This is a genomic window from Marinobacter manganoxydans MnI7-9, from assembly GCF_000235625.1.
Classification (GTDB): domain Bacteria; phylum Pseudomonadota; class Gammaproteobacteria; order Pseudomonadales; family Oleiphilaceae; genus Marinobacter; species Marinobacter manganoxydans.
This window is the reverse complement of record NZ_AGTR01000044.1, coordinates 1-57,492: the sequence shown is the minus strand read 5'-3', so window position 1 is coordinate 57,492 and position 57,492 is coordinate 1. Positions and strand designations below refer to the sequence as shown.

General features: G+C 58.6%; 51 protein-coding genes (1 of these 51 only partly in view). 22 read left to right on the top strand and 29 right to left on the bottom strand.

Translation table 11 applies throughout. From position 1 onward, the window contains the following. The 3 genes from trpE to rpe all read right to left on the bottom strand — a co-directional run. Positions 1-1,316, bottom strand: the 5' portion of a protein-coding gene (gene trpE / locus KYE_RS11355; RefSeq protein ID WP_039882005.1) for an anthranilate synthase component I. The gene continues 172 nt to the left of window position 1, outside the view; only the first 1,316 of its 1,488 coding nucleotides appear in the window; the start codon lies at positions 1,314-1,316; its stop codon lies off the left edge, out of view. A 232-nt stretch (positions 1,317-1,548) separates the two neighbouring features. After that, positions 1,549-2,238: a phosphoglycolate phosphatase gene (locus KYE_RS11350; RefSeq protein ID WP_008173387.1), complete on the bottom strand. Its 690-nt coding sequence runs from the start codon at positions 2,236-2,238 to the stop codon at positions 1,549-1,551. Continuing rightward, the gene (gene rpe, locus KYE_RS11345; protein WP_008173385.1) at positions 2,235-2,921 is read right to left on the bottom strand and encodes a ribulose-phosphate 3-epimerase; all 687 of its coding nucleotides are present in this window, start codon (positions 2,919-2,921) and stop codon (positions 2,235-2,237) included. Before rpe ends, KYE_RS11350 begins: the two co-directional genes overlap by 4 nt. Before the next feature lie 117 nt (positions 2,922-3,038). Between rpe and KYE_RS11340 the strand changes: the two genes are divergently transcribed. Beyond that, the gene (locus KYE_RS11340) at positions 3,039-3,992 is read left to right on the top strand and encodes a DUF3530 family protein (RefSeq protein ID WP_008173383.1); all 954 of its coding nucleotides are present in this window, start codon (positions 3,039-3,041) and stop codon (positions 3,990-3,992) included. Here KYE_RS11340 and KYE_RS11335 read toward each other — a convergent pair. From KYE_RS11335 to KYE_RS11325, 3 genes are read right to left on the bottom strand one after another with little or no spacing between them, the layout of a single operon-like run. Then, a complete protein-coding gene (locus KYE_RS11335; RefSeq protein WP_039881998.1) occupies positions 3,989-4,747 on the bottom strand; it encodes a DnaJ domain-containing protein in 759 nt (252 codons plus the stop codon). The two genes, KYE_RS11340 and KYE_RS11335, sit on opposite strands and share 4 nt — an antisense overlap. Further along, a complete protein-coding gene (murU, locus tag KYE_RS11330; RefSeq protein WP_039881997.1) occupies positions 4,734-5,432 on the bottom strand; it encodes an N-acetylmuramate alpha-1-phosphate uridylyltransferase MurU in 699 nt (232 codons plus the stop codon). Before murU ends, KYE_RS11335 begins: the two co-directional genes overlap by 14 nt. Further along, entirely contained in the window at positions 5,429-6,487 is a 1,059-nt protein-coding gene (locus KYE_RS11325; RefSeq protein WP_008173378.1) for an aminoglycoside phosphotransferase family protein, read from the bottom strand. Before KYE_RS11325 ends, murU begins: the two co-directional genes overlap by 4 nt. A 246-nt stretch (positions 6,488-6,733) precedes the next feature. On the opposite strand from KYE_RS11325, the gene KYE_RS11320 reads away from it, so the two are divergent. The 9 genes from KYE_RS11320 (at position 6,734) to slmA (ending at position 15,273) form a co-directional block, all read left to right on the top strand. Further along, the gene (locus KYE_RS11320; protein ID WP_100169491.1) at positions 6,734-9,055 is read left to right on the top strand and encodes an LPS-assembly protein LptD; all 2,322 of its coding nucleotides are present in this window, start codon (positions 6,734-6,736) and stop codon (positions 9,053-9,055) included. 64 nt (positions 9,056-9,119) lie between these two features. Beyond that, positions 9,120-10,460, top strand: coding sequence for a peptidylprolyl isomerase (locus KYE_RS11315; protein WP_008173372.1), 1,341 nt, complete (start codon positions 9,120-9,122; stop codon positions 10,458-10,460). Further along, positions 10,460-11,470: a 4-hydroxythreonine-4-phosphate dehydrogenase PdxA gene (gene pdxA / locus KYE_RS11310; protein WP_008173369.1), complete on the top strand. Its 1,011-nt coding sequence runs from the start codon at positions 10,460-10,462 to the stop codon at positions 11,468-11,470. Before KYE_RS11315 ends, pdxA begins: the two co-directional genes overlap by 1 nt. Beyond that, a complete protein-coding gene (rsmA, locus tag KYE_RS11305; protein ID WP_008173367.1) occupies positions 11,467-12,297 on the top strand; it encodes a 16S rRNA (adenine(1518)-N(6)/adenine(1519)-N(6))-dimethyltransferase RsmA in 831 nt (276 codons plus the stop codon). The genes pdxA and rsmA overlap by 4 nt, the downstream gene beginning before the upstream one ends. Beyond that, positions 12,290-13,090 carry a symmetrical bis(5'-nucleosyl)-tetraphosphatase gene (locus tag KYE_RS11300; protein ID WP_008173365.1) on the top strand — a complete coding sequence of 267 codons (801 nt, stop codon included), beginning with the start codon at positions 12,290-12,292 and terminating at the stop codon, positions 13,088-13,090. Before rsmA ends, KYE_RS11300 begins: the two co-directional genes overlap by 8 nt. Positions 13,091-13,133: 43 nt before the next feature. Further along, a complete protein-coding gene (locus KYE_RS11295; RefSeq protein WP_008173363.1) occupies positions 13,134-13,493 on the top strand; it encodes a DUF423 domain-containing protein in 360 nt (119 codons plus the stop codon). Positions 13,494-13,518: 25 nt separating this feature from the next. Then, the gene (gene thiS, locus KYE_RS11290; protein WP_008173362.1) at positions 13,519-13,719 is read left to right on the top strand and encodes a sulfur carrier protein ThiS; all 201 of its coding nucleotides are present in this window, start codon (positions 13,519-13,521) and stop codon (positions 13,717-13,719) included. A gap of 66 nt (positions 13,720-13,785) precedes the next feature. Continuing rightward, complete coding sequence (locus KYE_RS11285) at positions 13,786-14,595, top strand: thiazole synthase (RefSeq protein ID WP_008173361.1); 810 nt, start codon at positions 13,786-13,788, stop codon at positions 14,593-14,595. 90 nt (positions 14,596-14,685) lie between these two features. Then, positions 14,686-15,273, top strand: coding sequence for a nucleoid occlusion factor SlmA (slmA, locus tag KYE_RS11280; protein ID WP_008173360.1), 588 nt, complete (start codon positions 14,686-14,688; stop codon positions 15,271-15,273). Between the two features lie 188 nt (positions 15,274-15,461). Here slmA and KYE_RS11275 read toward each other — a convergent pair whose 3' ends face one another. The 3 genes from KYE_RS11275 to KYE_RS11265 all read right to left on the bottom strand — a co-directional run bounded on the left by KYE_RS11275 (position 15,462) and on the right by KYE_RS11265 (position 19,050). Continuing rightward, positions 15,462-16,286, bottom strand: a complete 825-nt coding sequence (locus tag KYE_RS11275) for an inositol monophosphatase family protein (RefSeq protein WP_008173359.1) — start codon at positions 16,284-16,286, stop codon at positions 15,462-15,464. Between the two features lie 56 nt (positions 16,287-16,342). Continuing rightward, complete coding sequence (locus KYE_RS11270; protein ID WP_008173357.1) at positions 16,343-17,638, bottom strand: pyridoxal phosphate-dependent aminotransferase; 1,296 nt, start codon at positions 17,636-17,638, stop codon at positions 16,343-16,345. 113 nt (positions 17,639-17,751) lie between these two features. Continuing rightward, complete coding sequence (locus KYE_RS11265) at positions 17,752-19,050, bottom strand: substrate-binding domain-containing protein (RefSeq protein ID WP_227497822.1); 1,299 nt, start codon at positions 19,048-19,050, stop codon at positions 17,752-17,754. Between the two features lie 229 nt (positions 19,051-19,279). On the opposite strand from KYE_RS11265, the gene KYE_RS21155 reads away from it, so the two are divergent. Beyond that, positions 19,280-19,939, top strand: coding sequence for a response regulator (locus tag KYE_RS21155; RefSeq protein WP_008173353.1), 660 nt, complete (start codon positions 19,280-19,282; stop codon positions 19,937-19,939). Here the strand turns inward: KYE_RS21155 and KYE_RS11255 are convergent. From KYE_RS11255 to KYE_RS11235, 5 genes are all read right to left on the bottom strand, one after another. After that, complete coding sequence (locus KYE_RS11255; protein ID WP_008173352.1) at positions 19,872-21,266, bottom strand: sensor histidine kinase; 1,395 nt, start codon at positions 21,264-21,266, stop codon at positions 19,872-19,874. The genes KYE_RS21155 and KYE_RS11255 overlap by 68 nt on opposite strands. Positions 21,267-21,345: 79 nt before the next feature. Then, positions 21,346-22,449: a lipase secretion chaperone gene (locus KYE_RS11250; RefSeq protein ID WP_008173349.1), complete on the bottom strand. Its 1,104-nt coding sequence runs from the start codon at positions 22,447-22,449 to the stop codon at positions 21,346-21,348. 7 nt (positions 22,450-22,456) lie between these two features. Then, positions 22,457-23,383: an esterase/lipase family protein gene (locus KYE_RS11245; protein WP_008173346.1), complete on the bottom strand. Its 927-nt coding sequence runs from the start codon at positions 23,381-23,383 to the stop codon at positions 22,457-22,459. Positions 23,384-23,512: 129 nt separating this feature from the next. After that, positions 23,513-23,827, bottom strand: a complete 315-nt coding sequence (locus tag KYE_RS11240; RefSeq protein WP_008173344.1) for a DUF3301 domain-containing protein — start codon at positions 23,825-23,827, stop codon at positions 23,513-23,515. Between the two features lie 50 nt (positions 23,828-23,877). Then, positions 23,878-25,509, bottom strand: coding sequence for a PAS domain-containing methyl-accepting chemotaxis protein (locus tag KYE_RS11235; RefSeq protein WP_008173343.1), 1,632 nt, complete (start codon positions 25,507-25,509; stop codon positions 23,878-23,880). Between the two features lie 238 nt (positions 25,510-25,747). Between KYE_RS11235 and KYE_RS11230 the strand changes: the two genes are divergently transcribed. Together KYE_RS11230 and KYE_RS21965 are read left to right on the top strand one after the other, a co-directional pair. Next, positions 25,748-27,436 carry a putative bifunctional diguanylate cyclase/phosphodiesterase gene (locus KYE_RS11230; RefSeq protein ID WP_008173342.1) on the top strand — a complete coding sequence of 563 codons (1,689 nt, stop codon included), beginning with the start codon at positions 25,748-25,750 and terminating at the stop codon, positions 27,434-27,436. A gap of 462 nt (positions 27,437-27,898) precedes the next feature. After that, positions 27,899-28,492, top strand: coding sequence for an AraC family transcriptional regulator (locus KYE_RS21965; protein ID WP_227497821.1), 594 nt, complete (start codon positions 27,899-27,901; stop codon positions 28,490-28,492). A gap of 64 nt (positions 28,493-28,556) precedes the next feature. Here KYE_RS21965 and KYE_RS11220 read toward each other — a convergent pair whose 3' ends face one another. Together KYE_RS11220 and KYE_RS11215 are read right to left on the bottom strand one after the other, a co-directional pair. After that, entirely contained in the window at positions 28,557-31,646 is a 3,090-nt protein-coding gene (locus tag KYE_RS11220) for an efflux RND transporter permease subunit (RefSeq protein WP_008173340.1), read from the bottom strand. Continuing rightward, positions 31,646-32,746, bottom strand: a complete 1,101-nt coding sequence (locus KYE_RS11215; protein WP_008173339.1) for an efflux RND transporter periplasmic adaptor subunit — start codon at positions 32,744-32,746, stop codon at positions 31,646-31,648. The genes KYE_RS11220 and KYE_RS11215 overlap by 1 nt, the downstream gene beginning before the upstream one ends. Before the next feature lie 226 nt (positions 32,747-32,972). Between KYE_RS11215 and KYE_RS11210 the strand changes: the two genes are divergently transcribed. Further along, on the top strand, positions 32,973-33,479 hold the full coding sequence (locus KYE_RS11210; RefSeq protein ID WP_008173338.1) for a hypothetical protein: 507 nt from the start codon (positions 32,973-32,975) through the stop codon (positions 33,477-33,479). A gap of 2 nt (positions 33,480-33,481) precedes the next feature. Here KYE_RS11210 and KYE_RS11205 read toward each other — a convergent pair whose 3' ends face one another. After that, on the bottom strand, positions 33,482-34,270 hold the full coding sequence (locus KYE_RS11205) for a secretin N-terminal domain-containing protein (RefSeq protein ID WP_008173336.1): 789 nt from the start codon (positions 34,268-34,270) through the stop codon (positions 33,482-33,484). 360 nt (positions 34,271-34,630) lie between these two features. On the opposite strand from KYE_RS11205, the gene KYE_RS11200 reads away from it, so the two are divergent. Continuing rightward, complete coding sequence (locus tag KYE_RS11200; protein ID WP_008173334.1) at positions 34,631-35,683, top strand: 3-deoxy-7-phosphoheptulonate synthase; 1,053 nt, start codon at positions 34,631-34,633, stop codon at positions 35,681-35,683. Here the strand turns inward: KYE_RS11200 and KYE_RS11195 are convergent. After that, a complete protein-coding gene (locus tag KYE_RS11195; protein WP_008173332.1) occupies positions 35,628-36,299 on the bottom strand; it encodes a LysE family translocator in 672 nt (223 codons plus the stop codon). The two genes, KYE_RS11200 and KYE_RS11195, sit on opposite strands and share 56 nt — an antisense overlap. Before the next feature lie 173 nt (positions 36,300-36,472). Here KYE_RS11195 and KYE_RS11190 point away from each other — a divergent pair, with 173 nt between their 5' ends. Continuing rightward, positions 36,473-37,915 (top strand): dihydrolipoyl dehydrogenase, encoded by a 1,443-nt coding sequence (locus KYE_RS11190; RefSeq protein ID WP_008173330.1) that lies wholly within the window; start codon positions 36,473-36,475, stop codon positions 37,913-37,915. Positions 37,916-37,933: 18 nt separating this feature from the next. On the opposite strand, the gene KYE_RS21150 is transcribed toward KYE_RS11190, so the two are convergent. Further along, positions 37,934-38,209, bottom strand: coding sequence for a DUF2061 domain-containing protein (locus tag KYE_RS21150; protein ID WP_202945859.1), 276 nt, complete (start codon positions 38,207-38,209; stop codon positions 37,934-37,936). Between the two features lie 229 nt (positions 38,210-38,438). Between KYE_RS21150 and KYE_RS11180 the strand changes: the two genes are divergently transcribed. Further along, positions 38,439-38,912, top strand: coding sequence for a Dps family protein (locus KYE_RS11180; RefSeq protein WP_008173327.1), 474 nt, complete (start codon positions 38,439-38,441; stop codon positions 38,910-38,912). Between the two features lie 157 nt (positions 38,913-39,069). Then, positions 39,070-40,794 carry a choice-of-anchor I family protein gene (locus KYE_RS11175; protein WP_008173325.1) on the top strand — a complete coding sequence of 575 codons (1,725 nt, stop codon included), beginning with the start codon at positions 39,070-39,072 and terminating at the stop codon, positions 40,792-40,794. Positions 40,795-40,857: 63 nt separating this feature from the next. On the opposite strand, the gene KYE_RS11170 is transcribed toward KYE_RS11175, so the two are convergent. The 6 genes from KYE_RS11170 to KYE_RS11145 all read right to left on the bottom strand — a co-directional run bounded on the left by KYE_RS11170 (position 40,858) and on the right by KYE_RS11145 (position 47,141). Further along, positions 40,858-41,982, bottom strand: coding sequence for an NAD(P)/FAD-dependent oxidoreductase (locus KYE_RS11170; protein WP_008173322.1), 1,125 nt, complete (start codon positions 41,980-41,982; stop codon positions 40,858-40,860). Beyond that, a complete protein-coding gene (locus tag KYE_RS11165; protein WP_008173320.1) occupies positions 41,982-43,295 on the bottom strand; it encodes an SAM-dependent methyltransferase in 1,314 nt (437 codons plus the stop codon). Before KYE_RS11165 ends, KYE_RS11170 begins: the two co-directional genes overlap by 1 nt. 225 nt (positions 43,296-43,520) lie before the next feature. Beyond that, positions 43,521-44,816, bottom strand: coding sequence for a TRAP transporter large permease (locus tag KYE_RS11160; RefSeq protein ID WP_008173318.1), 1,296 nt, complete (start codon positions 44,814-44,816; stop codon positions 43,521-43,523). Beyond that, positions 44,813-45,358, bottom strand: a complete 546-nt coding sequence (locus KYE_RS11155; RefSeq protein ID WP_008173316.1) for a TRAP transporter small permease subunit — start codon at positions 45,356-45,358, stop codon at positions 44,813-44,815. Before KYE_RS11155 ends, KYE_RS11160 begins: the two co-directional genes overlap by 4 nt. Before the next feature lie 102 nt (positions 45,359-45,460). After that, complete coding sequence (locus tag KYE_RS11150; RefSeq protein ID WP_008173314.1) at positions 45,461-46,537, bottom strand: TRAP transporter substrate-binding protein; 1,077 nt, start codon at positions 46,535-46,537, stop codon at positions 45,461-45,463. A gap of 145 nt (positions 46,538-46,682) precedes the next feature. After that, positions 46,683-47,141, bottom strand: coding sequence for a hypothetical protein (locus KYE_RS11145; protein WP_008173312.1), 459 nt, complete (start codon positions 47,139-47,141; stop codon positions 46,683-46,685). Between the two features lie 118 nt (positions 47,142-47,259). On the opposite strand from KYE_RS11145, the gene KYE_RS11140 reads away from it, so the two are divergent. Further along, a complete protein-coding gene (locus KYE_RS11140) occupies positions 47,260-48,327 on the top strand; it encodes a beta-N-acetylglucosaminidase domain-containing protein (protein ID WP_008173310.1) in 1,068 nt (355 codons plus the stop codon). A gap of 9 nt (positions 48,328-48,336) precedes the next feature. On the opposite strand, the gene KYE_RS11135 is transcribed toward KYE_RS11140, so the two are convergent. Next, on the bottom strand, positions 48,337-49,047 hold the full coding sequence (locus tag KYE_RS11135; protein ID WP_008173307.1) for an SIMPL domain-containing protein: 711 nt from the start codon (positions 49,045-49,047) through the stop codon (positions 48,337-48,339). Positions 49,048-49,163: 116 nt separating this feature from the next. Between KYE_RS11135 and KYE_RS11130 the strand changes: the two genes are divergently transcribed. Continuing rightward, entirely contained in the window at positions 49,164-49,697 is a 534-nt protein-coding gene (locus KYE_RS11130) for a macro domain-containing protein (protein WP_008173304.1), read from the top strand. 9 nt (positions 49,698-49,706) lie between these two features. On the opposite strand, the gene KYE_RS11125 is transcribed toward KYE_RS11130, so the two are convergent. Continuing rightward, positions 49,707-50,651, bottom strand: a complete 945-nt coding sequence (locus KYE_RS11125) for a ChaN family lipoprotein (protein WP_008173303.1) — start codon at positions 50,649-50,651, stop codon at positions 49,707-49,709. Between the two features lie 88 nt (positions 50,652-50,739). Next, entirely contained in the window at positions 50,740-50,919 is a 180-nt protein-coding gene (locus KYE_RS11120; RefSeq protein WP_008173301.1) for a hypothetical protein, read from the bottom strand. 112 nt (positions 50,920-51,031) lie between these two features. Here KYE_RS11120 and dauA point away from each other — a divergent pair, with 112 nt between their 5' ends. After that, complete coding sequence (gene dauA, locus KYE_RS11115) at positions 51,032-52,783, top strand: C4-dicarboxylic acid transporter DauA (RefSeq protein WP_008173299.1); 1,752 nt, start codon at positions 51,032-51,034, stop codon at positions 52,781-52,783. A 71-nt stretch (positions 52,784-52,854) separates the two neighbouring features. Beyond that, positions 52,855-54,804 carry a hypothetical protein gene (locus KYE_RS11110; protein WP_008173297.1) on the top strand — a complete coding sequence of 650 codons (1,950 nt, stop codon included), beginning with the start codon at positions 52,855-52,857 and terminating at the stop codon, positions 54,802-54,804. Between the two features lie 63 nt (positions 54,805-54,867). Here KYE_RS11110 and KYE_RS11105 read toward each other — a convergent pair. Then, the coding region (locus KYE_RS11105) for an Ig-like domain-containing protein (protein WP_008173295.1) at positions 54,868-57,492 on the bottom strand (2,625 nt) is incomplete at its 5' end.

Sequence of the window (57,492 nt, the reverse complement as noted above, 5' to 3'; positions counted from 1 at the left end):
TCCATGTTGCCGTTGAACGACAGATAGCCAACGGCGCCTCCGTAGACCCCACGCTTGACCGGCTCCAGTTCGTCGATAATCTCCATGGCCCGGATCTTGGGCGCACCGCTAAGGGTGCCGGCGGGCAGGGTGGCGCGCAGCACGTCCAGGCAGCTGGTGTTGTCTTTCAGCCGGCCGGTCACGTTGGAGACGATATGCATCACGTGGGAGTAGCGCTCCACGATCATCTTGTCGGTCAGCCGGACCGTGCCGGTTTCCGACACCCGGCCGGCATCGTTACGGCCCAGGTCGATCAGCATCAGATGCTCGGCAATTTCTTTCGGATCAGCCAGCAGTTCTGCTTCCAGCGCCTTGTCCTCGGCATCGGTGGCGCCGCGCTTGCGGGTGCCGGCGATCGGCCGAACCGTCACTTCCTCGTCTTCCACCCGGGCCAGGATTTCCGGGGAGGAGCCCACGATGTGGAAGTCACCCAAATCCAGGAAATACATGTAAGGGGAAGGATTCAGTACCCTGAGCGAGCGATACAGGTTCAGCGGTGGCGCCTCGAAGGGAATCGACATGCGCTGTGATATCACCGTCTGCATGACATCGCCGTCGAGCACGTAGCCCTTGATCTTGTCTACCGCGGCTTCGAATTTGTCCTGGGTAAAGCCGGAAATAAAGTCGCTCTCGTCCACGGCTTTTCCGCGCAGGTGTTCTGGGGTGCGGGGCGCGTCAGCGGTCTGCCTGTGCAGATGGTTTTCCAGCTGATCAATGCGGCTCTGCGCCTTTTCGAAGGCGCCCTCAATGGCCGGATCGGCATGGACAATCAGATGCAGCTTGCCCCGCAGGTTGTCGAATACCACGATCTCGTTGGACACCATCAGCAGGATGTCCGGCGTGCCGATTTTGTCCGGCGGACAGCTCTTGCGCAGCCGTTTTTCGATGTAGCGCACGGTGTCGTAGCCGAAGTAGCCCACCAGGCCGCCATTAAAGCGGGGCAGCTCATCCAGATCCGGTGCATGGAAGCGTTTCTGATAGGCTTCGACAAAGGTGAGCGGATCGTCCACTTCCTCGGTCTCAACAACCTCGCCGCCGCGGCTGATCTCCACCCGGTGGTCGAAGACCTTCAGTACTTCGTGACTGGGCAGGCCGATGATCGAATACCGGCCCCATTTCTCTCCGCCCTGAACGGATTCGAACAGGTAGGAATAGGGTCCGCTGGCGAGTTTGAGGTAGGTGCTCAGGGGCGTGTCGAGGTCGGCCAGTACCTCACGATACACAGGGATACGGTTAAAGCCGGCGTCGGCGAGCTCGGTGAATTGCTCGGGTGTCATGGTACGGTTTCCTGAAATCTGATCTGCATTGTGGATGAAAGCCTGTGCTTCCATCAGGTGCTGCGGGCTCGACCAGCAGACGCCAGTCAGCCTCCGGGCTTGCTCAGCCGGTGCGCCATCGCCACCATCGTGTTGCGCGGGTTGTCAGGATGCCTCGCGCTGCAGTCAGATTCAGTCCCTGCACGGCAGGAATCTCCCGTAAAGAAGTGCTCAATGTAAGTTCCTTGTGAGATTACAAAAGCTCGGCCAGCGAATCAACAACCGCGTCGGCGCCCAGAGTATCCACCGCAGGCCCGTAGTTATACCCGTACCGCACCGCCACACAGGGAATGCCCGCGGCCAGCGCCGCGTTAATATCCGCTGCGGAGTCGCCTACCATGACTGTGGTTCCGCGGGTGCCCCCCAGGGTTTCCATGGCATGAAGCAGGGGAGCGGGGTCCGGTTTCTTGACCGGCAGGGTGTCACCACCCACGGTCAGGTCGAACCAGTGATCCAGTCCCATTTGCTCAAGCAGCGGTGCCACAAACTGTTCCGGCTTGTTGGTGACGATGCCCAGCCGGCAGCCCTGGTTCTTCAGGTGCGTGAGACAGGCCTCGACTCCGGCGTAGACTACCGAATGCTGTCCGTTGAGCGTGCCGTAGGCGTGATAGAAAATCGCCAGGGCATCCTTGAACAGGGCCTCGTCTTTTGGTCGCGCCGGTTCCCAGTCCACCTGGCCGGCCAGGGCCCGGCGCACCAGAACGCTGGCGCCATTGCCTACCCAGTTCCGTACCCGGTCAATGCCTGCTGGTGAGCGCCCAAGATGCGCCAGCATCTGGTCCACGGCGGCCGCCAGATCCGGTGCACTGTCCACCAGGGTGCCGTCGAGATCAAACAGGGCAATCCCCGGCCAGCGTGGATTGAACAGCCCTGCCAGGCTCATTGGCTGATCACCCTGCGGGCCTGCTCCAGTTCTTCGCGCATGGCATCAATGGTGGTTTTATAGTCGTCGGTGTTAAAGATGGCAGATCCCGCCACGAAGGTGTCGGCACCGGCCTCGGCGATTTCCCGGATGTTCTCGGTCTTCACGCCACCGTCGATTTCCAGGCGGATATTGTAGTTACTGGCATCGATGCGCTTGCGGGCCTCCCGGAGTTTGTCGAGCGTGCCGGGAATGAACTTCTGGCCACCGAAGCCGGGGTTTACCGACATCATCAGCACCATGTCCAGTTTGTCCATCACATGATCCATATAATGCAGCGGCGTGGCCGGGTTGAACACCAGGCCCGCCTGGCAGCCACCGTCGCGGATCAGCTGCAGTGAGCGATCAATGTGGTTGGTCGCTTCCGGGTGGAAGGTAATGTAACTGGCCCCGGCGTCGATAAACATACGGATGAGGTCGTCCACCGGCGACACCATCAGGTGCACATCGATGGGGGCGGTCACGCCGTGCTTGCGCAGCGCCTCGCAGACCATGGGGCCAATGGTGAGGTTGGGTACGTAGTGATTGTCCATCACATCGAAGTGCACCACGTCGGCGCCGGCGGCCAGCACGTTATCGACTTCCTCGCCAAGACGGGCAAAATCGGCGGACAGGATGGATGGGGCAATCAGGTAAGGGTTCATGACGGCTCTCTCACAACAATGGATAATGGCTTGGTCAGCGGTCCCTGCCGCACATTCAGGATGGCTGCTAGTCTAACAGCTCAGTGGCGTTTTTTCGCAGTCAAAGGATCAGTATCTGTGCAGAGATTCGAGATTTACCGGCCCGGCGTGTTCTGGTTTTTTGTCCTGGCGCTGATGTGTGTCGCACCGTCCATCACCCTCGGGCAGGAAGAGAGCGGGACGGCCGGTGAGGCCGAAGGCGTCGAGGCGTCAGAGTCTGCGAGTCGGGCCCTGATCTGGACAGGCACCGGCGAACGCTCCCTGATCCAGCGTTTTCCCGAATCAGCGGTATGGCTGGAGCTTGAGGAGGGTGATAGGGCGCTGGGCCTGTTCTACCCGGAAGCCAGGTTGCCGGCTCGCGGTGCGGTGCTGGTTCTGTCGGAAGAAGGTGAAACTGCCGCTTCCGGGGTAACCGGCTCACTGGCAGCGGGGCTGGCTTCCAGGGGCTGGGCCGTGCTCACCCTTGGCCTGGAGTCGCCCTCACCGGTTCTGAGTGAAATCCTGATGCGGCCGGTGGTAGAAGAACCATCGGCGGAAACGGAGGCGGGTGAGCAGGAAGCACCGGAATCGGTCATGATCGATATCATGGCTTCAGAGAGTGCCGATGATCTTGAGGCGCGCTACCGAAGCCGGATCAGCCAGACGCTCCAGGCAGGGCTGGCCCAGTTGGCTGAGCGGGGCTATGAAACACCGGCTGTTCTGGGAGTCGGGCGAGCCAGCATACACGTGACCAACCAGGTACTGGAGGGGGCTGATGCCGCTGCGCTTATCTGGGTGGCTTCCCAGTTTTACCCCGTTGACCGTCCAGATCTGCCCGAACGTCTGGAGTCGCTGAGCACGAAATTGCTGGAGCTTTATCCGTCCGGAGCCGCTGATGATCAAACGAAATGGAGTATGGGAATGAGGTTGCGCCGGGCCGGGATGAGTGGCTTTGAGCGACAACCGATTCCCTGGCTCACGCCAGCGCCCGGAACCCTGGGCGATGGGATTGCCAGCCGCGTTGCTGCATGGCTGGAGTCCCGCCAGGACTAGCGGACGGTGTTGTGGCGCTTGATCAGTTCCCAGGCCTGCTGATAGTGAAGCAGACGATCCTTGGCCAGTGCATGCTCGCGGGGGCTGACCTGCTGTTGGGCCAGCTTGTCCGGATGGCACTCGGATACCTTCTTGCGGTAGGCCCGCTTGATCACCTCCAGTGAATCCCGCCGGGTGACCCCCAACAGCTCGCAGGCCTGCTGATAACTGGTGGGTCTTGAGAGATTCTCGCTATGCCGGGTCCATACCTTGCTGGCATAGCTGTCGAAGATGTCCTCGCTGATGCTAACCGGTAGGCCAATCTGGTCAATGGCATCCTCGCAGCGATAGCGCCTGGGTTTGGCGGGCCGGCCGTTCAGTTGACTGGCGTGGCACAGACAGATGGCGGTTTTCAGGGCCGGGGAAGGCCATAGCCGGCGGGACAGGCGCATGGCCAACCCGCGGATGAAAGGCAGTTGCCCGGCTGACTTGCCGTCCTGGAACCAGCCAATGGCGCGCCGTCGCTGACGCTTCGACAGCCTCATGGCCTTGATCAGGGATTCTGCATAGCCAATGTCGGCTTCGGTCACTCGCCCCTCTGCTTTGGCGATATAACCGAGGAAGAAGAACAGGGGGCGCCTGCACCAGCGGGGCAGATGGGCGCGCTCGATAAGCGCGGGTGCCTGATGGCCGCAGGCTGAGAGTTCCCGCATCAGGCTGGAAAACTCGGCGTCCATCCGTGCCGGCAGCACCGGTTGTCGTTTACTCCCTGCCATGGCTTTCAGATTCCCTGTTGCCCAGTTGCCTGTCCAGCGCCTGGAGGCGTTCCGGGGTGCCGACGTCCACCCATTGTCCCCGGTGATAAAGGCCTTTCACGCGGCCTTCGCCCATGGCGTTGCGCAGCACAGGCCCGAGCTTTCCGGACCGGTCGGTCAGGCCTTCGAACAGTCGCTGGTGTAACAGGCTAATGCCGGTGAAGGTCAGCTTGTCCGGGCCATCGCTATGGAGTACTCCCTGGTCAGTGAGGTGAAAGTCACCTTCCGGATGGTGTGGCGGATTGCTGGTGACCACCAGCAGGGCGTCTGCGTCAGGCGGCGGTGTCAGTCGAGACAGGTCGAAATCGCTCCAGATATCGCCGTTGATCGCCAGAAACCAGTCAGATTTGTCACCGGCAAGCAGAGGCAGAGCGCGCACGATGCCACCGGCGGTTTCCAGCGGCTCGCCTTCACGGGAATATTGAATGGATAGCCCGAACCCTTCGCCGTTTCCCAGGGTTTCCTCAATCTGGTCGCCCAGCCAGGCATGATTGATCACCACCTCACGGATTCCCGCCCGCCGCAGGTGCTCCAGATGATAGGTGATCAGAGGTTTGCCAGCGGCCCTTAACAGGGGCTTTGGTGTGGCCAGCGTCAGTGGCCGCATGCGTTCACCTTTGCCGGCTGCGAGAATCATAGCCTTCACTGGGGCAAGCGCTCCTGACCCGGGGCCGAGCCGATGCTCGTCTCGATCCGGGGCATAACCGTATCGCTCAGCCATTCGTGGAAGTGTCGCAGGGCTGGCTGTCGACCGCTGGCAACGATCAGGTACTGAACGGTTCGGGGAATGTCCTTGAGATAGCCGTGCTTGCCATCGCGGATCGATAGCCGGGCAAAAATGCCGGCAGCTTTCAGGTGCCGCTGCATGCCCATCAGTTCAAACCACTGGCGGAAGGTCTCCGGGTCCGCACGATGCAGGCCAGCCTCGAGGCTGCTCTGGCGGTAGTCTTCCAGCCACTCGCAGATGCGCTTCTCTGGCCATTGGATGTAGCAGTCTTTCAGCAGCGAGACCACATCGTAAGTGACGGGCCCAGTAACCGCATCCTGGAAATCGATGACACCCGGGCGAGGTTGGTCTTGGCGAACCAGCAGGTTTCGGGAATGGTAGTCCCGATGGACCGTCACTTCGGGTTGAGCCAGGGCGCTTTCCCGCAGCATGGAAAAGGTCGTGTCCAGCAGGGCCCGCTCGCTGTTTTCCAGGTTCATGCCCAGATGCCTCTCCAGAAGCCAGTCCGGGAACAGCGCCATTTCCCGCTCAAGCAGGGTGGCATCGTAAGGCGGTAGCGGGTAATCACTGGGGGAAGTCTGGCTCGCGATCAGGGTCAGCTCTTGCAGGGCGTTCCTGTAGAGCTGGTCTGCGGACTCGGTGTTCAGTCGGCCAAGCATCAGCTGGTCGCCAAAATCCTCCAGTAGCAGGAAGCCCTGCTTCAGATCAGCCTGCACAATGTCCGGCACCGCAATACCTTGGCGGTGCCAGTGCCGGGCGATGGCCACGAAGGGCTCGCAGTCTTCATGTTCCGGGGGCGCATCCATCACGATAAACGGTGCACCGTCCCCGGTAGCGGTCGTCGGATTTGCGTGCTGCCAGACCCGGAAATAACGGCGAAAACTGGCATCGCCGGAAACCGGTTCGGCTTCGCACTGTTCGAAGCCGGGAAATTGTCTGACCCAGTTGGTCAGCAACTGCAGGCGGGTATCCATGGCTCGGGTTGCAATCCTTTTAAATTAAGTTGTCGCTGACTGCGAAAGTTAGCAGACCAGTATAAAGAGGGTAAAACGGTTTTGCAGCGGAGTTTCCGTTAACAACCCCGGAGTGCACGTGTAAACTAGGCCGCTGTTAACCTTGCCCGTCCTCATATTCACCCGGAACAGGATTCAGCCACTGTGCCATGTCCAGAACGCCCACTGCAATCGCCGGAAATCCGGTGGCAGAGCCGGTATGGCCGTTTGTTGCTGGCCGCGTTTCTAGGATTGGGGGGTGCCACCGGTTATGCCCAGACACCGCCGTCAGCGGCGGAAATTGACTGGCGCCCCAGGGCAGAACTGCCTTCCGAGGTGCGGTCATCTTTGCCCCTGTTCTGTGATGGTGGCTATTTGCCTTCCGGCAGTCACGACGGCGTTGGCAGTGCCTTTGCCGGTGGTAGCGATGCCGAACAGCCATTGGAGGCCAGCGGCCTGAATGCCCGGTATGAAATTGACCGCGAGCTGTTTCTCCAGGGCGATGTCCGGATCCGCCAGGGGGGCTTCCAGGTAACCGGTTCAGAAGCCCGCTACAGCCAGCAACAGGGCGCGGTATCGGTTCAGGGGCCACTGGTCAGTCGAGGTGATGGCTTCCTTCTGACCGGTGAGAACGCGAACTACGATGTGGATACCGGGCGGCTGGACATCAACACGGCGACGTTTCTGCTGCACGGGCCCGAAATGCGCGGTCGTGCAGGCCGTCTGGCGCGGATCAGTGAAGAGCAGGTGGTCATTGAAGATGGCTTTCTGACCACCTGTGGCCCGAAGCAGAACGACTGGGCCATTGTTGCCTCGGATATCCAGCTGGACCGGGCCGAGGGTTTTGGTACCGCAAAGCATGTTCGGCTGGAGATTCTGGATGTGCCGGTGTTCTACTGGCCCTGGGCCAGCTTTCCCATTGATGACCGACGCAAGTCCGGTTTCCTGTATCCCCAGTTCGGTTCTTCCACTGCCGGTAGCGGAGGCTTTCTCGCGCTACCTTATTATCTGAATCTTGCCCCCCATTATGACGCCACGCTCACGCCTCAGTACATGAATGGCCGGGGCCTGTTCAACGAGGCCGAGGGCCGCTATCTCAGTTCGCTGGGCGAGACGACGCTGCAGTTGGGCTACATCGGCAGCGATTCGGAGTTCGCGGCCGAGAATCCCGGCGAATCGGGCGAGCGCTGGGCTCTGGATGCCACCACGAGGGCGGTGTTCGGCGGTGGCTGGTCCGGCTACGGTGATTTTTCCGTAGTGAGTGACGAGGACTATTTCAGCGACCTGAACCGTAACCTGGAGATTAACCAGGCAACCCACCTGCAAAGAAAGGGTGGGGTCACTTACCGGAGCGACCAGCAGTATTTTGATGCCTACCTTAACGATTACCAGACCATCAGTGAAAGTATTGCCAATGAGGATAAGCCCTATGCCCAGCTGCCTGAAATAATCTACGCGGGACAGGCAGGCGCGGGTATTCTGGAAGCGAATCTGGAGAGTCAGTACACCGTTTTTTACCGTGATAACGAAGGACTGACTGGTCTGGACCAGGCCAACGGTCAGCGGTTCCGGGCCCGGCCGGAACTGGCTCTGCCACTGCGGGCGTTGTGGGGCTTCAGTCGCCCCTCGGTGAGTGTGGATTACACCCGCTACGATCTCGATGATTACGATCTCGGTGATGGCGCGTTTGATCGCACGGTGCCGGTTGCCGAGTGGGATAACGGGCTTTATTTCGACCGTCAGGGCAGTCTGTTTGATGTGCCCTACAACCAGACCCTTGAGCCCCGGCTGTACTATGTATGGGCCAATGCGGACGCGGATCAGAATGACATTCCTGACTTTGACACCGACCTCCAGACGTTCCGGTTTGACCAGCTGTTTCAGCCGGATCGCTTTACCGGCGGTGATCGGGTAGGTGACGCCAACCAGTTGACCGTGGCCCTGACCAGCCGTTTCAATGACCTGCTCACCGGTGCCGAGCGGGCCAGGTTCAGTATCGGCCAGGTGCAGTACTTTGACGACCGTGAGGTAACTCTGTTTGGTGAGGGTGGCGGAACCCGGAGCCGCTCTCCGCTGGCGGGTGAGGTGGTGCTCAACCCGCTTGATACTCTGGAGATCCGGTCGTCTGGCCTGTGGGATCCCGACACCGGTGATACCGAGGAAGGTCGAAGTCAGCTGACTTTCCATTCCAGTGATTACCGCTACCTGGCCAGTCTGGGGCACACCTATAGCCGGGATGAACTGGAACAGTCAGACATTGCGACGGTTTTCCCGGTGACGGACCGTGTTAGTCTGATCGGCCGCTGGGTCTACGACTCAAGCCTTGACCGTACGGTGGGGTCCCTGGCCGGCCTTGAATACAACAACTGCTGCTGGAGCATTCAGGTGGTTCACCAGAATTACCTGACTTACGACCGGGAGCTTCAGGGGCGCATACTGTTTCAGATTCAGCTGAAAGGACTGGGTGGCAGTGGTGGTGCCTCATCGAGTATTTCCGAGGCCATTTACGGTTTTGATGAAAGGGAGAGTCGTCGTTTTGGAACTCCCTGACTGGATCCCGGACTAAGGCCCCCAAAACGCCAGAAAAGCTCAAATTCTATTTGTAGAGGTGATTATGAAGGCGACCCTTCGCCATGGTGTACAAGCGTTACTGGTTCTTCTAGCCGTCCTGGCCCCGTTGTCTGTTCAGGCCGAGCGTAAGTTGCTGGACCAGGTAGTGGCCATCGTCGATGAGGATGTCATCCTTCAGACCGAGTTGGAGGCCCGAATCAACACCATCACCAGTCGCCTTAGTGCACAGGGCACGGCGCTGCCGCCAAGGCAGGTCCTCGAAGAGCGTGTGCTTGACCAGCTGATCACCGAATCGATCCAGATGCAGATGGCAGATCGGGCCGGTATGCGCATCAGCGATAACGAGTTGAACGAAACCATGGCCAACATTGCCGAACGCAATGGCATGAGCCTGCCGCAGTTTGAAATCCAGCTCGAAGCCGAAGGCGTGACTTACAACCAGGCCCGCGAACAGATCCGCAAGGAAATGCTGACCAGCCGGGTTCAGCAGCGCCAGGTCGGCAACCGGGTTCGGGTGACTGATCGGGAAGTTGAAAACTATCTGGAAAGTCTGGAGGCCCGTGGAGGGAATAACGCTCAGTACCGGCTGGCGTACATCTTTGTGAGCGTAGACGACCCCTCTGATGAGGCGGAGGTGGATGCCGCAAGGGAGAAAGCCGAGCGGCTGCGCAGTGAGATCGCCAATGGCCGTGATTTCCGCGAAGTGGCTGTTGCCGAGTCTGATGCCAGTAATGCCCTGGAAGGTGGCGATATGGGCTGGCGTGCCGAGGGTCAGCTGCCGTCTCTGGTTGCTCCGGTCGTGCCGGAGCTGCCGGTGGGTGAGCCCTCAGACGTCCTGGAAAACAACAGCGGCTTCCACCTGGTAATGGTGATGGACAAGCGCGGCGGCGAGCAGCAGCAGATGATCCAGCAGCACCGTGTTCGTCACATTCTGGTTCGGCCTTCCGAAGCCACGACGGACAGCCAGGCTGAAACCGTGATCCGGGATCTGTACCAGCAGCTTCAGAATGGAGCCAGCTTCAGTGCGCTGGCCAGAGAATACTCCGATGATCCGGTGTCTGGCTCCGATGGCGGTAATCTGGGCTGGGTAAGCCCGGGCCAGATGGTGCCGGCGTTTGAGCAGGCCATGCTCGATGCTGATATTGGCGAGTTGCGCGGGCCGTTCCGTTCCCAGTTTGGCTGGCACATTCTGCAGGTTCAGGAGCGCCGCCAGAAAGACATCAGCGGTGATGTGCGCGACGCCGAGGCCCGCCAGGCGATCTATCGCCGCAAGTTTGAGACCGAACTTCAGAACTGGCTTCAGGAGATCCGCGATGAGGCCTTTGTCGAGTTCAAGGGCGAGTACGCCAAGGACGAACCGGCGGAAGAAGAGCCAGTCTCCTGATGAGTAATCCCGTGGTGCTGGCACTGACGGCCGGCGAACCTGCCGGCATTGGTCCGGAGTTGTGCCTGCAACTGGCTCTTGAGGCCCGGAGTGCAGGTGTGGTGGTGGTTGCCAGCCGGCCATTGCTGGAGGCCCGGGCGAAGCAAATGAACCTGGCGGTTGAACTGCGTGCCTGGCAGCCCGGAGAGTCGCCGGAAATGGAGGCAGGCCTGCTGTCGGTTCTGCATGTGGACGGTTGTGCCAATCATGAACCGGGCACACTGGATACCGGCAGCGGTGCTTATGTGCTCAGAGCGCTGGAAGTCGCCGCTAACGGCTGCCTCAGCGGCGATTTTGACGGCATGGTGACGGCGCCTGTCCATAAGGGCGTTATCAACGATGCCGGCATCGCGTTCAGCGGCCATACCGAGTTCCTGCAGGAGCTCTGCGGTGTGGATCGTGTGGTCATGATGCTGGCGACCGAAGAGTTGCGGGTTGCGCTTGTTACCACCCACTTACCGCTCAAGGACGTATCCGCCGCCATTACCCCGGAGCGCCTGACTCAGGTAACGCGAATTCTCGATGCTGATCTGAAAAAGTTCTTCGGTGTTGCCAGGCCCAGGATACTGGTGGCCGGCCTGAATCCTCATGCCGGCGAAGGTGGCCACCTTGGTCGGGAGGAAATCGACACCATCGAGCCAACCCTGGAGGCTCTGCGTGCCGAAGGCATTTCTCTGACCGGACCTTTACCTGCGGATACCCTGTTTACCCCGCACTGGCTCGACCAGGCCGATGCGGTTCTGGCCATGTATCATGATCAGGGGCTGCCGGTGCTGAAGTTTCAGGGCTTTGGGCGTGCGGTGAACATTACCCTGGGGCTGCCGATTGTGCGCACGTCCGTGGATCATGGCACGGCTCTGGATCTGGCGGGAACCGGTCGAGCCGATGCCGGCAGTCTGCATACGGCCCTGAAGATAGGCGAGCAAATGGCTCGTTGTCGAAAATCTGCAATTGAAGAGACCCGTTCGTGAGCAACAAAGCCGGCCACCAGGCCAGAAAACGGTTTGGCCAGAATTTCCTCCATGATCCGGGAGTCATAGAGCAGATCATCCGCGCCATTAACCCGAAACCCGATGACGCCATCGTGGAAATTGGCCCTGGACTGGGCGCACTGACCGAGGAAATACTGGCGGTGAACCCGAAGCTCCAGGTTGTGGAACTGGATCGGGATCTGATTCCGGTGCTGCGCACCAAGTTCTTCAACTATCCCGAATTCCGGATTCACGAGGCGGACGCACTCAAGTTTGATTTCAGCCAGCTCATGGTGGATCGCCCCCTGCGGATCATCGGTAATTTGCCGTACAACATTTCCACACCGCTGATTTTCCACCTGCTGTCCCAGGCCGGTGTTGTGCAGGATATGCACTTCATGCTGCAGAAAGAGGTGGTTCAACGAATGGCAGCGGTGCCGGGTGACAACAATTACGGGCGTCTTGGGATTATGACCCAGTATTTCTGCCGGGTTCAGCCGCTGTTTGAAGTTGGGCCCGGCGCTTTTCGACCGGCGCCCAAGGTGGATTCGGCGATTGTCCGATTGGTGCCTCACAAGACCCTGCCACACCCGGCGAAGGATTTGACGACACTTCAGGCCGTGGTCCGCACAGCCTTTAACGCCCGGCGGAAAACTCTCCGCAAGGCACTGGGCGGCATGGTGTCGGCCGAACAGCTCCGGAGCCTTGGCATCAATGACGGTCTGCGACCGGAGAACCTCGCACTGGCCGATTTCGTGGCGATTGCCGACCTGCTTTTTACCGAGAAGGGTGCAGCCAATCCGGCAAACGAGGTAAGTGATGACTGACTACGCGATCGGCGATATTCAGGGCTGTTACGAGCGTCTCAGGGATGTCCTGGAGAAAGTGGATTTCTCTCCCTCCCGTGACCGTCTATGGGTGGCCGGCGATCTGATCAACCGCGGCCCGTCCTCGCTGGAAACCCTGAGATACATCGAGAGCCTTGGGGATTCGGCGGTCGTCGTGCTTGGCAATCACGACCTGCATCTGCTGGCGGTGTCCCTGGGCGGTCATCAGACGCGTCGCAAAGACACCCTGTCGGATATCCTTGACGCTCCGGATTACGAGCCGCTGGTTAACTGGCTCCGGCAGCAGAATCTCTGTGTTCACGACCCGGCCCGGAATCTGGTGATGACCCACGCCGGTTTGCCCCATATCTGGACGGTCAGCCAGGCAATGGAGTGTGCCAGGGAAGTTGAAGCCGTGATCCGGGGCGAAACCGCCGAGGAATACTTTGCCCATATGTACGGCAATCAGCCCGAGCGCTGGGACGAGTCCCTGCAGGGAATGGACCGCTGGCGGGTCATTACCAACTATTTCACCCGCATGCGCTTTATTGCCGAGGATGGCTCTCTGGAACTGGCGGCCAAGGAAAGCGTCGACAGCGCGCCGGAAGGTTACCAGCCGTGGTTTCATTTTCCCCGCAATGACGATGTGCGGGTGGTGTTTGGGCACTGGGCAGCCCTGGAAGGAAAAACCGGCAGTGACCGTTTTGTCGGCCTGGACACCGGGTGTGTCTGGGGTGGCGCACTGACCATGATGAACCTGGATTCGGGAGAAAAGATCCACTGTGACTGCTGAATCCGTACGACCGGCCAGGAGAGGGATTCTTCGGTTACCGCTGTTGGCAGGTGCTTTTCTGGCCCTGGTGGCAGTGATGGCCGGCGCTTTCGGTGCACACGGGCTGCGCAATCTGGTCAGTGAGCGGGGCCTTGAAGTTTTCCAGACCGCCGTCACATATCAAATGTATCATTCCATTGCGCTGGTTCTGCTGGCATTGCTGGCTGCACAGGGCCTGTCCAGAAAGCTACTGGCCTGGTCGGCCGGGTTTTTCCTGGCCGGCATTCTGTTATTCAGTGGCAGTCTTTACCTTCTGGTGCTGACAGACATCCGCTGGATCGGTCCGATCACGCCCCTTGGTGGGTTGTGTTTCATGGTGGGCTGGGCGCTGTTAATAACCTCCGGTCTCCGCCGGAACAAGTGAAGAATACAGAGGTTCAAGAGTCACGATGCAGGTTCAGGTAAATGGCGATCAAATGGAGCTGCCGAGTGGCGCTACCATTGCCACGCTGATTGAAAAGATGGCGCTGGCCGGCAAGCGGCTGGCGGTTGAGGTGAACGAGGACATAGTGCCACGAAGCCGGCACCCGGAATTTACCTTGAGCGATGGCGACCGTGTAGAAGTCGTTCACGCCATTGGCGGCGGCTGAACAGTCTGCCCAGCCCACCCATGACGGCGGTTCCCATCCTCCCGTAACAAACGATTCAGGAACACTATGACAGAGACATCCGAACTCCAGCTTCCAGAAGACAGACCGCTCGAAATTGCCGGACGGGTCTACCAGTCCCGTTTGCTCGTCGGGACCGGCAAATACCGTGACATGATGGAAACCGGCCATGCCATCGAATCCAGCGGTGCCGAAATTGTTACCGTTGCGGTGCGCCGGACCAACCTTGGCCAGAACCCGGATGAGCCGAACTTGCTGGATGTGATTTCCCCAAGCAGCTATACCATTTTGCCCAACACGGCGGGCTGCTATACCGCGAAAGACGCCGTCCGCACCTGCAAGCTGGCCCGCGAGCTTCTGGATGGCCACGACCTGGTGAAGCTGGAAGTTCTTGGTGAGGAGAAAACCCTTTACCCGAACATGACCGAGACCCTGGTTGCCGCCGAAGAGCTCATCAAGGACGGCTTCAAGGTCATGGTCTACTGTTCGGACGACCCGCTGCTGGCCAAGCGTCTGGAAGAGATGGGCTGTGTGGCCATCATGCCCCTTGGTGCCCCGATCGGTTCCGGCCTGGGTATCCAGAACCGGTATAACATCCGTCTGATCGTAGAGAATGCGAATGTTCCGGTGCTGGTGGATGCCGGTGTTGGCACCGCGTCGGATGCCACCATCGCCATGGAGCTGGGCTGCGACGGCGTACTGATGAATACCGCCATTGCCCAGGCCAAAGACCCGATCCGAATGGCCAATGCCATGCGCCTGGCCATTGAGTCTGGTCGTGAAGCCTATCTGGCGGGCCGGATGCCCAAGAAGCTCTATGCCAGCGCATCCTCGCCCATTGATGGCACCTTCTTCTGATCTCGGGCACAATCCTGACTAACGATAACCGAGGGCCGGCGCTGAACGACCGGCCCCGACAACGATAAATCAGAGCGCTGCTGTCCTGCCATGACTGACCAGAAACCCAGTCGCCGCGAGGCGATTCTCCATGCTCTTGTGGAACTCCTGGAGACTGATCCGGGCGCCCGTATCACCACCGCCGGTCTCGCCAAATCCGTGGGCGTTACCGAGGCGGCTTTGTATCGGCACTTTCCCAGCAAGCGGAAAATGTTCGAGGCGCTTATCGAGTTTGCTGAAGAGGCCGTGTTCTCTCGCTGTCAGGTGATCCTGCAGGAGCAGGAGGACGTGCGGGTTCGTCTCCAGCAATTGGTGCACCTGGTGCTGGTCTTTGCTGAACGCAATCCGGGGCTGTGTTGTGTGCTGACCGGTGATGCTTTGATGGGCGAGAACGACACCCTGCGCAAGCGTGCCTCCCAGTTCTTCGAGCGCCTGGAAACCCAGGTACGGCAAACCCTCAAAGAAGGCGAAATCCGCCAGGGCCTGCGGCCCCGGACGACGTCTGCTCGCGGCGCGGACTTTGTACTGGTTTTTGTTGAAGGGCGGATCCAGCGGTTTATCCGCTCCTCGTTCTCGCGGTTGCCTTCTACTGACTTCGACGAGAGTTGGGGGTTGGTTGCAGAAGGTGTTTGGGGCTGAGCTTGGAGTTGGCCTCCTTTTGGTAGCCTGATAGATCCGGTGGTGAGGCGAAGGCAGGAAGGGCTTTCCCGAAACCGCTACGAGCACATGAATGTGCTCGTAGCGGTTTCGGGGAGCAGGTTCCCATCCTGTGCCCGCCCCGAAGTTAACAGGCTAGTGACAACCCCCGAAGGCAATCACAAGCACAATCAGTCGTACCCAGAGGCAGACCGCAGGATAGACCGAACAGGCTCCCAAAGAGCCGGGGCCGAAATCAGGATATCGCGGCCCCAGAGGTCGGCAGGATAACCGTCGGGCACTTCACTGAAATGGCCAGCGGTGGCGCCTGCTTCCAGGGCGATCAGGCGGGCGGCGGCGAAGTCCCATGGGCTGACGTTTTCATAGTAGATATCCAGTCGGCCACAGGCCACCCAGCAGATATCCAGTGCCGCGGAACCGATGCGCCGCAGGTCGCGGCATTGGTGAATCATTGCATCCAGGCGTTTGACCAGCGGTTCCAGGGCGTCCTTGGTGTAGGGGAAGCCGGTTGCAAACAGGGCATCCCGGGGCACGGTGGCGCCGCTGTGGCGGATCGGATGGTTGTTCAGCGTGGCGCCCTCTGAGCGGGTCGCCCGGAAGGTTTCGCCGGGGAAGGGCGCATGCACCACACCGGCCTGAACCCGACCTTTTTCGGCATAGGCAATGGAGACGGCTACCTGGGGATGGCCATAGGCATAGTTCACGGTGCCATCGATGGGGTCGACGATCCAGAGGGGGGTATCCAGCTCCTCGGCCTGGCTAAGGTCCGGCATGGTCTCTTCCGAGAGAATCCGGTGACCGGGGAAGCGTTTGCGGATGGCGCCTGTGATGAATTCGTCCGCCATCACGTCGGCGTGGGTTACCAGCTCGGTTTGATGCTTGTAATCGGTGCGCAGGGCGTTGTTGTCCCGCTCGCGGCGAATCAGTTCGCCGGCCTCGCGGGCCAGGTTTTCGGCAAAGTCGGTAATCTCGAGCAGAGAAACTGAATCAGACATGGCGCCCCCGTTGATATCCCGTTAGAGAATGAGGGCGCCAGTCTAACACGGCAGGATCAGAGGCTGTTCAGCCACTGCTCCATCTTGTCCATGGCGGTGACCAGCCGCGGGCAAGCCTGTTTCACGAAGTCGTCGCCCAGTTCCTGTTCGGCATAGTCGCCGCCGGCGAGCTCCAGGGATTCGGCGCCGTCGAAGTCGACGAAGGCCAGGCGCGCCGCCAGATGATCCGGCACGAAGCCAAAATCGCTGGCCGGCAGGATGGCCACGCCGGTGTTTTCCAGCAGGGCCTGGCAGAGGGCCTGGCTGGTCTTGATGTCTTTACTGGCCAGTTGTTCGCGGAAGCCGGAGAAGTCCGGGAACAGGTAGAACGCGCCTTCCGGTTTCTGGACTACCGCGCCCATGTCGCTCAGTCGACGGTGCATGTACTCGCCAACAACCTTCAGCACCCGACGGGACTGTTTAAGGTATTCGTCGATGTCGTCACCGCCATTGAACGCTGCAATGGCCGCGTGTTGGATCGGCGCGCTCGTCGCGGTGTAGGTTTCACTGGCGATGATGGCCATGGCGTCCTGCAGGGGCCTCAGTTCCCGGGGGAAAATGAATGTGCCAAGGCGCCAGCCGCCGGCACCGGCCCATTTACTGAGGCCGGTACTGATGATGGTGCCTTCCGGGTAATACCTGGCAATGGATTTGTGCCTGCCCTCGAAATGCACCTCACCGTAGATCTCATCGGAGAGCAGGATCAGCCGGTATTTTCGGGCCACATTGGCAATGGCCAGTAGCTGGTCGTCGGTGTAGGTGCAGCCGGTGGGGTTGGACGGGTAGTTCAGGATCAAAATCCGGGGCCGCGAGGGATCATCCCGACAGATGATATCCAGCTCTTCGGCGGTAAGCTGCCAGTTGTTCTCGGCATGGGTTGGCAGCCAGTGAACCGAGCGGCCGATGATCCGGGCTTGCGGGGCATAGGAGACCCAGCTCGGACGCGGGATCAGCAGATCACCATAGTAGGCCAGCTGCAGCATGAACAGCAGTTCCTTGGAGCCCGGGCCAATCAGCACGTCTTCCCAGGTGCAGTGCATGCGCTCACTCCGGCGAATATAGCCGGCGATTGCCTCGCGTAAGCCTTTGAGCCCTTTTACCGGCAAATAGTCCTTTTCGTGGGCGTGCTCCTTGAGCGCCTCCACCACGCGATCGGGAACCGGGAAAGGGGACTGCCCCAGCCCGAGTTTGATAATGTCCTTGCCCTCGGATTTGAGGTGATTGCTCAGCTCATTGATTCGAAGGGTGGCCGAGGGCTGAATACCCCGGACGTTCAGGTTGATCGCGTAACGGTGGTCGTTTTGGATGTCCATTGTCCCTGTCTGTTGGTTGGAAATGACCCCGTCAGTATAGGAAACCCAAACATATCTGTGATGTCGTGGCGGATAGGTGATTGCCGCAGTTTTTCGTCAGACTTTGGTCTCGACTAGCGGGATTTGATCCAGACTTCCACGCGACCATTGCGCCGGCTGCCACTGCCACCAACCGGCATGTACTGGCCGTAGCCGGTGTAGGCCACGTCAGGAACATCCACTTCCTGAAGCGCCTTGCGGACGGACAGGGCCCGGAGCTCGGAGATCATCTGGGCACGTAATTCATGACTCTGGGTGTCGGCAAACCCGATCAATAGCAGGTCGTCAGCGGGCCGGCCGTTCTGGATCAGGTACTGCTGAACCCGCTGCAGGTCCCTGCGGGCCTTGTTATCGAGCTTGGTCCGGCCTTCTGAGAAGCGGAAATTGACCGTCAGGCGATGGTAGTTGCCGGTCAGGCGGCGAAAGCTCTCGGGCGTCGCGTCGTCGAATTCCGGCTTTACTGCGATGGGGTTCTGAGAGATAAAGCCGGACTCGGCCACCAGTGCCTGACCTTGCTGGCCCAGGGCGAATCCGATCAGACCGGCGGAAAGCGCTGGGACATCGCTTCCCGGCGTGTACATGAACAAACGCCGTGACAGCGGGTAGTCCTCGCTGGCGACGGTGAGCTGGTTGGGGCGCAGTGCTGGTGCATTGCCTTCCGAAATAGCCAGGAGTTTGCTGTCCCGAACTGAGGCCAGGCCGGAGAAGCCAATGCCCGACGGATCCCGGCTAACATCATCCGATAGCTGGTCGTTGGATTCATAGCGTTTGGCATTGCTGTCCAGTTCGAACTGTTTCCCCAGCACCAGGGATTTGAAGGTGTCCCAGGTGCCGGAGCGGTCATCCCTGGCATAGAGGTGGATCGGCCGGTCCGGGCCGCCCAGCTCTGACCAGTTCCGGATCTGGCCGGAGAACACACGGCCCAGGGTTTCGATACTCATCTTGCTGACGGGGTTGGATGGATGTACCAGAATGGCCAGTCCATCAATGGCAATCACGTGTTCGCTCTCGGGCGCAGTGAGATCCGCCCGGGCCTGGAATTGCTCCGCTTCTTGTGGTTTGACCGGGCGGGAAGAGGCCCAGATGTCGGCCTCGCCGGCGGCCAGCGCCTTGAAGCCGGTGCTTGATCCGTGCGCTGCAACCAGCACCTCGGCCGCCCGGTTGTTCACAGGCGCTCGCAGGATCTTTTCGTTTTCCACTCCCGTGCCCCTGGCTGCAACCTGCCCGCCGCCATGCTCTTCCAGGTAGCCGGTAACGAGCATTGGCGCCAGGGTAGCGCCAACGGTATTGGAACCGTGGATTTCCAGGTCATAGGCCTGGGCCTGAAAGGCCATAAGAGCGGGCAGTAGCAGTCCCGGGAGTGTTGCAGTCATCCGTGTGAATCGCGGCATCTTTCGAAAAACCCTTACCAGACAGTTGGTTGAGAAGCTGGAAGGATGCTTCAGAAATATGACATTTGTGTTTCACTGCCTACACATTGGGACGCAAGGCCGCAGGTCCCTGTAAAAAAATGTTAAGCAGTGCGCGGAGCGCAGCGTTCGGCTGGCCTATAGTGACGCATCCGCCGTAACAAAAATAAACACAGCGGGCAGAGGCACATCCATGGATGCCATAACATCGAAAGCCGGGCAGGCCCCTGCTGCGGGCGCACGACCAGTTCCCATGAAGAAGGTGTTGCTGGTCGATGACCATGCCCTTTTTTCCCAGGGGTTGGCGGGCCTGATCCGTCAGGAAGGCTTGGCCGAATCCGTTGTGATCGCCAGCACCGTTGAGGGCGCCTCGGATTTGTTGGTCCGTCAGGACGATTTTCAGCTGATCCTGCTCGATATCGCTTTGCAGGGCGAAACAGGATTGGCGTTGTTACCCAGGCTGGCAAGCCACAGGGAGCCACCTCCGGTGGTGATCATTTCCAGCAGTGAAGACGAAGCTACGGTAAGAGCTGCGCAGGCAGCCGGTGCCAGTGGCTTTCTGGCGAAATCTGCCGGGCGGTCGGCGCTGGTGAGCATGGTCCGCTCTGTAAGCCGCGGTGAGAGGTATTTCCCTGGCGGTAACGATCCTGTGGCACCGGGGCTGTCGTTGACCCCGAGGCAAATGGACGTGCTCCTGTTGTTGGCCCAGGGCTTTCCCAATAAACGGATTTGCCAGAGCCTGAATTTGACGGAGCACACGGTGAAAACCCATCTCAAGGCGATTTTTACCCAGCTTGGTGTTCACAACCGGACAGAATGCGTGAATCTGGCGCGGGCTCGTGGGTGGTTGTGACGGCCGCGGGAAGCCGGACCCAGAACACAGACCCCCCGCCAGACCTCGACTCGGCGCCGCACTCTCCCCGCATCAGCGCAACAAATTCCTGAACAATGGTCAGGCCAAGTCCCAGACCCGGATACTCACTGGGGCCTGCGCCCCTCACGTAGGGTGAGAACAGGTTATCCACCAGCCCGGGTGGCAGGCCGATGCCGTCATCCGCGACCTCCAGCAACACATGTGAGCCCATGGCTTTTGCTGACAGGGTAACGGCCGTGCCGCTGCTGTGTTGCACCGCATTGAATATCAGGTTCTGGAGGATCCGCGACAACAGTGATGGATCCGCCATAACCTGAAGATCACTACCCGGGTGGTCAATCCGAACCTCTATCTTGTTATTGCCAAGCGAGTCCGCCAGCAAATCGTTGAGATCCCGGAATACCGGTGCCAGTGTGGTTGGTCGGACAACGGCTTGCACCATGCCCTCGTTGAGCCGTGCGCTGTCGAATACGGTGCCCAGCAGGCGCCGGAGATGACGAATCATGTCCCGCAACTGTTGGGTGGCCGGGTGCGCTGCGGGGCCGTCTTTGCTTGGCGACAGGCTTTCCAGCGTTATGTCGATCACGTTCAGAGGCTGGCGCAGGTCGTGGCTGGCTGCGGTGATCAGTTCCGTTTTTCGCCGGCTCTCGTCGCGGGCCGCCTGATGCATGTGATCCAGCAGCTTGCGGTCCAGAAAGTGCGCTCGGTGGCGGTATTCACTGGTCCACGCGCCAACCATGCCGATAAGGTTGGCCGTGGTCAGGAAAAACAGGTTGGTCGCTATGTCGGAGCCGGACATACCGCTCCAGAGTTCGGTCAGAAGGTAGCCGACGATCAGAACAAGCGAGACCATGGACGCGCTTAAGAACGGCAGCCCCATGGCAAAGTATCCGAACATGAGCATCAGGATCATGCCCTCGTAGGGCAGCGGAAAGGCAACCTGTCGCGCGGCGGCAATGATTGCGACCACGCTCAGGCCACCTACGAGGTAGGCCAGGGTATAGATGCGCTCGAAGAGCCTGTCCGAGGGAGACGCGCGGTAGGCGAGCCAGACAACTGATGCAATCACCGGGCAGGTGACGGCGAGCCGGATGGAGACCGTGACCTGAGCCAGTTCTGGCGGCAGGGTCAGTGCATCCATAACCGCGTAGATCAAAAAAAGGAACAGGCCGGCCACTGAAACGGGCCGGGCTCGCTGTCGGATCAGTCCGGACCGGGTTCGCCGGTAAGCTTCCTCCAGATCGGGCGCAAAGCGCAGGTTCCGAAATCCGGCGGCCTGTTGTTGTCTGATCTGCTCGGTTGTCATGGCCATTTCCAGTGTCGGGCAGGTTTCTGGATTGTATCCGCCCCGGCCGACTGGCTTCGCGAACCCGAGCACATTCCGGTCAGCCGTTACCGAGCATCTTCAGCCGTGCCCAGGTTCTGTCCTGCTCATCCGGGAAATGCTGTTCCAGCAGAGCTTCTTGCTGTTCCTGGATGTCGGCCTCGGTCAGACCCGAGGATTCCTCCCGTTCCATCGCGTCCCGGAACGCATCGGAGCGCTGGTCGAAGCGCTTACGCTGCTTGAGATACTTTACGACGCTCTCGACACCGTCCGGACCCACGCCAAGCTCTTCCAGTTGCCTGCCGGCGGCTTCCGGAGACGAGGCAGATTCAATGGCTGCTGTCCGGGCCTGTTGTTGTCGGCTGCTCGCGTGAAGGTGTTTTTCGGTTGTCCTCAATTCCTCGGGCAACTGATTGCGGTGCCACTGTACGAGTGCCTGTTTGCCCTGTTCGCTCAGGTCTGTGCGCTGCTGAATGGCCAGTGTCGCCAGTGTGTATTCGCTGTAAGCCTCCTCAAGCCCGAAGAAAGCCCGGTGGGCATCAGGGCTGAAGGTGCTGGCGCGCAGTTCTTTCAGCTGTGCCAGGGCATCGCCCAGCGCCGTCAGCTGATAGCCCGGATCCTCCGTTCGGGCTGGGTCGAGTCGGGTTTGCAGGACTTGCAGTGACGCCTGCTTATAGGCGAGATACTCATCGAGGAGCGCCAGCGCCTGGGTGGAAGCGGGCTCAGGCAAGTGGTTCCTGGCCATGGTTTCGATCTGTTGAATGGCTGTTTCCGGAGTCACCTCGCCGACCGTGCTGAGGAAGTAATCGAAAAAGTCACGCACCCGGAGATTGATAACCAGCTCGCCGTTGTCATCGGCTGTCAGGGCGCCGTCAATTTGTGTCCCTGATAGCGACGCCGCAAACGGGGTCGGCCCGAGGGAATCAGGAGTTCGGGATTGCTCCTGTCCAGAAGAAGGCTCTTCCGGGACCGCTTTGGCGCTGTGCTCGGATGCTGGCGTTGGCGACTTCGCCGGGGCCGCGGATGATGGTGGCATTGAAGCCGAAATTTCGGCGTTTGTCTGGGCTGTTCCGGCAAGGCCATACCAGAGAGCACCGGCGACCAGGACGGCCGCCAGTGCACCCGGGAACAGCCACCGACGCGCTTCGATGGATGTCCGCTTCATGGTCACCTCACAGACCGCGGTTTTTAAGCCGGTTGGCCTGGGTGCGGTAAAGGGTGACAGGGTTGGTCCACAGAGAACGGGCTCCGAGAAGGTGGTTGATGGCGTCCACGTGGTTCATGTCGTAGTGGGTGCCGATCACCCGGCCCATCATGGTTGAGCAGACGCCTACCAGCCCGTCATTGGGCTCGCTGCCAAAGGCCAGTGAAGTGATACCCAGGAACGGGTCGGTAATGTCGAACGCATTGGTCCACACGCCCCGGCCGGTCCAGGAAAAGAACTTGATGCGATTGCCGTCTATCCAGACATCCTCGCTGGTTCCGGCGCAGCTATTCCGGTTCACGCCTTTCCAGCCAAGGGCATCGTTCAGGCTGGTTGTACCAGGTGTGGTGAGGGTCTCCAGCGCCGCCAGCCCGTTCTGAGGGTTGTCTGCTCCGGACAAGGCATTGATCAGATCGCCCAGGGCGTTGGCGATGGCGTTGGCGCCGCCTTCGACATAGCTACCCGGCGGAAGGATTCCCCGGACCACATCGGCCACTTTGGAGCCCTTGTTAACGCCGTCGATGGAGGTGATTGAGGCAATACGGTGAGGAATCAGGGCTGCAGTCACCCGGGAGGTAGGCGCGCCCTGGCTGTGGGCCATCAGGTTGACTTTGGAATGGCCGAGGCTGTTGACGTAGTTCGCCAGTTGCTGGCCCCGCTGCTCACTGCTGTTGACGAAGGACACGCTGGCGGAATAGACCTGTGCGCCACTGCGCTCAAGATTCCAGGGAATGGTATGGAAGTAGTTCACCAGGCCGCCGATGGTGTTGAACCCGGTGACGCCGTGAACCAGGACAATCGGGTGGCGGGTCTGGGTGTAGCCGGCGTGGCTTGAAAATGAGGCGGACAGCAAGGCCAGCCCCAGCACAACTGCTGTGGTAAATCGAATACGCATGTGTGACTCCTGTTGTTTTTGTTGACGGCTGCATCAGGCAGCCGACGGTCGTCGATGCGTTGTCGATTATTGGTATGTCAGGAGCGATCAGGAATCGCCCAAATGGGTGAGGACAGGAAGGCTGCGTATTCAGGAAAACCGGTGGGGTTCCAGTTCCATATGCTGAATACGCTGGCCCAGCATGATGATGCGGCCGGTGTAGCGTTCCTCGCCGGTAGACGTGAAATCGAACAGGAAGCGGCGCCATACGCGGATCCGGCCCTGATCGTCGCGTTTGAACCAGAGACCACGGAGGAATACCGCGTCATCCAGCAGCATCACGTCCATGCTTTTGCAGTAGCGACGCGCGGCCTGCAGCACGAAATCCTTGATGGCTTTGGCCCGCCACCAGTACCAGACAGCGAATCCGGCCACGAATAGCCAGAACAGGGTTCCAAGAGTCACGGTTGCAGCGATCTTCCACGGTTGCTCAGAGGGTTGATCGCCAGCCTACCTTATTGCGTCGGCTCGGGGAATCGTTGCCGGTTCCGGGGCGCTGGTGCCGGCAGCAGTCGGTCGCACAGCATCTGCAGGAAATGACTGGTCAGCAATTGGGCCTGATCCACGTTATTGCCCAGGTGTTCCGACTCTTCCCGGGCGTTTTCACTGCTCTGTACCGACCGGTTTCCGAGTTCCAGAAGCCTTGCTGCCTGCCGTTCCACCTGAACGCTCAGTGCGGCCTGCTCTTCCGTCGCGCCGGCTACCTCGTGGGTGCAGGAGGTAATGACATCCACATCCCTGAGCGTCGCCTCCAGCGTTTCGCTGGCTTCACTGGCAATGCCGGCTGTCTGCTCGCAGCAGCGTGTTCCGTTGTTGATCACCTCAACCACTTCCCGGGTTTCGGTCTGCAGGGCTCCGATCATCTCATCGATCTTGCGGGTGGATTCGTGGGTTCTCAGCGCCAGGCCCCGAACCTCATCGGCAACCACGGCGAAGCCGCGACCTGATTCGCCGGCTCGCGCCGCTTCGATGGCGGCATTGAGAGCCAGCAAATTGGTCTGCTCGGCGATGTCGGAGATCACATCCAGAACCATGCCAATGGCATCGCTTTTTTCGGACAGCGCCTGCATGCGGTCATTGGCCACAGAGAGCTGCCCGCCAAGCTCGGACAGCGACTGATTCATGGATGTCATCTGCCCGCGACACTGGTTGGCTGACTGGCGCGCGTCGTCCGTTGCGTCGTGGGTCCGTGCGGTCAGTTCGCTGACCCGCCGCACGCTTTCCGCCAGCTCCTCAAAAGCACGGGTTATGTCCTGGATATCGCCCTGCTGGCTGCGGATGCTGGCTACAGAGTTGGCGACCCACTCGACGGTCCGCTGTTTCCGGCCGTGGAGCTTGCCCACATTGGCGTGCATGCGGGCGGAAACGGCCCGAAGAACGGCATCCCGTTTCTGGCGATCAAATTCGATCCAGGCACCTTCATCCCTGCGTCCGGTATAGATCCAGGGCATGGCCGGGTGGGTCTCGGTACAAGCCGATCTGGCGCTGCGCATCACAGGAAGGGTAAGCCAGACCAGTACCGCGAATACTGCCAGCAGCAGCCCTTGCAATGTCACTAGATGGGACAGGGCGAGCTCTGAAAGTCCGAACCAGAGCAGGGCAACCGCCAGCAGTCCATACAGGCAGCCCAGTTTCAATGCCAGGGGCGGACTGACTGCAAGGTATCTGCGGGGGACTTTGCCTTGTTTCCAGGCCGAATAAAGTTTCTCCGCCCGGGCAACCTGATCTGGTCGGGGGCGTGTGCGAACAGACTGGAACTCAACAATCTCGCCGTCTTTGCGAATTGGCGTAACAAAAGCGTCCACCCAGTAATGATCGCCGTTCTTGCAGCGGTTCTTCACCATACCCCGCCAGGATTCGCCGGATTTAATGGTTTGCCAGAGATTTTCGAATGCCCCCGGCGGCATGTCCGGATGCCGTATCAGGTTGTGGGGCTGGCCGACCAGTTCGTCAATTGTATAGCCAGCGACTCCGGCAAACTCTTCGTTTGCGGCGGTGATCTTGCCCCGAAGGTCGGTGGTGGTGATCAGGTGGTAGTGGTCCGGGTAAACCTGTTCTTTCTGAGTGACCGGTTCGTTGACTCGCATGGCGTTTCCTTGCACGGGTCAGTGTTTTTCTCGTTGTTGGCCTACTATCAACCCGTTCTTTTGTCCTGAATATCCGGTTATTGCAATAAATGAAAATATGTTCATCTATTTGCTGTTTCCCCTGGTGGTTTCTCGTCTTTTGCAATATGTGGCTAGGTTGGCGACAGATACTGCTTATGCTGGTGGGTGGAACTGATCGGACATGATTCAGGGGCTGCTAAAAAGGAGTGAGCAGTGCATGCAGGCATTACAACAACAAGATTTCAGGGCTCTCGTCGACAACCACCCAAAAGCCATCATGCTGGCAACCAGGGAGCCAAGAATTCTTTACGTGAACGAGAAATTCCGTTCAGTCACCGGCTACCGGTCGGACGAGGTGCTTGGCCAACCCCCTTCTGTGCTCAGCTCGGGATTTCACTCCCGCGAGTTCTATCAATCCATGTGGAGGGCCATTGGTCATAAGGGGCGCTGGGAGGGACTGGTCTGGAATCGGCGCAAGAACGGCGAGACCTATCCACAGTGGTTGATGATCTATCCGGTTGAGCATGAAAACCATCGGTTTTACGCCGGCGTTTTCATGGATGTCGGTGATATGACGGCTGACGATGAGCGCCTCGCCTCGCTGGCCTATTACGACCCGTTGACCGAGCTGCCCAATCGCGCGCTGTTTCAGGAGTTCCTCAAGGCGCGTGTCTCACAGAGGGTAAAGGACGGTCAGGCGTTTGCGGTGCTCTATATCGACCTGGATTTCTTCAAGTCCGTAAACGATTTGCATGGACATGATTGTGGTGACCGGGTTTTGCAGCAGGCAGCTCTATGTATCCAGAGTGTGCTTCGCCGCGGGGATGTCGTGGCCCGCCTGTCGGGTGACGAATTCGCCGCTATCATCGAGCTGCGGAATGATGATGACCTTGAGAGCGTGTGTCAGCGGATGGTTCAGAGCTTCAGGGCGCCAGTGATTGTCGATCATCGCGAGTATTTTTTGTCGTCATCTGTTGGCGCCGCCGTCTATCCGGACCATGGCAGTCAGGCATCCGAGCTTCTGCAGAACGCGGATCGGGCCATGTACGCAGCAAAGCTTGCGGGGCGGGCCTGTTTCCGGATTTACGATGCGGTCGACACCGAACAGGGTCGGCAGGCCGAGCTGCTATCCGAGGCGTTAATTGTTTCACTGAAAACGGCACCGGAGGAGTTCACGGTTGTTTACCAGCCACAGTACCACCTCGATACCGGCAAGATGGCCGGGCTGGAGGCACTTCTACGCTGGACCCACCCCGAATTCGGTGCCGTGTCACCCGCTGATTTTGTGCCGATCGCCGAACAACGAGGCCATATCCACGAGCTAACGGAGCATTTGGTCCGTTGCATTGAGTCGGATCTCTCCGAATTCCCCGCCTCATTTCTCCGTGGTCTGCGGCTTGCTCTCAATATTTCGGCCCGGCAGATCACGGACTCCCGTCTTGAAGCCCTCTTGAATCCACTGTTCGAGAGAATTCGAGCAGTGGGTTGGCGCCCTGAAATCGAGATTACCGAAACCCATTTGATGAATCTTTCACGTCAATGTCTCGACAGGCTGGCGGAATTCTGTGAGCAGGGGGTTGTCGTCGCCATTGATGATTTTGGCACAGGTTACTCTTCGCTTGCCTACCTTCACACGTTGCCAGTTCAGGTGCTGAAAATTGATCGTCAGTTTACTCAAAGACTGGGTGGGGAATCGCGAGATTCACGCATCGTCTCCGCGATTTTGGCAATTGCCGATGCCCTTGAACTGGAGGTGGTTGCTGAGGGAATCGAGAACGCCGAGCAGCACGCAAAACTGAGAGAATTGAAATGCCAGAGAGGACAGGGATATTTGATGGCGCGGCCGGCTCCCTGGAGAGTATGGAGCGCCAATCTGATTGACCACAGTCAAGAGAAGAGCAAATAACCCTAAAATTCACAGGGTTTTGCAAGATATGGCTAGTGGGAAAGTGTTGCCTCCTATAGAAGTAGCCCAATATTTTGTTTCAGGGCTCAAATGAGAAAGACATCTCCAAAACCGGATCTGGACGCGTATTTGAGGCTGAATAACGCCTCATTTGAGGAGTGGATCACCGCTCTCCGTGTGCTGTCTGGCTGCGACGATATAAAATGCCGCCCGCATTCGGGCGACGGCAGTATTGGTTCTCTCTCTGCTCTTGATAGTGCGCGCGGTCGGGTTATTTCGCTCAAAGCCAGCAAAGGGATAGACGTGTCGGGTTTTCGTTCAACCGAATCTGTCCTGTTATTACCCCGAGAAGGGGTGCCGGAAATCGCCATTCGGGGAGGCCTCTGGCGGCCTCTGGACCGACTGCTTGTACTTGTTCCACAAGACAGGTTCGAACTTCGTCTGGCACCTGGAACAAAGGTTATGATCCTGAGGCCAGATGTTGGTGCTCTGGGTGACTGGATCGCGCAATCATCTGATCAATGTCTTACCGTTCTTGAAGCAATAATTGACTGTTACCTGGAACGTTTGCCATTTGTTCGGGGGGATGAACAGGCCAGGCAGTTGACGAACCGCTTTTTCGATACGTTGGCGACGCCCTGGACACCCCGGAAGGCAGCTGTGTGTTCGGAACGCAACCTTGACCGCCGTTTGCAGCGAGTGGTCGAAAAAATCATGCAGGATCCTGCCTGGGAGTTCGACCTCAAGGAACTGGCAAGTTACGCCGGGGTCAGCGAGCGGAATCTCTACTACCTGATGAAGCGGGAAACGGGTATTACGCCTTATCGGTTCTATCAGAGGGCTCGATTGACCCGGGTTCGGGAACGGTTGGTTGACTGTCAGTGTGAGGTGCCACACATCTCCTGGTACGCCGCGGATGAGGGGTTTTCCCACCTTGGCCGATTTGCCGCCATGTACCGTGAGCATTTTGGGGAGCTGCCCAGCGAAACCGTCCAATGGCGCCGTAACCTGCTGCGACGCAGCGTTGCGTCCGCGGAGGAACTTGTAGAGACGTGATTGTCTCACGCAAAAAAAGGCCCGGCGCACGTTGCCGTGGCCGGGCCCGATACCTTTCTTCCTATCAGTCGGCCGGAGCTGACTTTTCCTCAGGTCCGGACCCGTTGCCATTCTCCCCGGCGGCTGAGCCGTGATGATCACGGCCCAGCAGGATATAGAACGCCGGTAAGACAAAGATAGTGAACAGGGTGCCGATACCAAGACCTGCGCTGATGGTCAGGCCGATGGCAAAGCGGCTTTCTGCACCCGGGCCGATGGCAATCAGCAGAGGCACCATGGCAAAGATCAGCGCCAGTGATGTCATGATGATTGGCCGCAGACGAATGGCGGCAGCCTCGATGACCGCGTCCACTTTGTTAAGCCCACGCTCCTTCTGCAACTGGTTGGCGAACTCGACAATCAGGATACCGTTCTTGGACACCACCCCGATCAGCGTGATCAGACCCACCTGGGTATAGATGTTCATGGTGGCAAATCCGAGCACGATGAACGCCATTGCCCCGGCTACCGACATGGGTACCGAAACCAGGATGATGAACGGGTCCCGCCAGCTTTCGAACTGGGCTGCCAGAACCAGGTAGATGACCAGCAGCGACAGGAAGAAGGTCACCATCAATGCGCTGCCCTGGGTGGCCAACTGTCTTGTCTGGCCGGTGTAGTCGTAGGTGTAACCCTGCGGGAACACTTCGGCGGCGGTCTGCTCCATGAAATCCATGGCAGTGCCAGCGGCCACCCCGGGCATAACCACACCCTGAAGGGTCAGCGAGTTCTGCTGGTTGAACTGGGTCCGGTTGGATGGCTCAACGTCCTGGGTGAAGCTGACGACGCTGCCCAGCGGCACCAGTTCGCCGTTGTCTGCCCGAATGTAGTACTCATTGAGGGCCTGGGCGTCCAGCCGGAACTGCTGATCTACCTGCGGAATGACCTGGTAGGAACGGCCCTCCATGCTGAACCGGTTGATGTAGCCGCCTCCGAGCATGCTCGACAGGCTCTGGCCGACGTCCTGCATGGACAGGCCAAGGTCCGCCACCCGGTCCCGATCAACGTTGATACGCGTGATCGGACGATCAAAGTTGATGGACTTCTGCAGGAACATGAAGTTACCGCTGCCCATGGCTTTGCCGAGCAGTTCGTCAGCCACCTGGTCCAGCTGTTCATAGTTGTTGCCGGTGGTGATTACGAACTGGAACGGCAAACCGCCGCCGGAGCCCGGCAGTGAGGGGCGCGGGAAGACTGCGGTTTGCAGCCCGGTGACGTTTTTGAGCTCGGCATCAAGTTTGGGCTGGGCCTCAAACTGGCTGATTTCCCGCTCGCTCCAGGGCGCCATCTTGAAACCACCGAATACGGCATTCGGGCCGGTGATCCCGATGATCATGAAGTCTTCGTTGTAGCCCGGAACCGTCGACATACGCTCCTGGATTTCATCGCCGTGCTCCAGCAGGTAATCCAGTGTCGACGTCTGTGGGCCAAGCCCCTGATAGAACAGAATGCCCTGGTCCTCGGTGGGAGCCAGCTCGTTCTGGCTCATGGAGACCATGAAATAGATTGAGCCCAGCACCACGACGGCGAAGAAAACCACGACCGACTTGGTTTGCATCAGTGAGCTCAGGGCCGACTTGTAGGTGGCGGCGAGGCCGTTGAACGTTTTCTCTACCAGGTTTTCGAATTTACCCGGGTTGCCGTGGGGTTTGAGAACCTTGCCCGACAGCATCGGAGAAAGCGTCAGGGCAACAATGCCGGAAATAACCACGGTACCGGCCAGCGTGAAGGCGAACTCCGTAAACAGGGAGCCAACAAGCCCGCCCATGAAGCCGATCGGGGCGTACACCGCCACCAGGGTGGTGGTCATGGCAATGATGGGAACCGCCATTTCCCGCGCACCATTGATTGCGGCGTCAAAACGGGATTCTCCCTGCTCAATGTGCCGGTGAACGTTCTCTACCATGATAATGGCGTCATCCACAACGAGACCGATGGCGAGAACCATCGACAGCAGGGTAAGCAGGTTCAGCGAGAAACCGAACATCAACATGATGAAGGCGCCGCCAATCAGTGACAGCGGCACCGCAACCGACGGAACAATCGAAGCCCGAACCGAGCCGAGGCAGAGGAACACCACCACCAGAACGATGATCATGGCTTCCAGCAGTGTCTGGATAACCTCGTTGATGGAATCTTCGATAAAGTCTGAGGCGTCGTAAGCCAGGCGAACATCCAGGCCCGAAGGTAGTTGGCTTTCGATGTCCGGCAGCTCGCCCTTCACCAGGCCGGCGACGGTCAGCGGGTTGGCTCCGGGGGCCAGTTCAATCGCCACGTAAGTGGCAGGCTGTCCCTTGTAAAGAGCCAGTTGATCGTAGGTCTCCGAGCCCAGTTCGACTCGGGCGATGTCCTGCAGTCGGATCTGGGTGCCTTCGGACTGTTTGACGACAAGGTTGCGGAACGCATCCGGATCAGCGACGTCGGTGTCGCTGGTCATGCTGATTTCGGTGTAGGTGCCCTTGGTGTTACCTACGGCAGCCTGGTAGTTGTTGGCGCGGAGCTTTGCGACTACCTCCTGCGGTGTCATGTCGACGGCCGCCAGGCGCTCCGGATCCAGCCAAACCCGAAGGGCAAATTTACGCCCCAGCAGTTCGGCCTTGCCGACACCGGAAAGCGCCTGCAGTCGGGGCTGGACAACGCGGGTCAGGTAGTCGGTGATCTCGGGCACCGCCAGCTCGTTACTGTAGAAGGCGATATACATCAGGGCGGTTGAGTCACCGGTGGTGGAGGTGATGACCGGGTCCTGGGCCTCCGCCGGCAGAACGTTGCGCTGGCTCGCCACCTTCGCCTGGATTTCAGCAAGGGCTGCGTTGGCGTCATAGTTCAGCACCATTTTGGCTTCAATGGTGGAAGTGCCCTGCGAGCTTGTGGATGTGAGATAGTCAATGCCACTCGCCTCGGCAATGGCCTGCTGCAGCGGCGTGGTAATAAAGCCTTTGATCAGGTCGGAGCTGGCACCGGGGTAGGCCGTTGTCACGGTCACCGTGGTGCTTTCAAGCTCAGGGTACTGCCGGATTTCCATTTCCATGGCCGCGCGGGCGCCCAGAAGCAGAATCAGCAGGCTGACCACCGTCGCCAGTACGGGACGGTGGATAAAAATGTCGGTGAAGCGCATTACTCAGACGCCCCCTGCTTCTGCTCTTCGTCCTGAATGGCAACTTTCTGACCTGCGCGCAGGCGCAGCAACCCCTTCTCTACAACGGTTTCACCGGCTTCCAGCCCGGACAGAACGGCTACGCGGGTGTTGCGGGTTTCGCCGGTGGTTACCGTGCGACGATTAACCACCAGATTCCCGTCGTCATTCTCTTCAACGACAAACACAAAGTCGCCGTAAGTGTTGTAGGAGATGGCGGTGCGCGGCACCGTGACTACCTCGTTGTCTTCCGGTTGCTGCGTCAATACGGTGGCAAACATGCCAGGGCGTAAGAGGTTGTCCGGGTTAGACAGCGTGGCGCGAACCCGGACAGTCCGGGTCTCCGGGTTAACCGAGGTGTTGATTGCGCTGACGGAACCCTCGAAATCCTGCTCCGGAACAGCTGCGACGGTGGCGACCACCGGATAGCCTGTTGCTACGTTCGGCAGGTTTTTCTCGGACAGGGTATAGTCGACATAAATCGGATCCAGCATGTTGATCTCGACAATTGGGGTGCCGGTGGCAATGTATTCGCCCTGGTCGACCATCCGGATACCGAGCGTGCCATCGAAGGGCGCGCGGATAATTTTCTTGCTCAACTGGGCCTCGGCTTCATTGACCCGCGCGCGGGCGGCGTCGAAATTGGCCTTGGCTTCATCGTATTGGGACTGCGACACTGCGCGCTTGGGTAACAGGTCGGATACCCGTTTGAATTCCTGCTCGGCCAGTTGCGCCTCGGCACGGCGAGTGCGAAGGGCAGCCTCATCAATGGCGGCGTCAATGCGGATCAATACATCGCCCTGTTTGACCACGTCGCCGGATTCGAAATTGATGGCCTCAATCACACCGGGTACCTCATTGGCAACCCGGATGCCGTTAATGGCTTCAACACTGCCCACGGCCTTGATGGCCGGTGTCCAGGCTTCGTTCTGAGCCTCAACGGCGGAAATCTGCGCCGGCGGTTGGGGCTGGGACATCTGCTCTTGCATCTGGCCAAACTGGTAGAATTTGTAGCCGAAGATGCCTCCGAGCACTACGCCGAGAAATATAATGACGATCAGAAAGCGGGAAGCAGTGCGCATGATTCGGGTCCTGAGGATCTGTGTCAGATTTTGGGAAGCATAGCATCCTACAAAACAGGGTCGCTAATGTCACCGGGTTGTAAGTATTTCTATCTAGACTTCGGATTGGTCAGATTTGACAGATATCATGGTCGTTTTCTTGGCGGGGGGTTTTCCGCGCAGGGCACTGGTAATGTAACAGGCGACAGTGACAGAATTACGACGGTATTCAGGGTGAGGATCAACAATGCAGTGGATTCTGGGAATCGCGTTGGCAGCCGCCGTGTTTGTGATTCTGAAACAATGGGGTGCGTTGTCCGCCGAAAAGAAGAAGGCGGCCACCTGGAAAGTTATCCTGGTCGTGGGCGGCGCACTGCTGGTGTTTATGGTGCTAACGGGCCGGATCCATGTGCTTACAGCGGCGGTGGCGGCCGTTATTCCGCTGTTGCGCAAACTCCCCGCCTTGTTGAAGTTTGCCCCTGAAATCAACCGGTTCATGGGGTCGAAACAGCGGGAAGACGGGCATGCGCAGGGGAACGATCACGCTGGTCCGGGCGCTGATCTGGTCGGCCAGATGTCAGAGCGCGAAGCCTGCGATATCCTCGGCGTGAAAGCCGGTTGTGCCGAGGAGGACATCGTGATGGCCCACCGCCGGCTCATGCAGAAACTGCACCCGGATCGCGGCGGGAACGACTACCTGGCGGCCAAACTGAACGAAGCCAAGCAGGTCCTGCTGGGCAAGCGCCACGCCTGATATCAGGGCAAAACGTCGACCCGCACTTCAAAACTCCGGTTCTCGGACCGACTGCTGTTCACCTGATAGGTAATGCCACTGCGCTCCTGGGTTGATCGGGTTGCGGTGCTTCCCAGTGTTACCCACTGTCCCGGCTCCACACGCCGGATGGTGACTACAGCCTCCGTTTCGTAGCCGTTCAGGTTTGCCGGTTCTTCCTCGAAGGAAACAATGCTCAGTTCGACCGCCTGATCAGAAATAACCTGGGGGCTGACCAGAAAGCCACTGCGCGTTTCGACCTGCTGTAGAAAGGCAGCAGGATTTCGGCCACCACGAACAGCGACGGGGATTGTCCGGACCTGGCCCGAGGTGATGTGTGCCGACTGGCCATCCTGCATGATCACTGATCGTTCCTGAGCGCTGCCGGTACTGGTAACGCGACGCTCTGCGGATATTCCTGCCTGCCCGTTGGACGCGGAGATGCCGGCACCTGAGCGCTTGCCGCCGCTGTCGGTTCTGGAGCGAACGGTGATCCGAACCTGGACTGGCGCTACATCCAGCGTTTCGACAAGCCGTCCGATTTCCTCCAGCAAGGGCGGTTCGCCGCGCACCACCAGTTGTTGCCCCCTTGCAGTCACGGTTACGGGCGAGCCCTGATAGAGCTCGCGGATCTGCACCGCCACATCGTCGCCCGGCCTGTTGTTGAGCTGGTAGGTGCGGGACTCGGCCTGGGCCAGAACCTGGCTGGAGATCAGCCCAAGCAAGAACGCCAGGGCCAGCTGCAGAGGATATCGTCGGACAAAATAGACCATTGATTGCTCCCAACCCTGATGTCGGTGGTGAAAAAACTCCGGCATGCGGGTTGCCAAGGTGAAAACCGTGGGTATATATTGAAAAGCATGAAGACGACACACGCGACCTGTCAATTGAATGTTTTGCAAGCTTTCGGCGCCAAGCCGGCGGCTGCAGTCGCTGCTGTGTTTTTCTGGTGGTTTGGTTATGGCTTTTATTTTAGCCAGAGCCGGGGCCGCCCATAGGATCTTCATCGAACGAATAACGAGGAAGGCAGCCCGGCAGAAAACCCAGGCTGCCACCGGACTCGAAAAGCCCCGACTGGTAGCCCACCAGCCGGGGCTTTTTTGATTCTGACGCAGGGAAACGGAAGCACTGACATGAATATGTCCTTGAACACTGAACTGACACACCAGGTAGTCGGATCACCGGCCACCCACCGGGAAGAAGTGGTTCTGCCAACGCCGGCGGAGCTCAAACTTCAGATGCCGGCCAGCGACGACATTGTCCGGCAGGTCGACAAACACCGGCAGGCAATCCGGCAGATTCTGCAGGGCAGCGACACGAGAACGTTGATCGTCATGGGGCCCTGCTCCATCCACGATGAGGTGGCGGCACTGGAATACGGGGAAAAGCTGAAAGCGCTGGCGGATGAAGTCAGTGACCGCTTCCTTGTCGTTATGCGGGCCTACCTGGAAAAGCCGCGGACCACGGTGGGTTGGAAAGGGCTGTTGTACGATCCGGAGCGCACCGGATCAGGCGATCTGAATGAGGGGCTGCTTCGTTCCCGTCGCTTGTTGCTGAACCTGGCGGCCATGGGGCTGCCGCTGGCCACCGAAGCCCTGAGCCCGTTCGCAATGGATTACTTGGGCGATCTGGTGAGCTGGACGGCTATTGGTGCCCGAACTACCGAGTCGCAGGTGCATCGGGAGATGGTCAGTGGGCTACCCATGCCGACCGGCTTCAAGAATGGCACCGATGGTGGTGTCGCCGTCGCCACCAATGCCATGAAATCGGCTTCCCATCCCCATCATCATCTTGGGGTTTCGGCAACAGGCGCGCCGGTCATGATTACTACTCGGGGCAATCCCGACACCCATCTGGTGTTGCGCGGTGGCCGCGGTATCACCAATTACGATGCGTCCAGCATTGAGCAGGCTGTGGGCGCCCTGGCAGAGGCAGGATTGTCCACAGCCGTCATGGTGGACTGCAGTCACGACAACGCCTGCAAGGAGTCAGAGCGACAGCTGGATATTGCCCAGGACGTGATGGCGCAGCGCCGCGCCGGCAACCACCATATCCGGGGTCTGATGCTGGAAAGCTTTCTGGAGCCGGGGCGTCAGGACGACGGCGAAGATCTGCGCTACGGCTGTTCGATCACCGATCCGTGTCTGGGATGGGCGCAGACGGAGGCTCTGATCCGCTCACTGTAGACAGCAGTAGCTGTCCGGCGAGCAACAGGAGAACGCCGCCCATCAGCCGGTCGAGCCAGTGCCCGAACCGGTTAAACCCGTGGCGGACACGGGGCAGGGTAAAGAAAATGGCAACCATGGCGAACCAGAGTGCCGTGGCCAGGGCCATGTAAATGCCATAGCCGGCCTGGAGCACAATGGGTGTGCCTGGGCTGATCACAACAGAGAAAAGGGACACAAAGAACAGCGTTGCCTTGGGGTTCAACGCGTTGGTCAGAAAGCCCAATCGCAGGGCTGCAATACCGGACTGTCCACCCGTCGGATCCTGTTCCACATGAATGCCGCCGGCCCTTGCCTGCAGGCACTGGACGGCAATCCAGGCAAGGTAAAGTGCCCCCAGCACCTTGAGAACATTGAAGAGCATGATCGATTGCTGGATCAGCAGGCCAATGCCCAGCAGTGAATAACAGACATGCACCAGAATGCCCCCGCCGATACCAATGGCGCTTAGCAGCGCGTTTCGTCGGGTCTGGCACAGAGCCTGTCTGAGCATCACGGCAAAGTCCGGCCCGGGACTGGCCACTGCCAGCAGGTGGACAAAGGCTACCGTCAGAAATTCCGGCCAGTAACTCTGCATCTTCCCAATTCCTCCGTTGAGACGTCCGTTGCCTGAAAAGTCTGACAGCATAGGCGGAATCGGTGCGTTTTTCATCGTGTGGGTGAAACTTGTCACGGCTTCTATACTGGGGGCACAGCCGTCCCAATCTTCCCTGTTCCCGATTCCGGGAATGCCTGTCAGGAGACCCTTGTATGGAAAAGCGAACCGTAGACGTTGCCATTATCGGAGCTGGAACCGCCGGTATGGTGGCTTACCAGCGCGTGCGCAAACTAACCGACAAGGTTGTGCTGATCGAAGGCGGCCATTATGGAACCACCTGCGCCAGAGTCGGGTGTATGCCGAGCAAGTTGTTGATCGCGGCCGCTGATAACGCTCATCAGATGCAGCTTGGTGAGCTTTTCGGCGTGTCTGCCGGGGATATCAGGATCGACGGAAAGCGGGTGATGGAAAGGGTGCGAAGCGAACGGGACCGCTTTGTTGCTTCGGTGATTGATTCGGTCGAGAAGTTTCCGGATGCGCATCGAATGGAAGGCCACGCCCGGTTTGCCAGCCCGAATCGTCTGGTCGTCGACGGCAATGTCGAGGTTGAGGCGGGGCGTATCATCATCGCCACTGGCTCCCGACCCAATGTTCCCGGGTTCCTGAAAGATGCCAAGGATCGGCTGGTTGTAAACGACGATATCTTCGAATGGCAGGATCTTCCCGATTCGGTGGCAGTCTTTGGCCCGGGGGTGATTGGTCTGGAGTTGGGCCAGGCCCTGAGCAGGCTGGGTGTGCGTGTCCGTATGTTCGGGGTTGGCGGTTCGGTTGGTCCTATCCAGGATGAAACCATCCGGAATTACGCGCTGAAAACGTTTAATGAAGAATTTCCTCTGGATCCGGATTCGGATGTAAAGAAGGTTGAACGTGTTGAAGAGGGCGTTGCCATTACCTTTGAGAGTGGCAACGCCGGTGCAACGACGGAAACCTTCGATTACCTGCTGGCGGCTACCGGGCGTCGTCCTAACGTCGACGGGCTGGATATCCAGAACGCCGGTATTGAGCTGGATAAAAAGGGAGGGCCCCTGTTTGATCCCCATACCCTGCGCTGTGGCCAGAGCCACATATTTATCGCAGGCGATGCCAATAACAGTCTGCCGCTGTTGCATGAGGCAGCCGACGAGGGCCGGATCGCGGGCGATAACGCCGGGTCATACCCGGATGTGCGAACCGGGCTTCGCCGCACGCCGTTGGCCGTGGTCTTCACCGATCCGCAGATTGCGACGGTGGGGCTGACGATTCACCAGGTTGATGAGCGCTGCCGCGGCTGTTTTGCCGTTGGAGAGGTGTCCTTCGAGGATCAGGGCCGCAGTCGGGTTATCGGCAAGAACCGGGGCCTACTCAGAGTTTATGGAGAGCATGGAAGCGGCCTGTTCATGGGCGCAGAGATGTTTGGCCCGGCCGCGGAGCATATTGCCCACCTGCTCGCATGGTCTGCCCAGCGAAGGCTGACCGTCACCGAGATGCTGGAAATGCCCTTTTATCATCCGGTTATCGAAGAAGGTCTGAGGACCGCACTCAAGGACCTGAACCGCAACCTCAGCATCGGACCGGCGCCAGAGGAGGGTTGCACCGATTGCGGGCCGGGTGTCTGAACCGGCCCTTAAAAGGAATCAACAGATATGAGGCCTCGCCTCGCTCAGCGTTCCCTCTGGAACCCTTGTATTTCGCTGGCGCCGCGCCCAGATCTTTTCGTGGAAGAAATAGGCAACCGTGTTGATGGCCGGTTCCACCATGGCTATGAGGCTTCCGATGAGCAGGTCACCAGTGAGCAGGTAAGCCACGGTAAAAGCGACGGTAAAATGGGTGAGGGCGAACGTTACCGTCTTTATCAGCGACTGGTCGCCATTCGTGCCATGGTTGTGTACGAATAGTTTTAACGCGCTCATGGTTGTCTCCGGTGTCGTTCTTTAATGTGATCATTAGACGCCGGGTGAGAATGATTGTTAAATGAAATGTATTGAGATGATTGATAGGTTAGAGCTATCTGAATTTCTTCTTCTATAGGGTCATGCATCGCTCCTATTATCGAGATTAGCAAACTAAACTTCCTGACGACCGCCGATCAGGCGTATATTCAGATATAAACCTGTTATATAACCGCGAAGGAGAAGCGTTATGGGTAAGAATTTCATTGGTCTTGATACCGAGAAAACGGCAAAGCTTGCTGATTCCCTGAATGATCTGCTGTCCAACTATCAGATCTTTTATATGAATGTTCGCGGCTACCACTGGAACATCAAAGGCGACAACTTCTTTGAGCTGCATGTAAAGTTCGAGGAGCTCTACGACGATCTGCTACTCAAGATCGACGAGATCGCAGAGCGGGTTCTGACGCTCGGCCATCGCCCGGCTCATGCCTACAGTACCTACATAAAGCGTTCGGAAGTGCCGGAGCGAAAAGATGTTTCCGACGGCAAGGAAGCGATGGACAACATTGTCGAAAGTTTTGCCAAGCTGATCGGCAAACAGCGGACACTGCTCAGTCTGGCCGGTGAAGCGGACGACGAGGGTACCGTTGCCCTGATGAGCGACTATATCTCCCAGCAAGAGAAGACGGTGTGGATGTATCGCAGCTACCTCGGTCACTGAGCCGAGTGCGCTGAATGAATGGCGACCCTGCGGGGTCGCCATTTTTTTGTCGCTGCAATGCGTTTGTCATCAGATTGTCTTCTGTCTGACGCAGTTATGTCACCTTGCCTCAATAACGTGTGTCGTGAACCAACACACTTTAAAAGACGAGGCGAATATGGAACTGCGTAAATCCCTCCTTGGTACCGCCATACTGGCAACAGTTCTCGGCCTTGCCGGCTGTGACGGCGACGACGGCACAGACGGTGCACCTGGCACCAGTCAGACGCTCATTGAGCTGAATGTGGTGGGCTCCTATCAGGCGGAAGGAGAGGTTTTTGACGAGAGTGCTGCCGAGATTGTCGCCCACGACCCCTCGAATCAGCGACTATTCGTAGTGAATGCCCTCGCCAGTACGATCGATGTGCTCGATATCAATGATCCAGCGATGCCTGTGAAACTGAGCACGATTGACGCCACAGCTGAGGGTGCTGCTGCAAATAGCGTCGCGGTTTATGGTGATCTTGTCGCCGTAGCCATTGAAGCCGAGAACAAGCAGGCAAATGGCAAGGTTGTGTTCTACAACAGCACGGACCTCAACAAAGTTGGTGAAGTTGTGGTTGGCGCGCTGCCCGACATGGTGACCTTCACGCGGGATGGCATGAAAGTGCTGGTTGCCAACGAAGGCGAGCCGAGTGACGACTATAGCGTCGATCCTGAAGGCTCAGTCAGCATTATTGATCTGTCCAACGGCGTAGCGTCTGCCACCGTGACCACCGCCGATTTCACCGGTTTCAATGCTGACCAGGCGGACCTGGTAACCGCGGGCCTGCGGGTCTTCGGCCCAGGCGCCACACTGGCCCAGGACATGGAGCCGGAATACATAGCCGTATCTATCGACAACACCAAAGCCTGGGTAGCCCTGCAGGAAAATAACGCCGTGGCCGAACTGGACATCGCTGCCGGTGAAATCACGGCCATCGTGCCGCTTGGCTTCAAGGACCACGGCATCATCGGCAACGAACTGGACGCCAGCAACCGTGACAGCGGTATCAACATTCGCAACTGGCCAGTGAAAGGCATGTACATGCCCGACGCCATCGCAAGCTACGGCTACAACGGTAAAACCTACTACATCACCGCCAACGAGGGCGATTCGCGGGATTACGATGGCTGGACCGAAGAATTCCGCATGGGCGACCTGACCTTGAACCCAGCCGGTGAGCTGGCGGCCATAACCAATCTGTTGGAAGACGAAAACCTGGGTCGTCTCAACACCACTTCCACCATGGGCATCAGCAACGGCTGCGACCCATCACAGCTGCCCGCTGAACTCGGCGACCTGAACGGTGACACCAATGTGGACGTGGACGACGTCAAGTTCTACGTGGAAAACAGCTGCGAATACGACACCCTGTACAGCTATGGGGCACGCTCATTCAGTATCTGGAGCGCTGAAGGCCAGCGTGTTTTCGACAGCGGCAGCGAATTCGAACGAGTCACCGCTAGCCTGATCCCCGACAACTTCAACGGCAACAATGACGAAAATTCCTTCGACAATCGATCGGACGACAAGGGCCCTGAGCCGGAGGCGGTGGCCGTAGGCATAATCAATGGCCAGACTTTCGCGTTTATTGGATTGGAGCGAGTTGGCGGCATCATGGTCTACAACGTTACTAATCCCCAGAATCCGGAGTTTGTCCAATATCTGAATAATCGAGATTTTTCGGTATCCCAGGCGGATCTGGAGGCGGGTATGGCCGGTGATCTTGGACCGGAAGGCCTGGCGTTCATTTCTGCGAATGACAGCCCCAGCGGTAAGCCAATGCTGGCGGTTGGCAACGAAGTGAGCGGCACCACGACGCTGTACAGCATCGACGTAATTGAACTGACTGCAAACTGAGTTCTGACCCTGAAATAAACCCGGAAGCATCATGATAGGTGCTCCCGGGTTTTGCTTTTCGCCTCAGACAGCAACTTTCAACGGTGGCACCTCCTGGTGCAGGAACCACTTCTCTGTAACCACCTTGCGGGTAAACCAGTGGGAGCGCATCAGGCTGCTGGCCAGAGGCATCTTGACCCAGTCAGGAACCTGCCAGCCCTGGTCTGGCTCGGAGGCGCGAGTGCCGAAGCGTTCGGCAATGGCATCACCGTAAATCTGCAGGGAGGAGGCTGAGTAGTCGGTGGCCTCGCCGATCACATCGGCTGCCAGAAGGGCGGATTCGATCGCCGGCCGTATACCCTCGCCACTCTGGGTGTAGGCGAGGCCAGCGGCGTCGCCAATCAGCATCACACCGTCGTCCACCAGTGGTCTGTCAGCATGGGCGTAGAGCAGATAGGCGTGGCCCTTGAAGCGTCCGGGCAGGTCCTGTGGAATCCGGCCGGTGGATTTCATTTCCTCAACAAACGCTTCCAGATGCCCTGTCAGCTTGTGGTTGTCTTCCCGGCCCAGGCCAATATTCAGGAAATTGCCCTTACGGAACACCCAGGCATAGCCCTTCAGGTCCCGACAGAACCAGAGTTCGGGCGTATCGCCCCGGGCCAGGCAGGCTGAAGCCTGGTCCGGTGTCATTTCAAATTCAACCTCTTTGGCCGCCACAACGGTTTCATGGCCACCGGGGCCATCCCCCAACAATCGCGCAACCGGGCAGAAGTGACCGCCGGCACCAACAATAAGAGGCGCTTCCCAGGTGTCATTGACGACCCAGTTGCCGTCTTTACGAACGATGGATTTGACCGGCGTGGCCAGCTGTTTTGGCGCGTTGACGCGGCTGAGCAGGTAGTCGTCAAATTCACACCGGCGAATACCATAGCTGACTACGTCACCGTGATCGTTCTCCACGGCCGGCTGGCCCATCATCCCGATGCGAAACCGCCGGATGGGTTGCAGGGTTCGCCCGTGGGAGTATTCCTCCGGGTCAATGTTCAGGGTCTCCATCACGGCAGGCGTAACCCAGCCTGCGCAGGTCTTGTCCCTGGGGAAGTTCTGTTTATCAATGATCAGCACTTTTTTGCCGCTGTTTTCGAGGGCGCTGGCCAGGGTGGATCCGGCAGGGCCGGCCCCAACGATGATCAGGTCGTAGTAGTCCATCAGGCCTCCTCGGGTGCCGCAGGAAAGTCGTAAAGATCCCGTCTGTTCCGGGGAAGTTGGTTATTGTCGCCATGGCTGAAGACCACCTGGAACAGCTGCAGAGAACCTGCCCGGAAGGCGGCGATGGAACCGGCCAGATACATGCGCCAGGCCCGGGTGAAGTGGCCGTCGTACATGGCAGTGACCTTGTCCTCGTTCTGGTTGAAGCGCTCCATCCAGTGACTCAGGGTCTGGGCGTAATGCAGGCGCAGGTTCTCGACGTCCAGGACTGAAAAATCGCCGTGCTCACAGATCTGCATGAATTCGCCGATGCTCGGCGGATAGGCACCCGGGAAGATGCGTTTCTCGATCCATGCGTTCATCAGCATCGGGCGGTTGCGGCCAATGCTATGCAGCAGGGCAATGCCGTCAGGCTTGAGGCTGCGTTTGATCAACTCGGACAGGGCCTCGTAATTCTCCTTGCCCACGTGTTCGAGCATGCCGATGGATACGAAGGCGTCGTATTGCCCGCTGATGTTCCGGTAATCGTCCTCGATATACTCCACCAGATGATCGAGCTCCTGCTTGCGAGCTTCTTCTCGGGCAAACGCGAGCTGTTCCCTGGAGATGTTGTAGGAATGGACCTTCACGCCGTAATTGCGGGCCATGTAGCGGGCCAGGCCACCCCAGCCGCAGCCGGCCTCGACCACCGTCATGCCTGGCTTTAACCGGAGTTTGCGGCAAACGTGCTCGAGTTTGGCTAGCTGGGCCTGTTCAAGGCTCAGATCCGGCGTCTCGTAGTAGGCGCAGGTGTACTGCATTTCGGCGCTGTCCAGCCAGAGCTGATAGAACTCGTTGCCCAGATCATAGTGATGGTGAATGTTTTCCTTGGCTTCCAGGATGCCGGTGGATCGGGGGTTGTGGTTGCGCCACAGGGCCTCCAGCCATTTCGGCCACTTCTGACGCGCCTGGTGAACGGACCGGTAAAGGGTTTCCATCAGGTCCGGCAGGTCACCTTCCACCTCCAGGCGACCGGCGCTGTAGAGGTCTCCGAACGCCAGGTTGGGATTGGTTACCAGCGCATACAGGGCTTTGGGGTCGGTCAGATGCAGGGTGAACTGCGCGTGTTGGCCCTCCGGTTCGATCACATCGCCGTTCCAGAGCCGGAAGCGCAGCGGCGGTGATCCCGCCATCCGCATGAGCTTGGCGATCAGCCAGCGCTCGTAAGTGTGCGGTGACCGGTCCACGTGGGTATTTTCCAGTGGCAGGGTCAGAACATGGCTTTTGGATTCTTGCCCGTTGTCACGGGTTTTCTGGGCAGTGCTCTGGTTCATGGACTCCGCTCTCCCTTGATAACCTCAACATCAATGTTTTTGTCGATGCGCGCGCGCCAGGGTTCCCGAATACCAGTCTGAGAATCGCCGGTTGTCCGTTCAGTATAGAAAACAGTGAGATTTTGTCAGGTTGGCTGAAAATAGAGGAAAACTATTGGAAGGATAGCGAAGAGCGAAAATAGGCGGATAAAAAAATGCCGGGCCCAGGGCCCGGCATTATTCGGGTCAGTATGAGGAGCTCATACCAAACCATTCAGGGAAAATCACAATCAGCGCCAGCACGAACATCTGTATCAGGATGAAGGGCAGTACGCCTTTATAAATATCGGTCGTTCGCACTCCCGGCGGTGCGACGCCTTTGAGGTAGAACAACGAGAACCCGAACGGTGGCGTAAGGAAGCTCGTTTGCAGGTTCATGGCGATCAGGATGGCGAACCAGAGCATGTTGATGCCCAGAGCTTCCGCCACCGGGGCAAGGATCGGCACGATGATGAAAGAGATTTCAACGAAGTCGATGAAGAAACCCAGTACCAGAATGACCACCATGGCCAGAATGATGAAGCCCCACTTCTCGCCGGGCAGCTGGAGCAGCCACTCTTCCAGCAGATAGTCGCCGCCGGTGTAGCTGAACACCATGGAGAAGGCTGTTGCACCGATCAGGATCGCGAAGACCATGGCGGTCACCTTCACAGTATCCTTGGATGCATCCCATACCATCTTGAAGGAAAACTGGCGGTAGATGATGGCCAGAACCACGGCGCCAACCCCGCCAAGAGCGGATGACTCGGTTGGCGTGGCAATGCCGGTGAAGATCGAGCCCAGAACCACCACAATCAGTGCCAGCGGCGGGATGATCGCCAACAGCGCATTGAAGACTTCCTTTTTACGGGACACGCCTGGCTCATCCGGCATGGCCGGCGCGGTTTCAGGTTTCAGTCTGGTCAGCACCAGGATGTAGATGATGTAAAGCCCCACCAACACAACGCCGGGCCAGACCGCGGCCTTGAACAGATCCCCAACCGGAAGGCCAAGGACATCGCCCAGAATAATAAGGATGATGGATGGCGGCACGATCTGACCGAGGGTGCCGGACGCACAGATGGTACCGGTGGCCAGTCTCTTGTCGTATTTATGCGCCAGCATGACCGGCAGCGAGATCAGACCCATGGCAACCACGCTGGCGCCTACAACACCGGTAGAGGCGGCCAGCAGTGCACCGACCAGAATCGTCGAGATAGCCAGGCCACCGGGCAGGCCACCGAACAGACGGCCCATGGAGGTCAGAAGTTGTTCCGCCAGCCTGGTGCGTTGGAGCACCACGCCCATGAAGATAAACAGCGGTACTGCCATCAGAACGGTGTTCTGCATCACGCTCATGATGCGATAGGGCATGAAGGCAAAGAGATCCATGCCCTCGGCGAAAATTCCGAAAAACAGCGCAACGCCACCGAAGGTGAATGCAACCGGGAAGCCCAGCATCAGCATCAGCAGGGCCACACCGAACATAATCATACCGATCATGCGAGGCCTCCTCCGCTGTGTTCACCTTCATACTCCTTGTCCCCCGCCATCACTCGTACGGCGTAAGTCGCCATATTGAGGCCGGCAATACCGATGAAGACGGCACTGACAGGGATAACGGATTTGATAATCCATCGGTGCGGCAGCCCGCCCGGATCACCGCTACCTTCACCCATGCTGTAAGAGTCGAGGGCGAAATCGTAGCCGTAAATGCCGATCAGATAAGCGAAGGGAATGACGAAAATGAAGGCGCCAACAAGGTTGACCCAGGCCTTGGCCTTGTTGCTCCATTTGGTGTAGAAAACGTCGACCCGAACATGACCATCCGTGCGCAATGCGTAGGGAATACCCAGCAGGAACACCACAGAATAGAGGTGCCACTCCATTTCCTGCATGCCGATTGAAACGTTGTTAAAAGCGTATCGGGCCACTACGTCGTAAAAGACGTTGGCTGCCATCAGTATCATCGCGACACAGGCAACCCAGCCACAGAAGATGGACAGCCGGGCAAGCCCGTCGTCCAGTTTGATAATCCACCGCATTGATGATCCCCCGCCAGACGGACTGGCGCTTTTATCCGTTGCTATAAACGACAAAACCGGGATCACTCAGAGAGCGATCCCGGCTCCGTTAAAGCCTATATCTTACTCGACTTCAGCCATAGTGTTGAGGTAGGCGCGCTCAGAAATGTTGGTGTAAGCGCGGCTCTGCTCAAGATAGTTCTGCTGGGAGTCGATAATCTTGGCAGCCATATCGCTTTCAGCAGCTGCTTCTTTCAGCAGCTTGTTGTTGGCTTCGTACATGGCGTCAAAGATTTCGTCTGGGAAACGCTTGATCTGGACATTCGGGTACTCTTCGCGAATATTAGCCCAAGCTTCTGCGTTGGCGTGCTGGGAGTGAACCAGCATGTCGTAGGACGCAGTGCGCATGGCAACACGCATGATCTCCTGCAGGTCCGCTGGCAGCTTGTCCCAAACCCGCTTGTTCACAAGGAACTGGAGTTCGGTCGCAGGCTCGTGCCAGCCGGTATAGTAGTAGTCGGCGATCTGCTGGAAGCCGAGACGCAAGTCCAGGGCAGGACCTACCCACTCAACAGCATCGATGGTGTTGCGTTCCAGAGCAGTGTAAAGCTCGCCCGGGGCGATGTTGGTCGGGTTAACGCCAACTTCTGCGAACACTTCACCAGCGAAGCCAGGGATGCGCATTTTCAGACCCTGAAGGTCTTCCAGCGAGTTAATTTCCTTGCGAAACCAGCCGCCCATCTGAACGCCGGTGTTACCGCCCGGGAACGACAGCATGTTGTGCGGCTCGTAGACTTCCTGCATCAGCTCCATGCCACCGCCGTGGTAGAACCAGGCGTACTGTTCCATGGCGTTCATGCCAAACGGCATACTGGTGAAGAACAGGGTCTCTGGAACCTTGCCTTTCCAGTAGTAGGATGCGGAATGGCCCATGTCGTACTGACCAGCCTTGACCATATCAAACACGCCCAGCGGGGCTTTGTGCTTGTTGGCGGAATCGATGCGGACTTTCAGGCGTCCGTCAGACATTTTCTCGACGGTTTCGGCAAAACGCTTGGTGGTGTCACCGAAAATCGGGAAGTTTGGCCCCCAGGTTTCTGCAAGGCGGAGTGTGAAGGTATCTTGGGCGAGCGCCTGCGAGGAGGCAAAGGTTGTTGCCACAGCCAGCACAGCCGCGGAAAGAACAGAACGGATCTTCATTGCTCTTCTATCCTCTTATCTTTTTTGTGGGTCGAGCGTCTCCCCTTTTGGGGAAAATCACTCTTAATGCTAGTTCACGTTAGCAATTATCGTTAACAAACGAAATCAAAAACCGCTTGGTGTACGACCTTGGTCGTACGGCGGATCAGATGTCGTCCATGCGGCTGATCTGGCTCGACAGTCGCATGGCCTCGTGCTCTTCGAGGGAAAGCAGATCCTCAAGCAAGGCCTTGGCCTCGGGAATCTCTGCCTTGCCAATCAGGGAATCGTAGAGATCCATCACCTGGTCGTGGAACTGGAAGATTTCCCTGGCAATATCCTGAAAGCTCATTGACGCGTAGTGCGTGTAGGAGTCAGCACTGGCCCTAATTGGTTTGTGGTTCAGGTAGTCGTACATGCGGGTATTGAGAGCCTTCGGATCAGCCTGTTTCTCGAATTCCCGTACGGCTTTCTCGAGAATGGTTTCGTGGCTGGACAGGTAGTCGAGGAGGGCGCTGGCTCGCTCGTCGTTGTTGAGCTTGGCGGACTCTTTCAGGCACCTTGCAAGATGCGCGTGCAGTTGCCTCGTCCATTCGATGAGATCCTCGAACGTTTTTATTTCCATTGAGTTGCTCCTTGTCGGGCAGTTCGGTTGTAGTTGGCTTTACCGGTGAGTCTAGTCAAACTTGGAGATTACAGGGTACCTGAACCGGGCCCGGGAACCAGCGGAGCGGAAATCGGCCATGGCAACGACACTCGGCATCATTGAAGGATTTTACGGCCCCATGTGGACCTGGCAGGAGCGGCGGCAACTGGTTCGCACCCTGGCGCCCCATGGTTACGGATTTTATCTCTATGCCCCGAAGGCGGATGTTTTTCTGCGTCGGAAGTGGCAGCAGCCGCACCCGCCGGCGATGGCCGCGGAGCTGGCCGATTTCTCGCGCTTTTGCCGTAACGAAGGCGTTCGTTTTGGTGTCGGCCTGAGTCCGTTCGAGGTGTTCAACCGGTTTGACGACGAAGCCAGGGCGTCGCTGGCAGAAAAACTCGCCCTGCTGGAGCGCATCGGGATAGATGAGCTGGCGATTCTGTTCGATGACATGCGGTCAGACACTCCGGACCTTGCCGGTACCCAGACGGACATTGTGCACTGGGTCCGTGACCGTACTTCAATCAAACAGCTGAGTGTCTGTCCCAGCTATTATTCCGATGATCCGGTTCTCGACCGCGTGTTCGGGGAGCGTCCGGCGGATTATCTGGAGACGCTCGGGCGCAAGCTGGACCACTCGGTGAACGTGTTCTGGACCGGAGAGGAAGTGTGTTCCCGGGAAGTGTCACCCGGCCATCTGAAACGTGTCGGAGACCTGCTTGGCCGCAAGCCGGTGCTCTGGGACAACTACCCGGTCAACGACGGCGACCGGATGTCGCAACATCTGCACCTGCGAGCCTTCACCGGGCGACCGGCGGCCAACGCGGCGCACCTTGCCGGCCATGGTATCAATCCGGCCCTGCAGCCAACGCTGACGGCCATCCCGGCTATCACGCTGGCGGAGTCCTATCGCCTGGGGCCCTCCTATCAGTACGGCCAGGCATTCCGCCATGTCGCCCGCGAGGTGCTGGGCAGGGAGTTGGCAGCGCAGCTGCATGCGGATTTACTGGTGCTGCAGGACGCCGGCCTGGGCCGGATCAGTGATGAAAAGCGCCAGAGCCTTCAGCACACCTACGATGCCTTTGACCACCCTGCAGCCAACGAGATTCTGCGCTGGCTGGCGGGTGAATATCAGGTGACCGATGAGATGGTGGCCACGCAGTAGGCGGTTGGCCTAGCGAAGGTAATATTCGACGGTTGAGACTACCCGGACGGTTTTTACCGGCTGTTGCTGCTCCATAATGCCCGGCGCCTGATCCCGGGCCAGAATCTGGAAAACGCCCTGATTGGCGCGTCGCAGCCCCCCGAGTTCCGCTTTCGCATCCTGGGCGAACTGGTCGGCAGCTTCCCGGGCCGATGCCGTTGCCTCGGCAATCATCTCCGGCTTGATGTCGTTGAGCCCGTTAAATACGTACGTCGGGCCGGGCGGGCCGTAGTCCGAAGACAGCACCACTCCGGAGTCCACCAGTTCACTGACACCCTGGGCTGCCTGCCGGATTCGGTCGATGTCAGTACTGCGCACCATCAGCGTCTGGCTGATGATGAACTTCTGCTCTCCGTTGTTGGCCTGGTAGGGGTTGGCCCGGGTATCGGTAACATCCAGGCGCTGGAGTTCGACCGCATTCTGGTCAATGGCCTGCAGTTTGAGGAACGCCATGATCGCGTCCCGGCTGCTTCTGGCCCTTTCCTGGGCTTCACTCAGGGACGCACCGGTGGCGAGAAAGCGGATCGGCCACAGGGCCAGATCGGCATTCACTTCCCGTTCAGCCACACCTTTAACGGTCACGTAGCGGTCGCCTGTGCGCAGATCGGTCAGGCCATTGCCAATCAGGGCGGCAGAAATGATGGCACTGACGCCGAGAATCACTGAGGCAAAAAGTTTCATGGGGTGTCCCTGTATTACGTCACCGGAATGTTCCGGAAAGCGTCCGGTGTCTGGCTGCTATCCTGAGGTCATGGTCAAGATTAGCGTTTCACGCCCCAAGCGAAAAGGAAGGAAACATGACGGTTGTGAAAGTTGAGTGCATCAGAGGAAACATTGCTGAACAGCAGGATATGGATGTGATCGTCAATGCCGCCAACGCCGAACTTTTGCCAGGGAGTGGCGTGGCAGGCGCCATACACAGCGCCGCCGGACCGGGGCTGGCAGAGGAGTGCCGGGCTCTGGCGCCGATCAGGCCGGGGCAGGCAGTCATCAGCTCGGCTCACGAGCTGCCAAACCAACACGTAATCCACTGTCTGGGGCCGGTTTACGGGGTCGACGAGCCATCCGACCGTTTGCTGGCTGAGTGTTTCAGAAATGCCCTGTTGCTGGCAGATCGGCATAAGCTGACGTCCATCGCTTTTCCTGCCATCTCCACCGGGGTTTTCGGCTATCCACTGCAGGATGCGGCGGCAGTGGCCATGAAGGCGGTGTCTGACACGCTGGCGGAGCTCAACTCTGTTCGCCTTGTCCGGTTTGTGCTGTTCAGCGACGAGGACCGGAAGGTGTTTGAACAGGCACTTGAGTTGGAATCGGGCCTGTCAGGCCGGTAGCCGGCCGTTTCAGTCACAGCTTTTGTCGGTCGAGCGGCGAAAGCGGGCTGTCATCGCCTCACGTTCCCGCTGGGCGTCCCGGAATTCGTCGGGCAGAGGCTGGATAAAGTAGATGAAATCACCCTTGGCGCGATTATTCTCCAGGGGCGCTTCGTTGACGTCCCAAGGCCAGAAAGCCGGGCTTACGATGGCGACCGAGATTTCAGGCGCGCGCTGTTTCAGAAGCGCCACGGTGCCCAGGCCATTTTCACTGTGAAAGGTGCCAGTCACGTGCAGTACCTGGTGCTCCGGGTGCTCTGTCCGCGCCTGAAGAATACGTGTTGCCATGGCGTTGTCCCTGAGCAACTGGGCCTTGTAGGTGTTGTCCATCCGCTCGCTCATGGTGTCGTCTGCCTGGTGGCTTGCACCGATGGCCGCCATGAACTTTTCCCGGTATTCCGGGGTGTCCATGAAGGGTTTGGCGGGTAATTTCTGTCTCAAGGTGTCTGAAATACGGTCGAGATAGCCCGGGCCCTTGCGGCCAACGCAGCGGACCACGTCGGCCGGCGCATTGGACGCGATCACCGGAAGGTCGTGCCGGCGTGCAAACTCCACCAATGGACGATAGGAGGCACGGTAATTGTCCCAGGCTTCGGCGTCTTCGATCATTTCGGTTTCGCCCGTCTCTCCCCGCAGATAACGGTTCAGTTCGTCCTGACGATCCAGGTTGAACTGCTCCATGCTGAGAATCTGCTCCGGCCGCAGCCGAAACAGGGCGCTCTGAAGCCGGGATTGCAGAAGGTGTGAGCCATGGTGCCCGTGGTATTCCCCGACAACCACAACATCGACGTCGGCTAGTTGCTGCGCCAGTTCTTCCGGAGTCAGCGCGGTCTTGTTTGCCGGGTTTACGAGCAGGGCATCGTACTGGGTTTGCGGTGCCGAATTCAGCGTGTCGGGGGCTTTCGATGAAGGCATGGCAGTGCATCCGTTCATAACAGACAAAGTGGCAAACAGCAGGATTGGCGCGATAGGTTTCATCATAGTCTTTACGTAATGAACCCCGTCAGGATTTCTTTTTACGATCTTCGCGCCAGTCCGATCCCAGTCTTTCTTCCACGTATTCCCGAATGAACTGGCGCACTTTCTGGGATGGCGTCACATCTTCCTGCTTGCACAGTTCTTCAAAGGCGGCCTTTTTCTCGGGATCGATCAGCAACGTCAGGCGGGCAGTGCGGTTTTCCATTGGGTTTTTCTTTACCTCGGGTGGCTTTCGATGATGTTAACCGTATTAACATTGAATGTGGATATAATGAGCATATAATTAGTCGTTAAAAGTTGCAATTAACGAGTCACCCATGCCGCATCGAGCCCACCTTTTTTCTCTCCGGATGGCCCACGCATTCCGGGAAGCGTGTATTGATGAGCCCTACCGGGGCCGCCGTTTCCTGCGCGATGTGATGGCGGGTTTGACGGTGGGCATTATTGCCATACCCCTGGCCATGGCATTGGCGATCGCCAGTGGTGTTGCACCCCAGTACGGCCTCTACACCGCCATTATTGCCGGGTTTGTGATCGCATTGACCGGTGGCAGCCGGTTCAGCATCTCCGGCCCCACCGCTGCTTTCGTTGTCATTCTGTACCCCATCGCCCAGAGCTATGGGCTGGGCGGTCTGCTTTTGGCCACCTTGATGTCGGGCGTTTTGCTGATTCTGATGGCTCTGATGCGACTGGGTCGTTTTATCGAATACATTCCAGAATCGGTAACCCTCGGGTTTACCGGGGGGATCGCCGTGGTGATTGCCACCCTGCAGATCCGGGATTTTCTGGGCCTTCAGGTTGGCGATATGCCCGAGCATTATTGGGACAAGCTGGCCCTGCTGACCGGTGCGCTGCCGGAATTTGATGGTATGAGTACCCTGGTGGCCGGTGTCACCCTTGCCTGCATGTTGCTCTGGCCACGCCTGAAAACCCCGGTGCCCCCGCATCTGCCAGCGGTGGTGATCGGAAGCCTGCTTACGCTCTGGTTGAATGCCCAGGGTGCTGCTATCGATACCATTGGTTCAAGGTTCAGTTATCTCCTGCCGGACGGCACCGAGGGAGCGGGTATTCCGCCGTTCTTGCCGGAATTCGCCTGGCCGTGGCAGCAGGCAGGGGCATCGGGCGAGCCCGTCGGGCTGTCATGGTCGCTGGTCCGGGATCTGCTGCCGGCAGCTTTTGCCATTGCCATGCTTGGGGCCATCGAGTCTCTCCTGTGCGCCGTGGTGCTTGATGGCATGACTGGCAAACGCCACAGCGCCAACAGCGAGCTCATGGGGCAGGGCCTTGGCAACATCATCACGCCGTTTTTCGGCGGCATTACCGCCACGGCCGCCATCGCCCGCTCGGCGGCCAACTACCGGGCCGGCGCCGAGTCGCCGGTCTCCGCAATGGTGCATTCGCTGGTCGTTCTGCTGGCGCTGGTTTCGCTGGCGGGCCTGCTGGCGTATCTTCCCATGCCGGCCATGGCCGCCCTGCTGGTGATGGTGGCCTGGAATATGAGTGAGGCCCCCAAGTCCCTGCACCTTCTGAAAACCGCGCCGCGCAGCGACATCCTGGTTTTTCTCACCTGCTTTTCACTGACGGTATTGCTCGACATGGTCATTGCCATCACCACCGGCGTCCTGTTGGCGGCGGTCCTGTTCATGCGGGAAATGGCCCAGATGACCCGGGTTACAGATATCGCCCAGAGCAAACGGATTGCAGAATCCCGGCTGCCCGATGGCTGGCAGGTGTTCAAGATAAACGGCCCCCTGTTTTTTGCCGCTGCGGACCGGATTTTCGGGGAACTGGCAGTGCTCGCCCGGAACGCCCGCGGATTCATTCTGTACATGGACGGCGTGACGATTCTCGATGCCGGCGGGCTGTCCGCTTTGAACAAGCTTATTGCTACCTGTGAACGGGACGGTACACAGATTGTGATTGCCGATCTTCAGTTCCAGCCTTTGCGCACCCTCGCTCGTGCCGGGGTTGCGCCGATCGCTGGCGTTAGCTGCTATACTTCCTCCCTGGACGAAGCTTTGCGTCTGATCAGTTGCCCTGCGTCTGAAACTGATCGGGCTTCCGGATAAAAACCTGATTCCATCCGTTTCCGGATGGTCTACCCTGACGCGACGAAAATACTCTCTTCAAGAGGACTGCCATGCTGCCTTTCCGGCTGATCGACCGAGTCAAATTCATACTGGAACGCCAGCTCGTCAAAGGCGCGGGATTTCAGCTTCTCGTGGTCGGTGTCTTCATTGGCCTGATCTCGTTAATCGGTGGCCTGCTTGTGGTTCCCCAGGGCGGCGACTTCGAAGATCCGGGCTCTGCAATCTGGTGGGCGTTTCTTCGGTTGACCGATCCAGGTTACCTGGGTGACGACGTTGGCACCTGGCAGCGCTTTGTTTCGACCCTGCTGACTATTAGCGGCTATGTGGTGTTCATGGGCACTCTGGTGGCGATCCTGACACGGTGGTTGATCGCTAAAATGGCGGATCTTGAGAGAGGCCTTACGCCGGTTACGCTGAAGAATCATGTGGTGGTGCTGGGCTGGACCAGCCAGACCCTCCCGTTGCTCTCCGAGCTGTTGGGCTCCAGTGGCCGGGTGCGCCGTTTTCTGGAAAAGCACGATGCCCAGAAGCTCAACCTCGTGGTGTTGTCTGAGGAGGCGTCTGCAGCCCAGGTTCATGAGTTGCGCACCGAGCCTGGTATCGGGCGCCGGGCCCGCCAGATCATCCTGCGATCGGGATCCGCAATCCAGCCGGATGCCCTGCACCGGGTGGCTTGCCTGGATGCAGCGGCGGTTATCGTGCCCAGCGCGGCCCACGAAGCTGGCAGCCTGGTCACATCGGACGTGGAGACGGTCAAGGCGCTGCTGTCCATTGCCGCCCAGGCTCGTCAGTACCGGTCCCCCTTGCCGTATGTGGTGGCCGAAATTCAGGATGTGCGCAAGCTGCCGGTTATCGAGAGAGCGTATCCCGGTGAGGTGGAAGTGTTTGCCGGTGATGCCTCGATCAACTCGCTGATTGTTCAGAATATCATTCACCCCGGGTTGTCGGAGGTCTACAACGAACTGCTGACAGGTTCAGACGGCAACAGCATCTATGTTCGGGGTGGTGAATCGATTGCGGGCCTGTCGCTGGCGGAACTGGCGTCGGAACGGCCGAATGTGGTTGTTCTGGGTTTACTGCGCCCGGTTGGTAAAGGCTGGGATGTCCGGCTGATTGTGCCTTCCGCCACGCGGATCGAAGCGAATGACCGGGTGATTATGATGGCCAGGGAGTATTCAGAAACCGAACCGAATGCGAAATGGCCGTCATTGCCCCCGATCGATCGGCTTCAGCCCAGGGTGGCTGTTCGCAGCGGTGCTGGCCTTGAAAAGCGGGTGCTCGTGCTTGGCTGGAACCGGCGCGTGCCCGGTCTGGTGGCGGAATTCGGAAGTTACAGCCATCAGTCTTATTCGCTGGATCTGGTCTCGGTAGTGCCCGCTGCGGAACGGTCATTGGCGATTTCCCGCTATGTGGGCAATCAATCAACGGTGAACTGCCATCATGTAGAAGCGGATTATATGGTGGAGGGAGAACTGCGGCGGCTTGATCCGTCTTCCTACGATTCAGTGATTCTGTTGAGCAGTGATCGTCTGGCCTCAGGGGAGGAAGCCGATGCCCGGGCGATGGTCGGTTACCTGCAGCTCGAAGATATTCTGATGGAGAAAGCACGCCGTCCGCACCTTATTCTTGAACTCAGTGACCCGGACAATCGGCCATTGTTGTACGAACACCGCAGCGAGATGCTGATCAGTCCGATGATTCTCAGCCATATCCTGGCCCAGGTCGCGTTGCGCCGTGAGCTGAGAGTGGTGCTGGATGAGTTGTTTACGGTGGGGGGCGCAGAAATCCAGTTCAGAGATCCCGGGGATTACCCGCTACCGGGCAGCGTCGATTTCCATTTGCTGGAACGCATTCTGGCCGATGAGGGCGAAATTGCACTGGGCGTGTTCCGGCAACAGGCCGACGCCCAGGGACGTCACCTGCATTTGAATCCGCCACGGCGTGAGTATCTGGACCTGCAACCAGGTGACCGCCTCGTGGTTCTCAGCCTGACGGACTGAAACCCGCGGCATGAGTGCAGTCACCGGGGCACTTGCTGCTCCGGTGACTGGTTCGCCCAGCACTTACTCGATCTTGATCTGCCCGTTGTTCACCAGGGTATCGATAAACTGCTCTGAGGTTTGCCCGTCCATGGATACGCCGCTTAGCAGAATGGACTGCTGGGCATTGTCTGCGCTGTCTGCCAGCGCGCCATCCTTGTTTACATACAACACCGTGTCGCCGTTTTCCTCCTGGGCCATCAGGAAATCGGTCACGGTTGCTGCCGTGGCATCCTGAAGCAGATCGTCCAGAGCCAGTTGGTCACCTTCGCCGGTACCGGTATAGCCGTTGGTGCCGTCGATGGTGAAGTCAGTCACCAGATCGCGCGGAGCATCGGCCGCATCTTCGTCGCCCAGCTCCCAACGGAATACATCGGCACCGAAGCCACCGGTAAGCACATCACTGCCTTCGCCACCGGTCAGCGTGTCGTTACCAATGCCGCCCTGCAGCACGTCATTGCCTGCATTGCCCTCAAGGCTGTCGTTGCCCGCATACCCCCGGACCAGGTCATCGGTTGCGCCACCAGCGAGGGTGTCATCCGAGCCGGTGCCACCGACGGTTTCTTCGGTCTGGTCAACGCTTACCGTGACGTTTTCAGTCACCGATGCCTGAGATCCGTTCGAGGTTTCGGTAGATGTGGCAGTAACGTTTAAGCCCAGGTCACCGCTGTAGCCTTCTGCGGGCAGCAGGAACAGGTTCTCAAGCTCACCGGTAGTCAGTGACCAGGTGCCATCGGCGTTTTTGGTACCTGCCGACAAGGCGCCATCTGCCGGAATACCCGAGATTACAATATCCAGGGTTTCCGAGCCGTCCTGATCGGAAAGCGCGGCGTTGATGTCCAGTGCGACAGGAGTGCCGTAGGTGCCGGCCAGGCCGGGAACCGTGTACGAGGGCGTCCCCAGTTCAAGCGATGAGTCTTTGTTTGCATCCCGGCCGTTCAGCACCATCCACTGGAACTGGTAGGTGCCAGACTCCGTTGTGGTGTAGCTGTAGGAGCCCTCGGTCACCTGCTTCGGCAGCTTGTTTTCGGACGAGTCGACCAGGATCGCTTCCCGGGAACCCGACGGCGCCGTTACCACAAGCACCACCAGGTCGTTGTATCCATTGGACACCTCACCGGTCTGATCTTCGCCGTTAATGAAATCATAGCTCCACTGGACTGACATGCCAGAGGACAGCGTCTGCGTCGAGCCGGTGATCTTGCCATCCAGCACATCGACGGTGCCGGGATCGGTCACCTCCGGTCCCGATGGGTCGAAACGGTTGTCCAGGTACCCGCTGGCGACGCCCAGTTCCTGTTCCAGCTGAGCCTGGGTAAGGCCTGCGCCGGAGTCGAAATCATCAGGATCAACGATAGTGTCCTGCAGGCCCGTTGATATGACCGTTGCCCCCGCATTTGTTGAGCTTGCATCCGCGACCGAAAGCGTCGGCGCATCGGCACTTGGCATCACGTTAATGGTTGCCGTAGCGGTATCGGTGCCGCCATTCCCATCACTGACGGTGTACGAGAAGCTGGCTTCCCCGGTGTAACCCGTATCCGGGGTGAACACCACATTGCCGCTGCCATCAATCGATACTGTGCCGTTGGTGGCATTCTGCACGCTTTGGATGGTCAACGTGTCGTCGTCGGCATCGGTGTCGTTGGCCAACAAGACGCTGGGGGCAATATCCAGAGGCTGGTTCTCATCCACGACAAGCGCTGGATTTTCGCCAGTATGAGACACGTGGTTGCTGCCGAACACCTCATAGGTGCCGCCTGCGGGGCGAATATCTATGCCCAGTTCGGCTTGGCCTCCCTGATCCCAATAGACAATCTCGATCGTGTGAGGACCTTCGCCAGATAGCGTGAACTCGCTGCCAGCTCTGGTTGTGGCCGACTGATTGCGATCAGCAATGGCCACGGTCTCACCGTTTACCTCGATACGATAGCCATCGTCGGCGCGCACCTCGAACTGGTAGGTGCCCGGCGACAGCTTCAGCTCCCCGGTCATCCGGATGATGGCGTCGGAACTGTTCTCCGGATCTGTTGAAAGTGACGATGCGTCAGACCCCAGGAAGCTCTGAAGGCGGCCTTCATTCCCCAGATTTCCGCCGACTGAGCCGTAGTCCACGTTGGTGCCCACAAAGGTCGCATCCGGGGTGTTTGAGTTTACAAAGTTTTCTACCTGAGCGAGATTGGACAGGTTGCTTCCATCAGATCCGGAGCCCTGTTGATAGGCATAGTACTCACCGAGCAGGCCGTCGATCTGCAGGGCGTTGTATGTCTCGTTCTGGGCATCGGGATTGGAATTGACATCAAGCGTCGCCGTTTCAATATCGGATACGGCGTTGCCATTTCGGTCGGTGGCTGACGCGTCAACGGTTAGGGTGCCATTCACCAGGCCAGAGACATCGACATCCGAGACCGAGTAGGTGCCGTCGGCGCCAACGGTGGCCGTGGTGTTAACCACGGTGCCATCAACGTCCGTGAGGGTGATGGCAACGGTGTTCCCCAGGGCCACGTCGGAGGTGGTGCCGAAGAGGTCGATGGTTTCGTTGGCGTTGTCGACATTGTCGATGGCCAGAGTCAGATCGCCTGCTACAGCATCCAGAACGCCGGATTCGGAATCAGATACATTGTTACCGTTTCGATCAGTAGCAGAGGCGTC

Excerpts from the sequence above, each read along its gene's own strand:
- KYE_RS11215 (WP_008173339.1), bottom strand. The coding sequence starts at position 32,746 with ATGCGCACTGCTTCCCGCTTTCTGATCGTCATTATATTTCTCGGCGTA.
- KYE_RS11265 (WP_227497822.1), bottom strand. The coding sequence starts at position 19,050 with ATGACTGCAACACTCCCGGGACTGCTACTGCCCGCTCTTATGGCCTTT.
- KYE_RS11350 (WP_008173387.1), bottom strand. The coding sequence starts at position 2,238 with ATGAGCCTGGCAGGGCTGTTCAATCCACGCTGGCCGGGGATTGCCCTG.
- dauA (WP_008173299.1), top strand. The coding sequence starts at position 51,032 with ATGCCGCATCGAGCCCACCTTTTTTCTCTCCGGATGGCCCACGCATTC.
- KYE_RS11205 (WP_008173336.1), bottom strand. The coding sequence starts at position 34,270 with ATGGTCTATTTTGTCCGACGATATCCTCTGCAGCTGGCCCTGGCGTTC.
- KYE_RS11150 (WP_008173314.1), bottom strand. The coding sequence starts at position 46,537 with ATGAAGATCCGTTCTGTTCTTTCCGCGGCTGTGCTGGCTGTGGCAACA.
- KYE_RS11315 (WP_008173372.1), top strand. The coding sequence starts at position 9,120 with ATGAAGGCGACCCTTCGCCATGGTGTACAAGCGTTACTGGTTCTTCTA.
- KYE_RS11325 (WP_008173378.1), bottom strand. The coding sequence starts at position 6,487 with ATGGATACCCGCCTGCAGTTGCTGACCAACTGGGTCAGACAATTTCCC.
- pdxA (WP_008173369.1), top strand. The coding sequence starts at position 10,460 with ATGAGTAATCCCGTGGTGCTGGCACTGACGGCCGGCGAACCTGCCGGC.
- KYE_RS11195 (WP_008173332.1), bottom strand. The coding sequence starts at position 36,299 with ATGCAGAGTTACTGGCCGGAATTTCTGACGGTAGCCTTTGTCCACCTG.
- KYE_RS11180 (WP_008173327.1), top strand. The coding sequence starts at position 38,439 with ATGGGTAAGAATTTCATTGGTCTTGATACCGAGAAAACGGCAAAGCTT.
- KYE_RS11145 (WP_008173312.1), bottom strand. The coding sequence starts at position 47,141 with ATGGAAATAAAAACGTTCGAGGATCTCATCGAATGGACGAGGCAACTG.
- KYE_RS11130 (WP_008173304.1), top strand. The coding sequence starts at position 49,164 with ATGACGGTTGTGAAAGTTGAGTGCATCAGAGGAAACATTGCTGAACAG.
- KYE_RS21155 (WP_008173353.1), top strand. The coding sequence starts at position 19,280 with ATGGATGCCATAACATCGAAAGCCGGGCAGGCCCCTGCTGCGGGCGCA.
- KYE_RS11270 (WP_008173357.1), bottom strand. The coding sequence starts at position 17,638 with ATGGACATCCAAAACGACCACCGTTACGCGATCAACCTGAACGTCCGG.
- KYE_RS11245 (WP_008173346.1), bottom strand. The coding sequence starts at position 23,383 with ATGCGTATTCGATTTACCACAGCAGTTGTGCTGGGGCTGGCCTTGCTG.
- KYE_RS11335 (WP_039881998.1), bottom strand. The coding sequence starts at position 4,747 with ATGGCAGGGAGTAAACGACAACCGGTGCTGCCGGCACGGATGGACGCC.
- KYE_RS11285 (WP_008173361.1), top strand. The coding sequence starts at position 13,786 with ATGACAGAGACATCCGAACTCCAGCTTCCAGAAGACAGACCGCTCGAA.
- KYE_RS11300 (WP_008173365.1), top strand. The coding sequence starts at position 12,290 with ATGACTGACTACGCGATCGGCGATATTCAGGGCTGTTACGAGCGTCTC.
- KYE_RS21965 (WP_227497821.1), top strand. The coding sequence starts at position 27,899 with ATGATCCTGAGGCCAGATGTTGGTGCTCTGGGTGACTGGATCGCGCAA.
- KYE_RS11165 (WP_008173320.1), bottom strand. The coding sequence starts at position 43,295 with ATGAACCAGAGCACTGCCCAGAAAACCCGTGACAACGGGCAAGAATCC.
- KYE_RS11125 (WP_008173303.1), bottom strand. The coding sequence starts at position 50,651 with ATGCCTTCATCGAAAGCCCCCGACACGCTGAATTCGGCACCGCAAACC.
- KYE_RS11120 (WP_008173301.1), bottom strand. The coding sequence starts at position 50,919 with ATGGAAAACCGCACTGCCCGCCTGACGTTGCTGATCGATCCCGAGAAA.
- KYE_RS11210 (WP_008173338.1), top strand. The coding sequence starts at position 32,973 with ATGCAGTGGATTCTGGGAATCGCGTTGGCAGCCGCCGTGTTTGTGATT.
- rpe (WP_008173385.1), bottom strand. The coding sequence starts at position 2,921 with ATGAACCCTTACCTGATTGCCCCATCCATCCTGTCCGCCGATTTTGCC.
- KYE_RS11170 (WP_008173322.1), bottom strand. The coding sequence starts at position 41,982 with ATGGACTACTACGACCTGATCATCGTTGGGGCCGGCCCTGCCGGATCC.
- KYE_RS21150 (WP_202945859.1), bottom strand. The coding sequence starts at position 38,209 with ATGAGCGCGTTAAAACTATTCGTACACAACCATGGCACGAATGGCGAC.
- KYE_RS11175 (WP_008173325.1), top strand. The coding sequence starts at position 39,070 with ATGGAACTGCGTAAATCCCTCCTTGGTACCGCCATACTGGCAACAGTT.
- KYE_RS11135 (WP_008173307.1), bottom strand. The coding sequence starts at position 49,047 with ATGAAACTTTTTGCCTCAGTGATTCTCGGCGTCAGTGCCATCATTTCT.
- KYE_RS11160 (WP_008173318.1), bottom strand. The coding sequence starts at position 44,816 with ATGATCGGTATGATTATGTTCGGTGTGGCCCTGCTGATGCTGATGCTG.
- KYE_RS11220 (WP_008173340.1), bottom strand. The coding sequence starts at position 31,646 with ATGCGCTTCACCGACATTTTTATCCACCGTCCCGTACTGGCGACGGTG.
- KYE_RS11155 (WP_008173316.1), bottom strand. The coding sequence starts at position 45,358 with ATGCGGTGGATTATCAAACTGGACGACGGGCTTGCCCGGCTGTCCATC.
- thiS (WP_008173362.1), top strand. The coding sequence starts at position 13,519 with ATGCAGGTTCAGGTAAATGGCGATCAAATGGAGCTGCCGAGTGGCGCT.
- slmA (WP_008173360.1), top strand. The coding sequence starts at position 14,686 with ATGACTGACCAGAAACCCAGTCGCCGCGAGGCGATTCTCCATGCTCTT.
- KYE_RS11200 (WP_008173334.1), top strand. The coding sequence starts at position 34,631 with ATGAATATGTCCTTGAACACTGAACTGACACACCAGGTAGTCGGATCA.
- KYE_RS11235 (WP_008173343.1), bottom strand. The coding sequence starts at position 25,509 with ATGCGAGTCAACGAACCGGTCACTCAGAAAGAACAGGTTTACCCGGAC.
- KYE_RS11255 (WP_008173352.1), bottom strand. The coding sequence starts at position 21,266 with ATGACAACCGAGCAGATCAGACAACAACAGGCCGCCGGATTTCGGAAC.
- KYE_RS11230 (WP_008173342.1), top strand. The coding sequence starts at position 25,748 with ATGCAGGCATTACAACAACAAGATTTCAGGGCTCTCGTCGACAACCAC.
- KYE_RS11110 (WP_008173297.1), top strand. The coding sequence starts at position 52,855 with ATGCTGCCTTTCCGGCTGATCGACCGAGTCAAATTCATACTGGAACGC.
- KYE_RS11275 (WP_008173359.1), bottom strand. The coding sequence starts at position 16,286 with ATGTCTGATTCAGTTTCTCTGCTCGAGATTACCGACTTTGCCGAAAAC.
- KYE_RS11190 (WP_008173330.1), top strand. The coding sequence starts at position 36,473 with ATGGAAAAGCGAACCGTAGACGTTGCCATTATCGGAGCTGGAACCGCC.
- KYE_RS11250 (WP_008173349.1), bottom strand. The coding sequence starts at position 22,449 with ATGAAGCGGACATCCATCGAAGCGCGTCGGTGGCTGTTCCCGGGTGCA.
- KYE_RS11140 (WP_008173310.1), top strand. The coding sequence starts at position 47,260 with ATGGCAACGACACTCGGCATCATTGAAGGATTTTACGGCCCCATGTGG.